At 65.0% G+C, this 57,027-nt stretch carries 54 protein-coding genes, 1 tRNA gene and 1 other RNA gene (3 of these 56 only partly in view); 32 read left to right on the forward strand and 24 right to left on the reverse strand.

The window, feature by feature from the left end; genetic code table 11:
- On the reverse strand, positions 1–3 hold the start of the coding sequence (locus CXY75_RS12850; protein WP_199182451.1) for a sugar ABC transporter ATP-binding protein. 1,518 nt of this gene lie to the left of the window's left edge; only the first 3 of its 1,521 coding nucleotides appear in the window; the start codon lies at positions 1–3; the stop codon falls past the left edge of the window.
- On the reverse strand, positions 1–1,186 hold the 5' portion of the coding sequence (locus tag CXY75_RS12855; RefSeq protein WP_104083198.1) for a Gfo/Idh/MocA family protein. 5 nt of this gene lie to the left of the window's left edge; the window shows 1,186 of its 1,191 coding nt (coding positions 1–1,186); it begins with the start codon at positions 1,184–1,186; the stop codon falls past the left edge of the window. Before CXY75_RS12855 ends, CXY75_RS12850 begins: the two co-directional genes overlap by 8 nt.
- Positions 1,187–1,295: 109 nt before the next feature.
- A complete protein-coding gene (locus tag CXY75_RS12860; protein WP_104083199.1) occupies positions 1,296–2,456 on the reverse strand; it encodes a substrate-binding domain-containing protein in 1,161 nt (386 codons plus the stop codon).
- Positions 2,457–2,494: 38 nt separating this feature from the next.
- The gene (locus tag CXY75_RS12865) at positions 2,495–3,334 is read right to left on the reverse strand and encodes a sugar phosphate isomerase/epimerase (protein WP_104083200.1); all 840 of its coding nucleotides are present in this window, start codon (positions 3,332–3,334) and stop codon (positions 2,495–2,497) included.
- Positions 3,335–3,479: 145 nt separating this feature from the next.
- Between CXY75_RS12865 and CXY75_RS12870 the strand changes: the two genes are divergently transcribed.
- On the forward strand, positions 3,480–4,625 hold the full coding sequence (locus CXY75_RS12870) for an ROK family transcriptional regulator (protein WP_104083201.1): 1,146 nt from the start codon (positions 3,480–3,482) through the stop codon (positions 4,623–4,625).
- A gap of 183 nt (positions 4,626–4,808) precedes the next feature.
- Here CXY75_RS12870 and xylB read toward each other — a convergent pair whose 3' ends face one another.
- Both xylB and xylA read right to left on the reverse strand, forming a co-directional pair.
- Positions 4,809–6,251: a xylulokinase gene (gene xylB, locus CXY75_RS12875; RefSeq protein WP_104083202.1), complete on the reverse strand. Its 1,443-nt coding sequence runs from the start codon at positions 6,249–6,251 to the stop codon at positions 4,809–4,811.
- A gap of 157 nt (positions 6,252–6,408) precedes the next feature.
- The gene (gene xylA / locus CXY75_RS12880) at positions 6,409–7,614 is read right to left on the reverse strand and encodes a xylose isomerase (RefSeq protein WP_104083203.1); all 1,206 of its coding nucleotides are present in this window, start codon (positions 7,612–7,614) and stop codon (positions 6,409–6,411) included.
- Positions 7,615–7,787: 173 nt separating this feature from the next.
- Between xylA and CXY75_RS12885 the strand changes: the two genes are divergently transcribed.
- Entirely contained in the window at positions 7,788–9,044 is a 1,257-nt protein-coding gene (locus CXY75_RS12885) for a D-arabinono-1,4-lactone oxidase (RefSeq protein WP_104083204.1), read from the forward strand.
- 223 nt (positions 9,045–9,267) lie between these two features.
- On the opposite strand, the gene CXY75_RS12890 is transcribed toward CXY75_RS12885, so the two are convergent.
- Together CXY75_RS12890 and CXY75_RS12895 are read right to left on the reverse strand one after the other, a co-directional pair.
- On the reverse strand, positions 9,268–10,113 hold the full coding sequence (locus CXY75_RS12890) for an NAD(P)-dependent oxidoreductase (RefSeq protein WP_104083205.1): 846 nt from the start codon (positions 10,111–10,113) through the stop codon (positions 9,268–9,270).
- Positions 10,114–10,214: 101 nt separating this feature from the next.
- On the reverse strand, positions 10,215–11,219 hold the full coding sequence (locus tag CXY75_RS12895) for an aldo/keto reductase family protein (protein WP_104083206.1): 1,005 nt from the start codon (positions 11,217–11,219) through the stop codon (positions 10,215–10,217).
- 355 nt (positions 11,220–11,574) lie between these two features.
- On the opposite strand from CXY75_RS12895, the gene CXY75_RS12900 reads away from it, so the two are divergent.
- The 5 genes from CXY75_RS12900 (at position 11,575) to CXY75_RS12920 (ending at position 16,942) form a co-directional block, all read left to right on the forward strand.
- On the forward strand, positions 11,575–12,162 hold the full coding sequence (locus tag CXY75_RS12900) for a DUF222 domain-containing protein (RefSeq protein WP_158251198.1): 588 nt from the start codon (positions 11,575–11,577) through the stop codon (positions 12,160–12,162).
- 18 nt (positions 12,163–12,180) lie between these two features.
- A complete protein-coding gene (locus CXY75_RS12905; RefSeq protein WP_104083208.1) occupies positions 12,181–13,416 on the forward strand; it encodes an ROK family transcriptional regulator in 1,236 nt (411 codons plus the stop codon).
- A gap of 22 nt (positions 13,417–13,438) precedes the next feature.
- A complete protein-coding gene (locus tag CXY75_RS12910) occupies positions 13,439–14,716 on the forward strand; it encodes a multidrug effflux MFS transporter (protein WP_233201891.1) in 1,278 nt (425 codons plus the stop codon).
- Between the two features lie 124 nt (positions 14,717–14,840).
- A complete protein-coding gene (locus CXY75_RS12915; protein ID WP_104083329.1) occupies positions 14,841–15,554 on the forward strand; it encodes a phosphatase PAP2 family protein in 714 nt (237 codons plus the stop codon).
- Positions 15,551–16,942 (forward strand): FAD-binding oxidoreductase, encoded by a 1,392-nt coding sequence (locus tag CXY75_RS12920; RefSeq protein ID WP_233201892.1) that lies wholly within the window; start codon positions 15,551–15,553, stop codon positions 16,940–16,942. The genes CXY75_RS12915 and CXY75_RS12920 overlap by 4 nt, the downstream gene beginning before the upstream one ends.
- On the opposite strand, the gene CXY75_RS12925 is transcribed toward CXY75_RS12920, so the two are convergent.
- Positions 16,939–17,499: a hypothetical protein gene (locus CXY75_RS12925; RefSeq protein ID WP_146069467.1), complete on the reverse strand. Its 561-nt coding sequence runs from the start codon at positions 17,497–17,499 to the stop codon at positions 16,939–16,941. The two genes, CXY75_RS12920 and CXY75_RS12925, sit on opposite strands and share 4 nt — an antisense overlap.
- 140 nt (positions 17,500–17,639) lie before the next feature.
- Here CXY75_RS12925 and CXY75_RS12930 point away from each other — a divergent pair, with 140 nt between their 5' ends.
- Genes CXY75_RS12930 through CXY75_RS12940 form a run of 3 tightly spaced genes read left to right on the forward strand, consistent with a single transcriptional unit; the run spans position 17,640 to position 19,964 of the window.
- On the forward strand, positions 17,640–19,049 hold the full coding sequence (locus CXY75_RS12930; protein ID WP_233201893.1) for a TrkH family potassium uptake protein: 1,410 nt from the start codon (positions 17,640–17,642) through the stop codon (positions 19,047–19,049).
- Entirely contained in the window at positions 19,042–19,740 is a 699-nt protein-coding gene (locus tag CXY75_RS12935; protein WP_104083211.1) for a TrkA family potassium uptake protein, read from the forward strand. Before CXY75_RS12930 ends, CXY75_RS12935 begins: the two co-directional genes overlap by 8 nt.
- On the forward strand, positions 19,737–19,964 hold the full coding sequence (locus CXY75_RS12940; RefSeq protein ID WP_104083212.1) for a ferrous iron transport protein A: 228 nt from the start codon (positions 19,737–19,739) through the stop codon (positions 19,962–19,964). The genes CXY75_RS12935 and CXY75_RS12940 overlap by 4 nt, the downstream gene beginning before the upstream one ends.
- On the opposite strand, the gene CXY75_RS12945 is transcribed toward CXY75_RS12940, so the two are convergent.
- Genes CXY75_RS12945 through pdhA form a run of 4 tightly spaced genes read right to left on the reverse strand, consistent with a single transcriptional unit; the run spans position 19,961 to position 24,131 of the window.
- Positions 19,961–20,689, reverse strand: coding sequence for a metalloregulator ArsR/SmtB family transcription factor (locus CXY75_RS12945; protein WP_104083213.1), 729 nt, complete (start codon positions 20,687–20,689; stop codon positions 19,961–19,963). The genes CXY75_RS12940 and CXY75_RS12945 overlap by 4 nt on opposite strands.
- Before the next feature lie 44 nt (positions 20,690–20,733).
- Positions 20,734–22,026, reverse strand: coding sequence for a dihydrolipoamide acetyltransferase family protein (locus CXY75_RS12950; RefSeq protein WP_104083214.1), 1,293 nt, complete (start codon positions 22,024–22,026; stop codon positions 20,734–20,736).
- 9 nt (positions 22,027–22,035) lie between these two features.
- Complete coding sequence (locus tag CXY75_RS12955) at positions 22,036–23,049, reverse strand: alpha-ketoacid dehydrogenase subunit beta (RefSeq protein WP_233201894.1); 1,014 nt, start codon at positions 23,047–23,049, stop codon at positions 22,036–22,038.
- Between the two features lie 11 nt (positions 23,050–23,060).
- Complete coding sequence (gene pdhA, locus CXY75_RS12960; protein ID WP_199182452.1) at positions 23,061–24,131, reverse strand: pyruvate dehydrogenase (acetyl-transferring) E1 component subunit alpha; 1,071 nt, start codon at positions 24,129–24,131, stop codon at positions 23,061–23,063.
- A 250-nt stretch (positions 24,132–24,381) separates the two neighbouring features.
- Between pdhA and CXY75_RS12965 the strand changes: the two genes are divergently transcribed.
- The 7 genes from CXY75_RS12965 (at position 24,382) to CXY75_RS12995 (ending at position 34,263) form a co-directional block, all read left to right on the forward strand.
- Complete coding sequence (locus CXY75_RS12965) at positions 24,382–25,071, forward strand: metalloregulator ArsR/SmtB family transcription factor (RefSeq protein ID WP_158251199.1); 690 nt, start codon at positions 24,382–24,384, stop codon at positions 25,069–25,071.
- A gap of 227 nt (positions 25,072–25,298) precedes the next feature.
- On the forward strand, positions 25,299–29,063 hold the full coding sequence (locus CXY75_RS12970) for a nitrate reductase subunit alpha (protein ID WP_104083217.1): 3,765 nt from the start codon (positions 25,299–25,301) through the stop codon (positions 29,061–29,063).
- Positions 29,063–30,763 (forward strand): nitrate reductase subunit beta, encoded by a 1,701-nt coding sequence (gene narH / locus CXY75_RS12975; protein WP_104083218.1) that lies wholly within the window; start codon positions 29,063–29,065, stop codon positions 30,761–30,763. The genes CXY75_RS12970 and narH overlap by 1 nt, the downstream gene beginning before the upstream one ends.
- On the forward strand, positions 30,760–31,485 hold the full coding sequence (gene narJ / locus CXY75_RS12980) for a nitrate reductase molybdenum cofactor assembly chaperone (RefSeq protein ID WP_233201896.1): 726 nt from the start codon (positions 30,760–30,762) through the stop codon (positions 31,483–31,485). The genes narH and narJ overlap by 4 nt, the downstream gene beginning before the upstream one ends.
- Positions 31,482–32,240 carry a respiratory nitrate reductase subunit gamma gene (narI, locus tag CXY75_RS12985; RefSeq protein ID WP_104083219.1) on the forward strand — a complete coding sequence of 253 codons (759 nt, stop codon included), beginning with the start codon at positions 31,482–31,484 and terminating at the stop codon, positions 32,238–32,240. Before narJ ends, narI begins: the two co-directional genes overlap by 4 nt.
- 5 nt (positions 32,241–32,245) lie before the next feature.
- Entirely contained in the window at positions 32,246–32,599 is a 354-nt protein-coding gene (locus CXY75_RS12990; RefSeq protein ID WP_104083220.1) for a DUF488 domain-containing protein, read from the forward strand.
- Between the two features lie 281 nt (positions 32,600–32,880).
- Positions 32,881–34,263, forward strand: coding sequence for a dicarboxylate/amino acid:cation symporter (locus tag CXY75_RS12995; protein WP_233201897.1), 1,383 nt, complete (start codon positions 32,881–32,883; stop codon positions 34,261–34,263).
- A 155-nt stretch (positions 34,264–34,418) separates the two neighbouring features.
- On the opposite strand, the gene CXY75_RS13000 is transcribed toward CXY75_RS12995, so the two are convergent.
- The 3 genes from CXY75_RS13000 to CXY75_RS13005 form a co-directional block, all read right to left on the reverse strand.
- Complete coding sequence (locus CXY75_RS13000) at positions 34,419–35,648, reverse strand: NAD(P)/FAD-dependent oxidoreductase (RefSeq protein ID WP_104083222.1); 1,230 nt, start codon at positions 35,646–35,648, stop codon at positions 34,419–34,421.
- Positions 35,649–35,978: 330 nt separating this feature from the next.
- Complete coding sequence (locus tag CXY75_RS19845) at positions 35,979–36,122, reverse strand: hypothetical protein (RefSeq protein WP_158251200.1); 144 nt, start codon at positions 36,120–36,122, stop codon at positions 35,979–35,981.
- 81 nt (positions 36,123–36,203) lie between these two features.
- Positions 36,204–37,529, reverse strand: a complete 1,326-nt coding sequence (locus CXY75_RS13005; RefSeq protein ID WP_104083223.1) for an MFS transporter — start codon at positions 37,527–37,529, stop codon at positions 36,204–36,206.
- 163 nt (positions 37,530–37,692) lie between these two features.
- Here CXY75_RS13005 and CXY75_RS13010 point away from each other — a divergent pair, with 163 nt between their 5' ends.
- Complete coding sequence (locus CXY75_RS13010) at positions 37,693–38,208, forward strand: molybdenum cofactor biosynthesis protein B (RefSeq protein WP_104083224.1); 516 nt, start codon at positions 37,693–37,695, stop codon at positions 38,206–38,208.
- A gap of 5 nt (positions 38,209–38,213) precedes the next feature.
- Positions 38,214–38,642, forward strand: a complete 429-nt coding sequence (locus tag CXY75_RS13015; RefSeq protein ID WP_233201898.1) for a molybdenum cofactor biosynthesis protein MoaE — start codon at positions 38,214–38,216, stop codon at positions 38,640–38,642.
- 105 nt (positions 38,643–38,747) lie between these two features.
- Here the strand turns inward: CXY75_RS13015 and CXY75_RS13020 are convergent, their stop codons facing one another.
- The 6 genes from CXY75_RS13020 to CXY75_RS13045 form a co-directional block, all read right to left on the reverse strand.
- Entirely contained in the window at positions 38,748–38,987 is a 240-nt protein-coding gene (locus CXY75_RS13020; RefSeq protein WP_104083226.1) for a MoaD/ThiS family protein, read from the reverse strand.
- Positions 38,987–39,259, reverse strand: a complete 273-nt coding sequence (locus CXY75_RS13025; protein WP_104083227.1) for a DUF6457 domain-containing protein — start codon at positions 39,257–39,259, stop codon at positions 38,987–38,989. The genes CXY75_RS13020 and CXY75_RS13025 overlap by 1 nt, the downstream gene beginning before the upstream one ends.
- Before the next feature lie 5 nt (positions 39,260–39,264).
- Positions 39,265–40,047 carry a molybdenum cofactor guanylyltransferase gene (locus tag CXY75_RS13030; RefSeq protein WP_104083228.1) on the reverse strand — a complete coding sequence of 261 codons (783 nt, stop codon included), beginning with the start codon at positions 40,045–40,047 and terminating at the stop codon, positions 39,265–39,267.
- Positions 40,048–40,194: 147 nt separating this feature from the next.
- On the reverse strand, positions 40,195–40,710 hold the full coding sequence (gene moaC, locus CXY75_RS13035; RefSeq protein ID WP_104083229.1) for a cyclic pyranopterin monophosphate synthase MoaC: 516 nt from the start codon (positions 40,708–40,710) through the stop codon (positions 40,195–40,197).
- Positions 40,707–42,053 carry a gephyrin-like molybdotransferase Glp gene (gene glp / locus CXY75_RS13040; RefSeq protein ID WP_104083230.1) on the reverse strand — a complete coding sequence of 449 codons (1,347 nt, stop codon included), beginning with the start codon at positions 42,051–42,053 and terminating at the stop codon, positions 40,707–40,709. The genes moaC and glp overlap by 4 nt, the downstream gene beginning before the upstream one ends.
- A gap of 3 nt (positions 42,054–42,056) precedes the next feature.
- Positions 42,057–43,370, reverse strand: a complete 1,314-nt coding sequence (locus CXY75_RS13045) for a ThiF family adenylyltransferase (RefSeq protein WP_104083231.1) — start codon at positions 43,368–43,370, stop codon at positions 42,057–42,059.
- A gap of 226 nt (positions 43,371–43,596) precedes the next feature.
- On the opposite strand from CXY75_RS13045, the gene CXY75_RS13050 reads away from it, so the two are divergent.
- From CXY75_RS13050 to CXY75_RS13090, 9 genes are all read left to right on the forward strand, one after another.
- Positions 43,597–44,001 carry a molybdopterin-binding protein gene (locus CXY75_RS13050; RefSeq protein WP_104083232.1) on the forward strand — a complete coding sequence of 135 codons (405 nt, stop codon included), beginning with the start codon at positions 43,597–43,599 and terminating at the stop codon, positions 43,999–44,001.
- Positions 43,998–44,798, forward strand: coding sequence for a molybdate ABC transporter substrate-binding protein (gene modA, locus CXY75_RS13055; protein ID WP_104083233.1), 801 nt, complete (start codon positions 43,998–44,000; stop codon positions 44,796–44,798). The genes CXY75_RS13050 and modA overlap by 4 nt, the downstream gene beginning before the upstream one ends.
- A 109-nt stretch (positions 44,799–44,907) precedes the next feature.
- On the forward strand, positions 44,908–45,690 hold the full coding sequence (locus CXY75_RS13060; RefSeq protein WP_104083234.1) for an ABC transporter permease: 783 nt from the start codon (positions 44,908–44,910) through the stop codon (positions 45,688–45,690).
- Between the two features lie 52 nt (positions 45,691–45,742).
- Positions 45,743–46,846 (forward strand): sulfate/molybdate ABC transporter ATP-binding protein, encoded by a 1,104-nt coding sequence (locus tag CXY75_RS13065; RefSeq protein ID WP_104083235.1) that lies wholly within the window; start codon positions 45,743–45,745, stop codon positions 46,844–46,846.
- A 26-nt stretch (positions 46,847–46,872) separates the two neighbouring features.
- Positions 46,873–47,151, forward strand: coding sequence for a hypothetical protein (locus tag CXY75_RS13070; RefSeq protein ID WP_104083236.1), 279 nt, complete (start codon positions 46,873–46,875; stop codon positions 47,149–47,151).
- A 2-nt stretch (positions 47,152–47,153) separates the two neighbouring features.
- Positions 47,154–47,489, forward strand: a complete 336-nt coding sequence (locus tag CXY75_RS13075) for a hypothetical protein (RefSeq protein WP_104083237.1) — start codon at positions 47,154–47,156, stop codon at positions 47,487–47,489.
- On the forward strand, positions 47,486–47,989 hold the full coding sequence (locus CXY75_RS13080; RefSeq protein ID WP_104083238.1) for a hypothetical protein: 504 nt from the start codon (positions 47,486–47,488) through the stop codon (positions 47,987–47,989). The genes CXY75_RS13075 and CXY75_RS13080 overlap by 4 nt, the downstream gene beginning before the upstream one ends.
- 55 nt (positions 47,990–48,044) lie before the next feature.
- The gene (locus tag CXY75_RS13085) at positions 48,045–48,557 is read left to right on the forward strand and encodes a DinB family protein (RefSeq protein ID WP_104083239.1); all 513 of its coding nucleotides are present in this window, start codon (positions 48,045–48,047) and stop codon (positions 48,555–48,557) included.
- A gap of 394 nt (positions 48,558–48,951) precedes the next feature.
- Entirely contained in the window at positions 48,952–50,319 is a 1,368-nt protein-coding gene (locus tag CXY75_RS13090; RefSeq protein WP_104083240.1) for an NAD-dependent succinate-semialdehyde dehydrogenase, read from the forward strand.
- Between the two features lie 96 nt (positions 50,320–50,415).
- Here CXY75_RS13090 and CXY75_RS13095 read toward each other — a convergent pair.
- Positions 50,416–50,503, reverse strand: a tRNA-Ser gene (locus tag CXY75_RS13095).
- Positions 50,504–50,623: 120 nt separating this feature from the next.
- On the opposite strand from CXY75_RS13095, the gene ffs reads away from it, so the two are divergent.
- The 3 genes from ffs (at position 50,624) to CXY75_RS13115 (ending at position 54,502) form a co-directional block, all read left to right on the forward strand.
- Positions 50,624–50,720: signal recognition particle sRNA small type (gene ffs / locus CXY75_RS13100), an RNA gene on the forward strand.
- A gap of 240 nt (positions 50,721–50,960) precedes the next feature.
- Positions 50,961–53,171, forward strand: a complete 2,211-nt coding sequence (gene pta / locus CXY75_RS13105; protein WP_104083333.1) for a phosphate acetyltransferase — start codon at positions 50,961–50,963, stop codon at positions 53,169–53,171.
- Positions 53,168–54,502, forward strand: a complete 1,335-nt coding sequence (locus tag CXY75_RS13115) for an acetate/propionate family kinase (RefSeq protein ID WP_146069468.1) — start codon at positions 53,168–53,170, stop codon at positions 54,500–54,502. The genes pta and CXY75_RS13115 overlap by 4 nt, the downstream gene beginning before the upstream one ends.
- Before the next feature lie 232 nt (positions 54,503–54,734).
- Here CXY75_RS13115 and CXY75_RS13120 read toward each other — a convergent pair whose 3' ends face one another.
- Entirely contained in the window at positions 54,735–55,643 is a 909-nt protein-coding gene (locus CXY75_RS13120) for a type IV toxin-antitoxin system AbiEi family antitoxin domain-containing protein (RefSeq protein ID WP_104083241.1), read from the reverse strand.
- 274 nt (positions 55,644–55,917) lie between these two features.
- Between CXY75_RS13120 and CXY75_RS13125 the strand changes: the two genes are divergently transcribed.
- Positions 55,918–57,027, forward strand: the start of a protein-coding gene (locus tag CXY75_RS13125) for a DNA polymerase III subunit gamma and tau (protein ID WP_104083242.1). The gene runs 1,671 nt beyond the window's last position; only the first 1,110 of its 2,781 coding nucleotides appear in the window; its start codon is at positions 55,918–55,920; its stop codon lies beyond the right edge, outside the window.

Raw genomic sequence — 57,027 nt, forward strand, 5'->3', positions numbered from 1 at the left:
CATCGGTGGCGTTCGGGTCGGTCACATCCGGAACCAGCACCCATTCACCGGTTTGGCCGGACTTCAGTATGGCGTCGTCGACGAGTGCGGCTTGGTAGCCGTCGGCGAAGTTGGGTTCGACAGTTCCGCCTTCAGCGACTGCCTTGAGGAAGTCGTGGGCTTCGATGATCTTCGTTTCGCTGTAGCCGATACCCAGCGCAGGGATAGGCCAGAGCGACTCGCCATACGGCGTGTTCGGGCCGGTATACACCGTGCGAAAGCCTCGACGATCGGCGCGGTCATTCTTGAACGCTACCTGCAACTCGTCACGGTTCTCGTAATTGAAGAAAATAGAGCCTTCGGTGCCATGGATTTCGAAGGTGATGTAGTTGTTGCGGCCCCAGGCGTTGCGCGTCGCCTCAAGGGAGCCGACAGCGCCATTGCGGAACTTGATCAACGACATCGCCTCGTCGTCGACATCGACCGCGCCACGCGGGCCGTCAGAGGTAGAGGAACCGCCGAGTGCGTCAAAACCACCGGACTGCAGCGGACGGTCGGGGATAAAGTTCGAGACCAGCGAGGTGACTTCGGAAATCTCGCCGACCAGATAGCGGGCCAAGTCAACCACGTGCGAGCCGATGTCACCCACGGCGCCCGAACCGGCGATATCTTTCTGGAAACGCCAGCTGAGCGGCGAGTTCGGATCGGCGCTCCAATCCTGCAAATAGGTGCCGCGAAAGTTCAGGATGGTGCCAATAGCGCCCTCGTCGATGTATTTCTTAGCGAGTGCTACAGCCGGGGTGCGGCGGTAGTTGAAGGCAACTGCTGTTACCACGCCGGCCTTCTGGGCCGCCTCGTACATGCGGCGGGCTTCGCTGGCCGTCGGGGCCAGAGGCTTTTCACAAATGATGTGTTTGCCGGCCTCGGCTGCGGCGATCGCGATCTCGGCGTGGAGGTTATTCGGGGTGGCGATATCGATAACATCGATACCGGGATCATTGACGACGTCGCGCCACGATGACGAATAACCGTCCCACGAGTACCGCTCGGCGGCAGTGCGTGCCAGATCGTCGGTCACATCGACGATGATCTTTTTGATTGGCCGCGCTGGAGACGGCCAGAAGAACATGGGCATCGCCGCATAGGCCAGAGAATGGGCTTTACCCATGAATCCGCCGCCAATCATGGCGATATTAATCTCTTGCATGACTTCCTTTCGTGAGCCACTGTGGCTCGACAACTCTGTGGATCATCAATTTTCACTAGTTTTCGTGGGGCGACCGTTTCCGGCCGCCCCACGAGTCGATCATCGGCTATTAGTCGACGTAGGCGTCCTTGATGGCAGCCGGCGGAGCCGAGTGATACACGGTCTCCCATGCCTCAAGCACGTTCTTGTGGTCGACGGGCAGCGAGCTTAGAGCGACGTAGGCGGGAACTTCCAGACCGAGCATGCTGAGCGCGGCGAGGTCGGCTTCGGCGGTTCCCTGGTCATAGGGAAGCTGGGCTCCGAGTCCAACGATCATCTGATTCTTGGCCAGAGCGATGGCGACGTTCGTGCCGAGGTCTTCGGTGGCGATCTTGATATCGGTGCGCCCGGTCTCTCGGGCAGCGGCCATTACGCCCTCCGCGGGTACGTCCCAAACGGCCCAGATACCGTCGAGGTCGGGGTTTTTGGTGAGCATGGCGTTGGCTACGCCTTGGGCATCACCGGCGAAGTCAGGCCCGGCGATTCCCTGCTCCTGAACGATTTCAATATCGGGAAACTCGTCGGCGATCGTTTTCGTGAAGCCAGCGTATCGCTGCTGCGTGACGAAGAAGTCGGCTTCGTGATAGATCACACCGATCGTTCCTTGGCCACCGAGGGAGCGAGCGAGGAGGTATGCCGAGGTGACCCCGTTACCGTAGTTGTCGGCCGACACCATCGAGACATAATCTTCACCGGCAACGAAGCCCTGGGGCACATTGTCCATAAAGACCAGTTTGACGCCCTGTTCACTGGCCTTGCGGTAGGCGCTAGCCGTTGCCACAGGATCGGTGGGAATGGACACGATGATATCGGGGTCCTGAGCTAGAACCGTCTCGATGTTGGAGACCTGCGTTGCCGGGTTGAAGTTAGCATCCGTGGTTGCGATGACTTCGATGCCGAGACGGTCGAATTCCGCGTTCAGACCGGCGATTTGGGCGTTCGCCCAGTCGTTTCCACCGTAGTGCATCACGATCGCGGCGGTGAGGCCCATGCCCGCGATCTCGGTCGCCTGTTCGTCGGTTACAGTCGTGGTGTCGACCGAGGCGGGCTCTTCACCGTTCGGACCAGTGCTGAAAACCTTGCCGGTGATGTCCGCGAGGGCCGCATCGATCTGGGCGGTGACCTCGGGTGCAACCTCAGTTGCGGTGGTTTGCGCGGACGGGGTGCACCCCGTCAACGCGAAGAGACCCGCGGCCGCAACTGCGGCGACAAGCGTTGTGGAAACTTTCATTCTCCATGCTCCTTTGCTCGGAAATTTCGTGATTGTGTTCAGGGCTGTGCTGGGTTGGTAAACGCTACATTTTGCAGAAATGTGAGACTTCTCTTGGCTGCTTCATCTTCGTCACCCTCGTATCCGTCGAGTTCGACGGTGATCCAGTCGTGATACCCCGCGTCGACGACCTCAGCGATGATGGCATTCAGGTCCAGGTCGCCAGCACCGAGAGGAAGGAAGGCGTTGGTCTGGTGATTAAGGTCTTTCAGGTGTACATATGCCAGACGGTCGGCGTATTTTCGGATGACGGTTACGGGATCGCCACCGCCGGCGGCGATGTGTGCAACGTCGGCACAGAGACCAATTGAGGTGGCGGCGAAGAGGGCGTCAATCTGATCCGGCGCTTGGGCGATACTCCCCAGGTGCGGGTGGTAGCTGGGAATGAGGCCGGCTGCCTGTGCGCGTTGGGCGATGATGTTGAGGAAAGCGCCAGCCACCTCATAATCCTGTGCTCGACGGCCGGTGGAACGCACTGCGCCGCCGCCGATCACATAGTGGCGAGCACCCGCCGCAGCGGCTAACCGAATCGAGCGATCGAAGCGGGAGAGTTCGTCTTCATGGGCATCGGGATAGATAAACTGTCCGCCGGTATAGACCCCTGCGATTTCAAGGCCGTTGGCCTGCACGATAGATGCGAAGTCGTCAATCGATTCCTCGAAGGGGAGGAGGTTGCCGTCGAACAACTCGATTCCGGTGTAGCCGGCAGCAGCGATCGCCTCGATGGTGTGATGTACATCTCCGGGCGTCACATAGAAACCCGATCCGAGATTAGTCACTGCACCGGGCGTACCCACTACACCGCCCCATGCGTTGGCTTCGTAGGCGAACTTCATCATTTCTACCTCCTTGTATTTTGTCCTTGCTGGGTCGAAAGTAACACTTATGACATTACGATGTCAATAGAAAGACTTTTTAGGCTTTCCTTCGGTCCGGTAGTGTTCTTTCTACTTATTGGCCTTTTCATGATTTGGGATACAAGAGATGTTTTCATCCGGTGCTGGCGACCTCTTTCAGCTGCTCCGTGACGGACGGCCGCGAACGCGATCCGAGCTTGTCGACGAGACAGGGTTGGCGCGAACCAGCGTGGTAAACAGGCTGGCTGCGCTCACAGCGGTCGGCTTGGTGACCCCAACAGGCACCGCGGCGGCGTCCGGGGGCCGCCCAGCCGCGCGCCTGATGTTCGATCAGGCCTCGAGGGTCTGTATCGGAATCGACCTTGGAGCCACCCACGGCACAGTGGGCGTTCTCAACCTTTCCGGCGACGTACTCCGCCAGGAAAGCCGGGTAATTGATATTGCCAAGGGCCCGACTGAGATTCTCACATGGGCCGTCGATACGGCGGAGCGCCTACTCGCCGCCAGTGGCCGTCAGCAGCGAGATCTGCTGGGGATTGGTGTGGGAGTGCCCGGACCCGTAGAGCATTCGACCGGCCGCCCCATCCGTCCCCCAATTATGCCGGGCTGGGATGGCTTCGACATTCCCGCCTTTGTGCGCCGGCGACTGATTGCCACGGTTCTGGTTGACAACGATGTAAACCTGCTCGCCCTCGGCGAGCGAGCCACCCAGTGGCCCGCAGTCGATGACCTGCTCTTTATCAAGGTGTCCACGGGAATCGGCGCGGGAATCATCCTGGGCGGAGTGCTGCAGCGCGGCTCCCGGGGCTCCGCAGGCGACATCGGACATGTGCAGGTGCCCGGTACCGTGAACGACCGTGACCTCGAGGCGACGGCCAGCGCCCCGGCGATAGCGGCGTATCTAAGTCGGGATGGCGCCGTGAACATTGAGCCCGGTGACGTCACCAATCGCATCAGAATGGGTGACATTACAGCGATTGCCGCTGCGCGCGAGGCCGGGCGAGCCATCGGCGAGGTCACGGCTATGTGCGTGAGCGTCCTGAACCCATCTGTCGTTGTCATTGGTGGACAGCTGGGTGTCAACGTGCAAGAGATTATCGCGGGCATACGCGAAGTGGTGTACCGGCGATCGATTCCCCTAGCCAATCAGCACCTGAACATCGTGCCAGCCCGGGGCGGTTCCGATGCGGGCATCCGAGGAGCCGGGCTCATGGTGCTCGACGAGCGCCTGTGTGCGGCCGCCGTGGACGAGCTGATCGAGCAGCTCGACTGAATGAAAACGGATGCATGGGCCAGGCGGTGTCGCTGATGATGCCTGCCTCCGAAGTCATAACCGTCTGCAACTGCTGTCGACTTTGGGGGTTGAGCGACACCATCCGCGGCACGGAAACGAATGCACTGATCCGGTAGCCCGTGCGTACACCGTCGTTCTGCTCGCGCGACCCTGTAACTCGTGCTAGACGCCCACGGCCACGTGCGCCGCGTACTGTTCCCGAATGACGGCCCGAAAGTCGGGTGCCGGTTCGGCGGCGATGGCTGCAGCCCAGCTCGGACGCCGCCCGGTGAGCGCCCAGGCGGCCTGTGCCGCTCCGCCGTCGGCGACATATTCGCCCGGCGCTGGCACGACGATTGGCGCCGCGAACACCTGGGCTGCGATGGCGCGCACGGCGGGATTCTGCGCTGCTCCACCGATGAGCAGAATGCGAGTGACGCTGACGCCCTGCGCCGTGACGGCGTCGAGACCGTCGGCCAGCCCGCACAGCATGCCCTCGATCGCGGCGCGCGCGAGGTTCGGCCTTGTCGTCGACGCGAGTGTCATGCCGAAAACGGATGCCGTCGCCTCCGGCAGGTTCGGCGTGCGTTCCCCCGCGAAGTACGGCTGCAGCACGAGGCCGTCGGCTCCGGGCTCGGCGTCGAGGGCCAGGCGCCCCAACTCGTCATAGTCCACGGCGAGTAGGGCTGCGATGGAGTCGAGAACGCGCGCGGCATTGAGGGTGGCGACCAAGGGCAGGAAGTCTGCAGAAGCCGAGGCGAACCCGGCGACGGCGCCGGCGGCATCCGTTGTGGGCTGATCGGTGACGGCGAAGACGGTGCCGCTCGTGCCGATCGACACGATCACATCACCGGAACTGGCGCCCAGGCCGAGGGCGGCGGCTGCGTTGTCGCCGGCGCCGGCGCCAACGACGATACCGTCCGGCAGCCAGGCGTGGTTGGCGCTGTCGACCAACCGCGCGGTGACTCCGGCCTGGTCTGCGGCGCCCAGCACACGGGGGAGCGTGGCCGTGTGGCCGAGGGCGAGCTCGAACAGGTTTAGGTCGTACTCGCCGGTGCTCGGTGACCAGTAGGCGGTGCCGCTCGCGTCGGAACGGTCGGTCGTGAGCTCGGTCAGCACCGGACCGAGAGGGCTGGTATTGGCCGGGCCGAAGCCGCGCAGCCGCCAGGTGAGCCAGTCGTGCGGCAGGGCGACCGCCGCGACCCGAGTCGCGTTGGCGGGTTCGGCATCCCGCAGCCAGCGGAGCTTGGTGGCGGTGAACGACGCGACCGGAACGACTCCGGTGCGGGCTGCGTAGTCGGCGGCACTCACTTCTGATATCAGGTGGAGCGCGGCCGTAGCACTCCGGGTGTCGTTCCAGAGCAGTGCCGGGCGGATGACCTCGCCGTCGACATCGAGCACGACCATGCCGTGCTGCTGGGCCGCAACGGATAGGGCGGCGACGTCGTCGAAGCCGCCGGCATCAGCGATTGCCTCCTCGAGGGCTTCCCACCAGGCGGCGGGATCGACCTCGGTGCCTTCGGGATGGCTGGCCCGGCCGGAGCACACGAGCGCTCCGGTATCGGCGTCACGAATGACGACCTTGCAACTCTGTGTCGACGAATCGACCCCGGCAACCAGTGTCATGACATGTCCGTTCGTAGTTCAGGCGTTATCCGGGGTGGGTGGTGGCTAATTCAGGAAATCGGGCGCGCGAGCACCAACTCGGGCCCGATTTTACGGGGCGGGCGGGGCGAACACGAACGGATTGCCTAAATTAGCCACCGGAGGCACCGGGCGCCGGCTAGCGGGCGCCGAGTAGGTGCTCGAGGGCGAGCTGCTGCAGGTGCACGAAGCCGAAGCCCTTGCCGCCGAAGTAGGCGTCGGCGTCGAAGTCCTCGTAGGCGCTGCGGTCGGCCAGCAGGTCGTCGTAGCTTTCGCCGGCGGCGAGCGTGTTGTTCGACAGGTCAGGTACCTTCGACGCGGCGAGGGCCGCCTGCACCTCTGGATCAGCGCGGAACGCTGCTGCCCGCTGCTTGAGCAGCAGGTAGGTGCGCATGTTGGCCGCGGCCGAGGTCCACACTCCGGCGACGTCTTCCGTGCGGCTCGGCTTGTAGTCGAAGTGGCGCGGTCCGGTATAGGTCTGGCCGCCGTTTGGGCCGCCGTTTTCGAGCAGGTCAACGAGGGCGAATGCGTTCTGCAGGTCGCCGTGGCCGAAGACCAGGTCCTGGTCGTACTTGATTCCGCGCTGACCGTTGAGGTCGATGTGGAACAGCTTGCCCTGGTACAGCGCCTGCGCGATGCCGGCGGCGAAGTTGAGGCCGGCCATCTGCTCGTGGCCAACCTCGGGGTTAACCCCGACCATTTCGGGCCGCTCCAATGTTTCAATGAAGGCCATCGCGTGGCCGACGGTCGGCAGCAGAATGTCTCCGCGCGGTTCGTTGGGCTTGGGCTCAATGGCAAAGCGGATGTCGTAACCCTTGTCGGTGACGTAGTCACCGAGCAGGTTCACGGCCTCGCGGTAACGCTCCAGCGCCGAACGGATGTCCTTGGCCGCGTCATACTCGGCGCCCTCGCGGCCGCCCCACATGACGAAGGTCTTGGCGCCGAGCTCGGCGGCGAGGTCGATGTTGCGCAGCACCTTGCGCAGGGCAAATCGGCGCACCGCGCGGTCGTTAGAGGTGAAGCCACCGTCCTTGAAGACCGGGGCGCTGAACAGGTTGGTGGTGACCATTGGCACGATCAGGCCGGTGTCGGCGAGCGCCTGCTTGAGGCGGTCGATCTGGGACTGGCGGGCGGCATCCGTTGAGCCGAAGTCAAACAGGTCGTCGTCGTGAAAGGTCAGGCCGTAGGCTCCGAGCTCGGCCAGGTTGGTGACGGCGTCGACGACGTCGAGCTTGGGGCGGGTCGGGCCACCGAACGGGTCGCTGCCGTTGTAGCCGACGGTCCAGAGGCCGAAGGAGAACTTGTCGTCGCGGGTGGGGGTGAGGTTCACGTCACTCAGGGTCATGTCACTACTTCCGTTTCAGCTGCATTGATGATTTGTTGATTACTCAAACATATATCGAGAAGGATCGCAATTGTGTGTGCGTCGACGCCTTGATCGCCCGCATGTCTCATGCGCGGGAACCGCTGGCGCTTGGTATGTTGTTACAGACATCAAATACCGTGAGGCGGCCCCGCATGAACCAGACCAGCGAACACAATTGGGCCGGCAACTATCGCTACACGGCCCCGATTGTGCACCCGTCCAACGTCGAACAGGTGCAGCTGCTCGTCGCCGGGGCCACTGGGGTGCGCGCCCTGGGGTCCCGGCATTCCTTCAACGCCATTGCCGATTCGGCGGGCACGCTGGTAGCGCTCGACGGCCTCGACGACAATATTGTCATTGACTCTGCGGCGCTGACCGTCGCGGTTTCCGCCGGCACGACCTACGGCACCCTCGCCGTTGAGCTGCAGCGCCGGGGCTTCGCCCTGCACAACCTCGCCTCGTTGCCGCACATCAGTGTGGCCGGTGCGATCGCGACCGGAACCCACGGCTCCGGCGACCGCAATGGCAGCCTCGCGACCGCGGTGTCGGCCCTCGAGATTGTCACGGGCTCGGGCGAGCTGCTGCGGGTCGACCGCGACTCGACCCCCGATTTCGCCGGCATGGTGGTGGCGCTCGGGGCCCTCGGCATCGTCACCCGGGTCACGCTGGACATTGAGCCGAGCTTCGCGGTGCAACAGTTCGTTTACGAAAACCTGCCCTGGAGCGCGGTGCTTCAGAATTTCGACGCGGTGACGGGCAGTGCGTACAGCGTGAGCCTGTTCACGAACTGGCACGGTGACACGGTCGACCAGGCTTGGGTGAAGAGTAGGGACGGCGACTTCAGTGCCGGCGCGGCATTCTTCGGGGGGTCTGCGGCAACGGCGGGACGGCATCCGCTGCCCGGCATTTCGGCGATCAACTGCACGGAGCAGCTCGGCGTTGCCGGAGCATGGTCGGAACGACTCGCGCACTTTCGTCTGGCGCTCACTCCGAGCAACGGCGACGAGTTGCAGAGCGAATATCACGTGCCCCGCGAGCATGCCGTCGCGGCGATCGAGGCGATGCGAGCGCTGTCTCTGCGCATCACGCCCCTCGTATTGGTGAGCGAGATTCGCAGCATCGCCGCCGACGACCTCTGGCTGAGCTCCACGTACGGCCGGGCCGGGGTGGCCCTGCACTTCACCTGGAAACCAGAGCAAGCCGCCGTCGAGGCGCTGCTACCCGTCATCGAAGCGGCACTCGCGCCGTTTCTGGTGCGGCCGCACTGGGGCAAGCTCTTTCAAGCGGATGCCGCGGCGCTGGCACCGGTATATCCGCGCTTTGACGATTTTCGCGCCTTGGCCGACCGGTTCGACCCGACCGGCAAGTTTCGCAACGCGTTTCTGGAGCGCACGGTGTTCGGGCGCTGACCGCGCGCCAGGTGTTGACAACGGCTGCCAGCACCGTGGTACTAGTTCTCGTACAAGTCCGTGATCTGATCTTGCGGAGTAGCGATGACCACAATTACCGCCAGCAAAGCCCGTAAGTCGTTGTTTTCACTCCTGGGTCAGGTTGACGACGACCACGGTGCCGTCACCATCACGGCCAAGGCTGGCAATGGGGTTCTCATTTCGGAAGAGTTATGGCCGGTCACTACACGTGGTCGCGCCAGCTGTGCTCGGGAGCGAAGCCGAGCATCCGCTTCGCCTTGTCGATCGACAGCAGGGTCTCGTGTTCGCCGACCTCCTTCGTGACGGTGACGTTCGGAAAGACCTCGGCGGCCAGGCTCGCACTCGAACGGCTCATCACGGTGTCTGCGGCCGCGATGATGAACGTCTCGAAGCCCGGCTGAGCCTTCTCGAGCGCTCGCAGCACGGCCTGGGCGCCGTCGCGACCGTCGATGTAGCCCCACAGGTTCCACTTGCGCAGGATCGTGTCGGCGTCGAAGGCGGGGAAGGCCGCGTAGTCTTCCGGGTCCATCACGTTCGAGAATCGCAGTGCCGTGATACTCAAAAGCGGATCCCAGCGCACCAGCTGAATAGCCATTTGCTCTTCGAGGTGCTTGACCAGCGAATACGTGCTCTCCGGGCGGGCCGGGTACTCCTCGTCGACGGGAATATACGGCGGATCGATATCGAACGGCAGGCCGAGGGTTGTCTCGCTCGAGGCGTAGACGATTGTCTTGATTCCGGCCCGCCGCGCCGCCTGAAACACGTTGTAGGTCGCCAAAATGTTGTTGTGGAACGTGGCCACATCGGGCAGGATTCCCGGGGCCGGAATGGCGCCGAGATGCACGAGCGCGTCGAACCCGTCGGTGCGGTCGTCGATGCCGAACATCACGTCGATCACCTGACCGTAGTCGGTCAGGTCGATCTTGGTGAATCCGGGGCCGCGAGCCCCCGACTGGTCGAGGTTGGTAACCTCGTGGCCCTCGCTGGTCAGTCGCGTTACAACGCTGCGCCCGAGCTTGCCACTGCCACCGGTAACGGCGATTCTCATGCGTTTCTCCTTAATCCTGAAAGCGGATGCCGCTGGCTGAGGCCGCGCGCAGCTGAGGCCGCGCGCAGCTTACGCTTCGCGCTACTGAGGCCTCGCGCTGCTTACGCCTCGCGCTGTTCGGGCGAGACAGTCTTGCGTGGGTCGAACTCGGCCAGGTCGCGGACGGCCTCATCGATCTTGGTCAGTACCTCGGCGTCGAGCTGCACTCCGGCGGCCTTGACGTTGTCGGCGACCTGATCGGGGCGCGAGGCACCCATGATGGCGGAGGCGACGTTCTTGTTCGCGAGCACCCAGGCGAGCGCGAGCTGCGCCATGGTCAGGCCGAGGTCGTCGGCGATCGGGCGCAGCTTCTGCACGGCAGTGAGAACCTCGGTACTCATCCAACGCTTGATCGTGTTGGCGCCGCCCTTGGCATCCGTTGCCCTGCTGCCTGCAAGGAGCGCCTGACCCGGCAGATATTTGCCGGTGAGTACGCCCTGAGCCACGGGGGACCAAACGATCTGCGAGACACCGAGCTCCTCGGCGGCCGGAACCACCTCCGACTCAATCACGCGCCAGAGCATTGAGTACTGCGGCTGGTTGGAGATCAACTGAATGCCGAGTTCGCGGGCCAGTTTGTGTCCGGCGCGCAGCTGCTCGGCGTTCCACTCGCTCACCCCGATGTAGAGGGCTTTGCCCTGGCGCACGACGTCGGCGAAGGCCTGCATCGTCTCCTCGAGTGGGGTCTCAACGTCGTAGCGGTGCGCCTGGTACAGGTCGACGTAGTCGGTCTGTAGCCGGGTGAGGGAGCCGTCGATCGACTCGAGGATGTGCTTGCGCGAGAGTCCGACGTCGTTGTGGCCCTTCGGGCCGGTGGGGCCGAACACCTTGGTGAAGATCTCGAGGGACTGGCGGCGTTCGCCCTTGAGTGCGTTGCCGAGCACCTGCTCTGCCATGGTGTTGGCATAGACATCCGCGGTGTCGAAGGAGCTGATTCCCACGTCCAGGGCCGCGCGCACGCAGGCCGTTGCGGTGTCATTTTCGATCTGAGACCCGTGGGTGAGCCAGTTGCCGTAGGTGATTTCGGAGACTTTCAGCCCGCTGTTTCCGAGGTAACGAAATTCCATGGAGTCCCTGTCTGCCAGCTTCGCTGACGATTTGTTGACAGGGGCAACGTATCACGGCGCCGTGAACTTCCGTCTGTGCGAATCTCACGCTGGTCAATTTGGGTGTGTCGTTCGGCCACGTACTTGGCGCCTCGTCCTGCATCGATCCGGGCGAGCAGGTTGTCGTCGAATTCCTTGAGAATCTGTAAGGCGGTTGGGATATCCGTGCCCGTTCTATCAAGTCGCCGCTGGAGATCCACCTCGATGCACCAAAAATTTAATGGTCATAAGGCAGTAGTCGAAAATTTTCTCCGTTTCGTGAGCTGGTCCCTGTCGGCACGGATGACACCGCGAGAGTGGGTGAATAATTGCGCGCGTGCTGATCCCCGGCGCAGCAGCGTTCGGCACCGAGCCGTTCAGTGCGCACCCGTTCAGTGCCGACTCGTTCACTGGCGACACCCGTTTCGACGGCGACCGCCGCACCGCCGGCGAAAAACGTGCCGACATCCTCCGATCGGTGTGTGAAGCGGCCGCACGCGACCCGCAGACCCCGACCATGGGCGGCGCAGCCCCCACCGTCATGGTGCACATCAACGCCGCCGACCTTGACCAAGGCCGCGGCGTCGGCTGGATCGACGGTATCGAAGCCCCCATATCGTTTCGCCGCGTGAAAGAACTCATCTGCACCAGCGGCTACAAACACGCCCTCTTCGGCGACAACGGTGATGTGCTCTACCTCGGCACCACAATCCGCTGCTTCACCGCCACACAACGCGCAGCCATCGCCGCCCGCGACGAAGGCTGCATCATCCCCGGCTGCAACATCCCCGCACGCTGGTGCGAAGTCCACTATGCCGATATTCGTATTATGCCAGTCCCGTGCTGCGAACGATGGGGACATTTTGTAGGCTGGGGCAACGTATTGCGAGGACAGGCAGCGCCCGCATCGGAGCCTGAATGTTAAACGGAAAGGAGGGGCGCCATGCAGGGCAATAGTCATGACGACGTGCGTCGCCACAACCTGTCGACAATTCTGCGACTCGTACACCGGGGCGGGGCGGCGTCCCGCGCGCAGCTAACCCGGCAGACCGGCCTGAACCGGTCGACGGTCGGTACATTAGTCGCTGAGCTGGGCGAGCGCGGGCTGGTCGAGGAGCGCACGCCCGATCCCACCAAGCTGGCCGGTCGCCCCAGCCCGATCGTCGTGGCGAGCGACCGCGTCGTCGCCATCGCGGTGAACCCCGAGATCGACGCGATCACCGTGGGAGTGGTCGCCTTGAGTGGCGTCGTGCACCGCAGCATCCGCTTTGCGACGTCGTCGTCGCCGACGGCGGTCGAGGCCGTGGCGATCACCGCAGGCATCGTCGACGATCTGCGGAACGCCTTGAGTCAATATTCCATAATCGGCATAGGTCTGGCGGTACCGGGGCTGGTGCGCGCATCGGACGGTTTGGTGCGCCACGCACCGCACCTCGGCTGGGTCGACGAGCCGCTGTGCGACCTGCTCGCGGCGGCAACGGGCCTGCCCGTCGTCGCCGCCAACGACGCTAGTCTCGGCGCGAGCGCGGAACGCTATTTCGGTGCCGGGCAGGGCATGACCGACCTCATCTATCTCAACGGCGGGTCGAGCGGCATCGGCGGCGGCCTGGTCGTCGGGGGAATGGCGACCGGTGGCCGTGCGGGCTACGCCGGGGAATTCGGGCACACCCGGGTCAGCGCGAGCGGGCGTGCCGACTCGGCCGGCATCGCGGGAACACTCGAAGCCGAGGTCACCCGCGACGCCCTGCTCACGGTGCTGGGCCTCCAGGCGAGCGAAACGGATGCCGACACCCTCGAACGCGCGCTGCTCGCCTCCGACTCGCCATCAGTGCACGCCGAGGTCGGGCGGCAGCTCGACTTTCTGGCCGTCGCCCTGGCCGGCGCGGTCAACGTGCTCAACCCGCAGCTGATCGTGCTCGGCGGGTTTCTCGCCGCTCTGCACGCCGCGGACCCCGACCGGCTCAGCCGCGCGGTCGCCGCACTGTCGCTGGGGACCGCGTTCGACGGTGTGCAGATCGCTCCCGCGCTGCTCGGCTCGAATCTGCTCCTGATCGGGGCGGCCGAGCTGGCTTTCGAGGCGCTTCTGCTCGACCCGCAGCTGGATCGTGGGAATACTTTGGGGCTGCCCGCGCTTAGCGTAAAAGCTGCGGGTTCGCCCGCCGCCAGTATTCCTCATTAGACCAACCAAGGACATCCGCTTCGTGATTACTGCCAGCATTCCCGTGGTTACCGCCGCGCAACTAACCTCAACTGCTGTGCACCCCGGGGACACGCTGTCCCGTCGGCAGCGCATCGTCTACATTATTATTCTCGGCGCCCTCACGGCACTCGGGCCGTTCACGATCGACCTGTATCTGCCGGCCTTCCCGACGCTCGAGAGTGAATTTGGGGTGTTGCCCGCGGTCATTCAGCTCACCCTGACGGGAACCATGATCGGTTTCGGGTTCGGGCAGCTCGTCGTGGGGCCGTGGAGCGACAAGGTTGGCCGTCGGCTGCCGCTGATGCTCGCCACCGGCGTGCACATTCTCGCCTGCGTCGGTGCCGCCATGTCCAACGACATCGTCATGCTCGCGGTGTTTCGCGTGCTGCAGGGTTTTGGTGCAGCGGCCGGTGCTGTGGTGGCGATGGCAATGGTACGCGACCTGTTCGGTGGCAAGCCGCTCGTGAAGATGCTCTCGCGCCTCGCCCTTGTCAGCGGTCTCGCGCCCGTGCTCGCGCCGGTCATTGGCTCCCAGCTGCTGCTCGTGATGAACTGGCGCGGCATCTTCTGGGCGCTCGCCGCCTACGGAATCATCGTCATTCTCGCCGTCGCGTTCTGGATCGTGGAGACCCTGCCGGAGGCCGAGCGGCACGCGAAGGGGCACAGCACCCTGGCGCAGCGCTACAAGGCGGTGCTGAGCGACCGTACCTTCGTGGGCGTCGCCCTTATCGGCGCGATGACGTTCACCGGGCTGTTCTCCTACCTCTCGGCGTCGCCGTTTCTTTTTCAGGATGTCTACCAGTTCAGTCCGCAGGAATACGGCCTGTTGTTTGCCGTGAACTCGCTCGGCGTCGTCACGGGCGTGCAGTTGAGTTCGCGCCTGATGCATCGATATAACATTGGGCCGCAGTGGATTTTGTCGGTCTCCACGGTTGTGCTGTTGCTCACCGCCGCGGCGATCGTACTGTTCGACTCTGCCGGTATGGGCATCTGGGGCACCCTCGTTCCACTGTGGTTCTTCATCGCGGCGTGCGGCTTTACACTACCGAGCGTGCAGGTCATCGCGCTCAACGCGCATGGGCACGAGGCTGGAACCGCAGCATCACTGCTCGGCGCGGCGAACTTCGGCGTTGCCGGTTTGATCTCTCCGATTGTGGGACTGCTGGGTGTGGGAACGGCCATTCCGATGGCATCCGTTATGGGAGTCACTGCCGTGATATCGCTGCTGTCGCTCTGGCTGGTCGTGCGGCCGCGCACGGTGCCGGCGCTCGAGCGCTAAGGCCGCGCGGTGGCCCCGGCCCACCGACCGGGCCCAGGCTCGGTGCGCACACGGGGGGGAGCGGATGACGCGGGTTCGGCCCGCCGGTGGCCTAATCGGGGGGTGGCTGTTCTACGATGGCGAGATGACCAACCCTCAGCCTCCCGAACGCGCGGCTGACCCGGCGGCCCGACGGGTATCGCGCCGCTGGCCCGTGATCAGCGGGCTCTCCGCCCTCGCGCTGGCCGCCCTGCTCGGTATCGTTGTGGTCGTGCGCTCCAACGGACTCGCCCTCGAGGTCGACACCGAGTGGATGGACGAGGTCATTGAACACCGATCCCCGATCTGGGAGATTCCCTCCCTCTTTATGAACGCCCTCGGCGGCGGCTTGTTCGGGGTGCTGATCGTGCCGTTCGTGATCACCCTGGCCTTCGTGCTCATTAAACGACCATGGGCGGCGGGCTATTACCTCGTGGCTACCGTACTCAGCGCCGGCGGCGTGCAACTCCTGAAGCAACTCTTTGGACGGGCCCGCCCAGAAGACATGCTGGTCACCTCGGATTTCGGGTCGTTCCCTTCCGGCCACGTCGCCAATGCGGCGACCATGGCTGTGTGCCTGTTCATCATCTTTCCGCGGCTCTGGGTGGTGCTGGCCGGCGCCGCGTACACGGTCGTGATGCTGCTCAGCCGCACCTACCTCGGTGCGCACTGGCTGACCGACACCATCGGCGGGCTGCTGCTCGGCGCGGGGGTTGCCATCGTGGTCTGGGCTCCGATGGCGGCCAAAATTGCCGGCGAACGCGAAATCGCCGTCCGGCTGCGGCTCGAACGAGACCGAAAGAGGGCGGCCCAATCGTGACGAAAGTGACCCCGCGGCGCAATGGCGACGTGTCGTTCTGGTGGAACCAGCTCGGGCAACCCCCATCGCGGGCGCCCCTGCCGGGGTCGACCAGTGCCGATATTGTCATTGTTGGTGCTGGGTACACCGGCCTGTGGACCGCCTACTACCTGAAGAAGGCGGCGCCGCAGCTGCGCATCGTCGTGCTCGAGGCCCGTTTTGCCGGGTTCGGTGCCTCCGGCCGCAATGGTGGCTGGCTGACGAATTCAATCACCGGCGGCCGCGACCAGTACGTTAAGGCGCACGGCAGACCGCTGGTCGAACGCTTTCAGTCCGCCATGAATGAGACCGTCGATGAGGTCATTCGTGTCGCCGCCGCTGAGGGTATTGACGCCGGCATCGTCAAGGGCGGCGAGTTCACGGTCGCCTATGACGACCCGCAACAGTACCGGCTCGAGGCTGCGGCGCGGGCCGAACAGGCCTGGCCGCAGACCGATGTGGAGTTGCTCTCGAAGGCCCAGGCGCAGAACCGCATCAACGTGGCTGGAACTACCGGGGGCATGTGGCATCCACACTGCGCCCGCCTCAATCCGGCCCAGCTCGTGGCCGGGCTGGCGAGCACGGTGGTGGCGCTGGGCGTTGAGCTGTACGAAAATACCACGGTGAGTGAGATTGCCGCCAACCGGGCGGTGACCGAGCACGGCACGGTCGAGGCCGCGTTCGTCGTGCGCGCTACGGAGGGTTTCACGGCCGGCCTGAAGGGTTTGCATCGAGCCTGGCTTCCGATGAATTCCTCGCTGATCGCGACCGAGCCGCTCGACGCATCCGTTTGGCACAAGATCGGCTGGTCGGGCCGGGAAACCCTAGGCGACATGGCGCACGCCTATATGTACGCGCAGCGCACCATCGACGACCGCATCGCGATCGGCGGGCGGGGCGTGCCATACCGATTCGGTTCGAAAACGGATGCCGACGGCCGGACCCCGCAAGCCACCATCGACGCCCTGAGGAAAATCCTCGTGCGGTTCTTTCCGGCCACTGCCACTGCACGCATCGACCACGCGTGGTCTGGCGTGCTCGGGGTGCCCCGGGATTGGGCTGCCACCGTTGGTCTCGACCCGCAGACCGGACTGGCCTGGGCCGGAGGGTATGTGGGCACCGGCGTCGCGACCGCAAACTTGGCCGGCCGCACACTGACCGACCTGATTCTCGGCAGCAGCAGCGCACTCACCGAGCTGCCCTGGGTGAACCATCGGGTGCGCCCGTGGGAGCCGGAACCGTTGCGCTGGCTCGCGGTCACGGCGTTGTACCGAGCCTATTCGTTCGCCGATCGCACCGAATTGACCGGCCGCCGCACGACGTCACCGGTCGCGCGGGTGGCGGACGTGGTGTCTGGGCGCGGGCACTAGCCGGTCAGCTGGGCTGCGCGGCGCACCAGGCGGTGCCGGAGCTGGGGCCGCAGCTGGTCGAGTTCGACCGCCGTGAGCGGGTCGGGTAGGCGCAGCGCGGCGATGCCCAGCCCGTCGATCACGCTCTCAAGCGCTGATCGCGACCACAGGTGACCACTCAGGTGCAGCAGCACGTCGTCGTCAGAGTCGAGCACATAGAGATGTGGCAGATACTCGACCGTGCTGCTCTGATACAGATCGACCAGCAGAAGACTGCCGATAGTGCTGGTGGCAAGGCGTGTCCGGTGACCGAGCAAGCCCCGAATAGAGAGACCGTCGGTGTTGACTTTGAGGGTCATTTTGTTGACCCCGACGACGAAGATCGCGCCGACGGTGGTGAGTCCGCTTTGAGCCTCGAGCACAAAAGGCCAGGTCTGGCGCGGAATGGACAGCCAATACAACACGGCAAAGAGCGGGATAAACAAGGCGAGCGCCCCAATGATCGCGTGCGGCACGATCCGCTCTCGCGGGCGCAATACCCGTTTTTGTAGTCGTTCGCTCCCCGCGTGCATCATCATTGATTTCCCCCGTTCTCGAGTATTGCGCACATGCTGCGACGGTGATGCGCCCCAGAGAGGGGCTAGACGCAGCGCTCCTCCGCGGCTGCATTGGCGGGTCGCAGAATTACGTGTCGGCGCCCCCGCGTAGAGTTGGATCCGTGCACTCACGGGCCGTCGGCGAACGCGGCAACATAACGAAACCTCTCCGCCTGCATCCGGCGCAGGTCGTCGTCTCTGGTTTTGCCCTCACGATTCTTAGCGGAACTGCCCTGCTCATGCTGCCTAACGCCCGGGTCGGACCCGGCGGAGCATCGTTTCTGGAAGCGCTGTTCACCGCGACAAGCGCCGTCTGTGTGACCGGCCTCACCGTCGTCGACACGGCCGTCTACTGGACCCCATTCGGCCACATCGTCATCCTGCTGCTGATCCAAGTCGGCGGTTTTGGCATCATGTCCTTTGCCTCGGTGGTGGGCCTCGCCATCGCCCGCAAGCTCTCCCTGCGTTCGCGCATCACGGCCGCCGCCGAGACCAAGAGCGTCGGCCTTGAAGACGTCAAGGGTCTGGTCTTGGGCGTGGTGCGCATCTCCCTGGCCATCGAGGTGACGGTCGCCGTACTGTTGGCCCTGCGTTTCATCATCGGTTACGGCGAACCGGTCGGGCGCGCGGTCTGGCTCGGGGTGTTTCACTCCGTTTCGAGCTTCAACAATGCCGGCTTCGCTCTCTTCAGCGACAACCTCATGGGTTACGCAACGGATGCCTGGATCTGCCTGCCGATCAGCGCGGCGGTCATCTTGGGGGGCCTTGGGTTTCCGGTGATCGTGCAGCTGCGGCGGCAACTGCGCAGCCAAATGCAACATCCACTGCGCTGGTCAAAACAGCGCTGGTCGATTCGCACCTGGACCATGAACACCCGCATCGTCATGGCCGGCACCATCGTGCTACTTATTCTCGGAACGGCATATATCACCGCCGTCGAGTGGGGCAACCCGAATACCCTCGGACCGCTGGACTGGCCGGGCAAATTGCTCACCGGATTCTTTCAGGCGGTGCAGACTCGTACCGCCGGTTTCAACAGCATCGACATCGGCCAGATGGACTCGGCGAGCCTGCTCGGCATGGACGTGCTTATGCTGATCGGTGGCGGCCCGGCGGGAACCGCCGGCGGTATCAAGATCACCACGTTTGCCGTGCTGTTCTTCATTCTGTGGACCGAGGTGCGCGGCCAGGTCGCCGTCAACGTGTTCGGCAAGCGCCTGTCGCGCGCTGTGCACCGCGAGGCCATCACCATCGCGTTGCTCGCGGTCGGTGTGATCATCGCGGCGACGGCAGCACTCATGCTGATGACCGACATCTCGCTGGACGCCCTGCTGTTCGAGGCGATCAGCGCGTTTGCAACGGTGGGCCTGTCAACCGGCATCACCGCGGGGCTGCCCTGGGAGGGGCAGGTCATTCTCATTTTGCTCATGTTCATCGGTCGGCTCGGCCCCATCACTTTTGCATCGGCCATCGCCCTGCGCGAGCGGCACTCCACCTACGAACTCCCCAAGGAGAGGCCGATCATTGGCTAAATATCCGCTGTTCGGGCATCGCGACTCGGCCCGCCTAGCCGAGGCCGAATCGGTCGTCGTGATCGGTCTCGGTCGCTTCGGCAGTGCCCTCGCCCTCGAACTCATGACGAGCGGCACCGAGGTGCTCGGCATCGATGGTGACGAAGAAATCGTGCAGGCACACAACCGGCTGCTCACCCACGTAGTGCGTGCAGATTCGACCAAGGAGGCGACGCTGCGGGAGCTCTCGGTACCCGACTTCGCGAGCGTCGTTGTGGCGATCGGCGGCGACATTCAGGCCAATATCCTCACCGCGTCCCTGCTGCTGAAGCTGGGTATTCCCAACATTTGGGCGAAAGCGGTGAGCGACCCGCACGGTGAGATTCTCACCCAGCTCGGTGTCAACCATGTCATCTATCCCGAGAAAGATATGGGAAAGCGCGTCGCCCACCTCGTGCGCGGTGCCATGCAGGACTATATCGAGATCGGTGAGAACTTCGCGTTGGTCAAGACGACGCCGCCGCGCTCGCTCATCGGCGTGCCGCTCGGCCAGGCCAAGGTGCGGGCCCGCTATGGTGTGACGGTGACAGCGTTTCATCGGCCAGGCGTCGGCTGGAGCTACACCTCACTCGACACCGTCATCGAGGATGGCGATATCATCCTCATCGCCGGAGACTCCGCGCGGGTCGAAAAGTACAGCCTGATGCGATGAGTGGTCCGTTCGCTTTTCTAACGGATGCCCCGCTCGGCATGCGGGTCGTCGTGCGCACGCGCATTTCCGGTGGGTACACCGATGCGCTGGGGTTTCTGCGCAGCCGCGACGCGGCATCCGTTTCGGTGGAAACCAAGCGCGGGCTAGTAAGACTGGCCATGGTCGACGTGGTCGCCGCGAAAGAGGTGCCGCCGGCGCCTGAGCCGCGGGTGCGCCGAGGTTAGGTCTCGGGAGCGGCGGCCGGATCGGAAACGATGGGCGGCTCGACGGATGGCGCCCCGGACGGGAGCGGGTCGCCCCAGTCAGCGCCGAGATGAACCATGCAGAGGTTCGGGCCGACGAAGGGGAGGAGCTGCACCGTGCTGTCGTCGTGGCCGAGGGTGCGGGAAACCTGTTGGATCAGGCCGAGGTGCACGGCGCAGACCACGCCGGGGTTGGCCCGGGCTGCCTCGCGGAATGGGCAGGCGGTGAGCGCGATCGATTGGCCGGTAGCGTCCGGTTGTGGATCGAACTCGAGTTGATCGAGTAGTTCGATGAGCGGTTCGGCGCCCGTGCCGGTTGACGCGGAGAGCCCGCCGGCAAATGCTGCAGACCATTTCTCGCCGGCGCGAATGGCTCGGGCACGACCACCATCGTCGTCCTCGGCCAGCGCACCGGCCAGGGCGTCACTGAGCTGATCGTTCAGATCGCCGCGGGGCGCGCGCACAGCGCTGAAGCGGATGCGCGGTCGCCCGCGCTGGCCCGACCGGTCGGGCTCCCGTTCAATCAGCCGAGCCGACTGCAGCTGGTCCAGATGAAACCGGGCCGTTGTCACGTGCAAGTTGAGGTGCGTGGCCACCGCAGTCGCGTCGAGCGGCACGGTGGAGTCGACCAAAAACTCCAGCACACGTCGCCGTACTGGCGACGCCAACGCGGCGTGCCAGGCGGGACTGCGCTCTTGGGGATCCACTACTTTAGAGTAGTCCTGATTTATGAGTAATAACGTGCTCTCAATTAGAGAACGATGCGCAACGGCTCTTCGAGCAGCTGCGTCAGGTCGCGCAGGAACGCTGCGGCGACGGCTCCGTCGAGCACCCGGTGATCGACGGTCAGGGTGATTTTGACCGTTGGCACGTTCACGAGCACACCGTCACGCACGGCTGGCAAGTCGCTCGCAGCACCGATGGCCAGAATTCCGGCTTCCGGCGGGTTGAGCACTGCGGTGAACGAATCGATGCCGAACATGCCGAGGTTGCTGATGGTGAACGTTCCGCCCGACATCTGAGCCAGGGACAGGCCGCCCGTTCGGGCCAGACCGGCCAGGGCGCGCGTCTCGGTGGCAATGGCGGCGAGCGACTTCTGGTCGGCGTCAGCGACTACCGGAACGAGCAGCCCGTCGTCGGTCGCGACGGCAACGCCAACGTTGACGTGGTTATGGCGCAGAATGACTCCATCGCCCCACGAGGCATTCACCTCGGGGTGCGCGCGCAGCACAACCGCGCTGGCCCGCACGAACAAGTCGTTCAGGCTGACCTTGCTGCCGACCGTCTCGAGCGAGGCGTTCACGTCGGCGCGAAACGCGACGAGCCGCTCCACATTGACGACGCTGGTCAGGAAGAAGTGCGGAACGGCCTGGCTCTCGGTGAGCCGACGGGCGGTGACGGCGCGAATGCGGCTGACCGGCACGGCGACAGAGTCGGTCGTAACGGCTGCCTTGGTGGGCGTTGCAGCGACGGTTACCGCGGCCGGTGCCGGAGCGGATGCTGCGCTCTCCTGTGCCAGGATCGCGGCGTCCACGTCGGTGCGAGTGATGCGGCCTTGGGGCCCGGTGCCGACGAGCGTGTGCAGGTCGATGCCGTGCTCGCGGCCGATCTTGCGGGCCAGCGGTGAGGTACGAAGCTCGCCGGTGGGGTTTGGGCCAGGGGTAGGGGCAGGGACAGCGGCAGGTGCAGCGGCAGCGGCCGGTGCAGGGGTTGGAGCTGGAGCTGGAGCTGGCGCGGCGGCATCCGCTACTGGAGTCGCGATCGGAGCGGCCGGAGCGGCCGGAGCAGCGCCGTCCTCGACGATGTTGCTACCGTCTCCGATACGGGCGACCGGAGCGCCGATCGGCACGAGGGCACCAGCAACGACGAAGAGCTGCTCAAGAATGCCAGTGTCGAAGGCTTCGAGGTCCATCGTGGCCTTGTCGGTTTCGATTTCAGCGAGCACGTCGCCCTTGTGAATCTCGTCGCCGACCTGCTTCACCCAGCGGCTGAGTTCGCCCTCCTCCATGGTGTCGGAGAGACGGGGCATAATGACGTCGGGCATAGCCGGCTCCTACTTGTCGTTCGTGGAAATATTGAGTACTTCGCGCACGACCTTGGCAAGGTCAGCGGCGCTGGGCAGCGCTGCCTTCTCCAGGGACTTGGCGTAGGGCAATGGAACCTCTGCGGCCGCGACGCGGCGCACGGGGGCGTCGAGAAAGTCGAACGCGCCCTCGCCGATGGTTGCGGAGATCTCGGCGCCGATACCGTAGCTGAGCCAGTCGTCTTCAAAGACAACGGCGTGGCCGGTCTTCTTCACCGAGGCACAGATGGTGTCGCGGTCGAGCGGACGTAGGCTGCGGAGGTCGACGACCTCGATCGAGAGGCCCTCGGCTTCGAGCTGATGTGCCACGTCGAGGGCGGTCGTTGTACCGCGCGAGTAACTCACGATGGTGAGGTCGGTGCCGGTCTTGACGACGGCGGCCTTACCGATCTCGGCGACCTGTTCGCCGTCGGGTACTTCGCCCTTGGCGCTGTACAATGAGAGGTTTTCCAAAAAGATCACCGGGTCGTCGTCGCGAATAGCGGCCGCCAGCAGAGCTTTCGCATCGGCCGGGGTCGAAGGGGCGACGACCTTGAGCCCGGGAATGTGCGCGTACCACACCTCGAGGTTCTGCGAGTGGGTCGCGGCGAGTTGCTGACCGCCGCCACCGGGCATGCGAATGACTAGCGGAATCGAGACCTGACCGGCGAACATGGAGCGCATCTTGGCCGCATGGTTCACGATCTGGTCGATCGCGATGAGGCTGAAGTTGATGGTCATGATCTCGACAACTGGGCGCATGCCGAGCATCGCGGCTCCGAGGGCTGCGCCCACGAAACCCTCCTCGGCGATCGGTGCGTCGAGCACACGTTCTGGTCCGAAGTCCTCGAGCAGCCCCGCGGTGATCTTGTATGACCCCTCGAAGATTCCGATCTCTTCGCCGATCAGAAAGACCTTCTCGTCGCGTTCGAGCTCGGCGCGCAGGGTCTCATTGAGCGCCTGGCGGTAGGTGATCGTGCGGGTGGTTGTTACTTCAGTATTCACGATTTCAGTGTTCACAGTGCGTCCATAACGGGTTCTCCGGGCAACGCTGATGGCGCATTCGCCACCGCCGTCGCGTATACATACTTGAACAGGTCGTCGACGTCCGGCTCCGGGCTCTCGTCGGCGAAAACGACCGCTGCAGAGACGCGCACGTCGGCGGCCTCGTCGATGGCGGCGGCATCCGCTTCAGTGAGCACGCCGGAAGCGATCAGCTCGGCGCGAAAGCTCGGCACTGGGTCGGATTGCTGGGCGATTGTGGTGTCCTCGGGCGCGCGGTAGCGGGCCGGGTCGACCACGGAGTGGCCGCGCAGCCGATAGCACATGACCTCGAGCAGCACCGGCTGGCGTGACTCGCGCGCCTGCTTGAGGGCGTCGCGGGCGGCGTCGCGCACGGCGAGAACGTCGTCACCGTCAACGCGTACGCCGGGCATACGGTACGACGCGGCACGCTTGTACAGATCGGGTTCAGCGGATGCCTTCTCCACCGTCGTTCCCATGCCGAGACCGTTGTTGACGATGACATACACGATTGGCAGCTTCCACAGCCCGGCCAGGTTGAGTGATTCGTGGAAGGCACCGATGTTGGTGGTGCCGTCGCCGAGCAAGCACATTACTGCCGCAGCGTCTGCACCAGCGGCTTCCTGATATTTCAGGGCGAGCGCGGCCCCGGTCGCCGGGGGGATCTGACCGCCGACGATGCCGTACCCGCCGAGCAGGCGCGCTTCGGAGTCGAACATGTGCATCGAGCCGCCGCGTCCGCCGGAGACTCCGGTGACCTTGCCGAACAGTTCGGCCATGACGCTCTCGGGAGAGATGCCGCGCATGAGGGCGTAACCGTGGTCGCGGTACCCGGTGAACAGGTAGTCGCGCTTTTCGATGGCGGCCATCAGGCCGACAACGGTGGCTTCCTCACCGAGGTTCAGGTGGCAGTAGCCGCCGATTTTGGCGCGGGCGTACATCTCGCTGGAGCGGAGCTCGAAGGATCGCACCAGTGACATTTGCTCGTAATAGGAACGAAGGGTGTCTGCGGGTTCACCACCAGTGGATTCGACTACTGCTTTCGATTGGGCTTTTGCCGCCATGTGGTCCCACTTCCTGCGTGATTCGTCCATTAAGACTAATGCTTTGCATTGAATACTTTCCTTTCACCGTGCTCAACGGGAGAATCTGCGGAAGGAAGGGGGAAAACTAGACGATTCTGCTGCCGCCCGTTGCAATTGATTTACGCGTAAGCGGTCATAATAAAGGCATGGCCGCACAACCCCCGAGTTCCTCGCGAGTCTGAGCTGGAAGGGTCTGCTGCCGCCCATTATGGGAGGACATAATAGAGTTATGGCCGCACAACCCCCGAGTTACAAAACGCTCGCAAGTCTGAGCCGCATGAACCTGCTTTACCAACTGCAGAGCCGCGGAACGATGACGGTCAATGACCTCGCCGAAGCCGCTGGCCTGCACCCCAACACCGCCCGTGAACACCTCGATCGCCTGATCCATGATGGTTTCGTCACCTGTGCGTCCGAGCCGCGTGAAAGCAAGGGTCGCCCGAAGATGCTGTACAGTGCCGCCGGCGGGGTCAGCACAGAGCTCGGCTCCATTCGCGCTCGCAAGATCGAAGCGGCCCAGGAGCGTGCTGAGCAGCTACGACGGATGCTTCCGCTGCGTTCCGCCAGCCAGCCAGCCTGGGCTGGCTGCACCGGCCCCGCAGTGCAGCGTCAGCTCGACGCCCTCGACGACCACCTCGACCAGGCTGGCTTTGATGCGAGCCGTTCGGCCACTAGCGAACAGCTCAGCCTGCACGACTGTCCGTATTCGGAGATGGTCAAGGACCACCCCGAGGTCTGCGGCGTGCACTACCGCCTGATTCAGGGCGTGCTCGAGCAAGCCGACGGCCCGCTGCGCGCGGTGGGTCTCAACCTCAGCGACGCCCCGCGCCTCTGCGTGATCGACGTGGTGGCCCGGTCTGTTGTGAGCGACGACGCCGCGCCCGCGGCTGTGCCGGGCGTGGGAATTGTGTCTGCCTGAGCGCTCGTCTGCACGAGATGGCAACTCTGGCCCCGTGCGGGCGCTGATGGGGCCAAAGGTGGCATCTCGCGGCGTCCGCGAGGTGTGCATGGGGCCCAAGGTGGTACCTCAAGCCCGGGCAAATCATTATTCACGGTACTTCGCGGTTGTCGCGCTTCTGCCCAGCGGCGAAGCTCGTTGTGAGGGTGATTGCCACTGCGGCATTCCCCGGCAGGCAAGGGGCAGCCGTGAAAACGCGCACAAGCAAGACCACCACCACCAGCACCACAACTAAGTCAGGCACCGACGGCCCGGTCGCCGACTCGCTGTTGAAGCTCGGTCGTTTTCTTCGCCGCGGAGAAACCAGCGAAGACCTGCGCAGCGTGTTCAAGACGGGCGGCCGCGCCGCCGACGCGTTCTACCGTGACCGCTGGACCCACGACAAAGAGGTGCGCTCGACCCACGGCGTGAACTGCACCGGCAGCTGCTCGTGGAAGGTGTACGTCAAGGACGGCATCATCACCTGGGAGACCCAGCAGACCGACTATCCCAGTGTCGGCCCGGACAGCCCCGAATACGAGCCCCGCGGTTGCCCGCGCGGCGCCGCGTTCAGCTGGTACACCTACTCGCCCACTCGGGTGCGGTACCCCTACGTGCGTGGCGTGCTGCTCGATATCTACCGCGAAGCGAAGGCCCGCCTCGGCGACCCGGTGCTGGCCTGGGCCGAAATCACGGGCAACCCCGAGACCGCCCGTCAGTATAAGAGCGCCCGCGGCCAGGGTGGCTTGGTGCGTGCCAGCTGGGATGAGGCCGCCGAAATCGTCGCGGCCGCCCACGTGCACACCATCAAGGAGTTTGGCCCCGACCGGGTCGCCGGCTTCAGCCCGATTCCGGCCATGTCGATCGTGTCGCAGGGCGTTGGCAACCGCTTTATCTCGCTGCTTGGCGGTACCATGCTCTCGTTCTACGACTGGTACGCCGATCTGCCCGTCGCCAGCCCGCAGGTGTTCGGTGATCAGACCGACGTGCCCGAATCGGCCGACTGGTGGAACTCCAGCTACCTGATCATGTGGGGCAGCAATGTTCCCGTCACCCGCACGCCCGACGCACACTTCATGGTCGAGGCTCGCTATCGCGGCCAGAAGGTCATCACGGTCTCACCCGACTACGCCGACAACTCCAAGTTTGCCGACGAGTGGCTCGCCGTGCACCCCGGTACCGATGGCGCCCTCGCCCTCGCTATGGGCCATGTCATTCTGAAAGAGTTCCTGGTCGACCGCCGCACCCTGCGCTTCGTCGATTACATGAAGAAGTTCAGCGACTCGTCCTATTTGATCGCGCTCACCCCGCGCCAGGATGCCTGGGTTCCCGGCAAGTTCCTCACGGCCGACGCGCTGCCCGGCACCGACGCATCCGTTTCAAGTGCTGCGTTTAAGACGGTCATGCTTGATGAGAACGGAACGGCCTTCGTGCCGAACGGTTCGATCGGCCACCGGTTTAGCGAGGCCGATAAGGGCAAGTGGAACCTTGACCTCGAGGGTCGCGACCCGCTGCTCTCCATAGCGGATGCCCCCGATTACGACGGTCGCTCCGTCGTCATTGACCTGCCCCGCTTCGACATCACGCCGAGCGGAGACAGTGTCGGCGAACGGCATGCCGGAGCGGCCGGCGTCGTGCGCCGAGGCGTGCCGGTGCGCGAGGTCGGCGGCGTGCTCGTGACGACCGTGTTCGACCTGCTGCTCGCCCAGTACGGCGTTGGCCGCGACGGCCTTCCAGGCGAATGGCCCACCGGCTACGACGACGCCTCCACCCCCGGCACCCCCGCCTGGCAAGAAGAGATCACCTCGGTACCGTGGCAGGCCGCCGCGCGCATCGGCCGCGAATTCGCCCAGAACGCCGAGGACTCCGAGGGGCGGTCGATGATTTTGATGGGGGCAGGCACCAACCACTGGTTCCACTCCGACACCATTTACCGCGCCTTTCTCGCGCTCACCACCATGACCGGCTGCCAGGGCGTGAACGGCGGCGGCTGGGCCCACTATGTCGGCCAGGAAAAGGTGCGACCGCTCACCGGCTACGGCCAGTACGCCTTTGGCCTGGACTGGGTGCGGCCGCCACGCCAGATGATCGGCACCGGCTTCTTCTACCTCGCCACCGATCAGTGGCGCTACGACGGGTTGAGTGCAGACACCCTCGCTAGCCCGCTCGGCACCGGGATATTCAAGGGACGCACCACCGCGGACACCATGGTCGAATCGGCCAAGCGCGGCTGGATGCCCAGCTACCCCACCTTCAATCGCAACTCGCTCGACCTCGTCGATGATGCGGTCGCTGCGGGGCAGGAGCCAGCCGAATACGTGGTTGATTCGCTCAACGACGGCTCACTCGAGTTCTCCTGCGAAGACCCGGATGCTCCAGAGAACTTTCCGCGGGTGCTCGTGGTCTGGCGGGCCAACGTGCTCGGCTCCTCCGGCAAGGGCAATGAGTATTTTCTCAAGCACCTGCTCGGAGCCGACTCCGCTGTGCGCGCCGTCGAATCCATGCCGGCTCGTCGCCCGAAAACCATGAAATGGCACGAGAGCGCGCCGGAAGGCAAGCTCGACCTGATGGTCACGAGCGACTTTCGCATGACGAGCACCACCATCTACAGCGACGTGGTGTTGCCGCCGGCCACCTGGTATGAGAAGAATGATCTCTCGACGACGGATATGCATCCGTTTATTCACTCCTTCAACCCGGCGATCGCGCCGCCGTGGCAGGCCAAGACGGATTTTGACATCTTTCACGTGCTGGCCGCGAAAATCTCCGAAATGTCGGTGGAACACCTCGGGGTACGTAAGGACCTCGTCGCGGCGCCGCTGCAACACGACACCCCTGATGGCATGGCCACCCCGCACGGCACGGTGTTGAATGACCAGCCGCTCATTCCCGGGGTCACCATGCCCAAGCTCGTCGTGGTCGAACGTGACTACCCGGCGTTCGCCGCGCAGCTTGGCGCACTCGGGCCGCTCACCGCGAAGCTTGGCATGGTCACCAAGGGTGTGAAATTCAACCCGGATGTTGAGGTGGAGTACCTCGGCAAGAAGAACGGCCTGGTGCCGAGCGGGCCCGCGAAAGGCCGCCCGCGCCTGTCGACCGCGATTCACGCCTGCGAAATGGTGCTCGCCCTGTCGGGCACGACCAACGGGCGCCTCGGCACCCAGGGTTTTCGCCAGCTCGAGGAACGCACCGGCGTGAAACTGGCCCAGCTGGCCAGCGACAACGAAGGCCGACGATTCAGCTATCCGGATGTCCAGGGCGCGCCGGTTCCGGTGCTCACCTCCCCGGAATGGTCCGGCTCAGAGCACGGTGGTCGCCGCTACAGCGCCTTCACCATCAACGTCGAGCACCTGAAGCCTTGGCACACCCTCACCGGCCGCCAGCACTTCTACCTCGACCACGACTGGATGATCGAACTGGGCGAACAGATGCCGATCTATCGGCCGCCGCTCGACATGCACCGCCTGTTCGACGACTCGATCGTTGGTGCCACGAGTAAGGACCCGGCCGGGCACGCCGAGGTGGCCGTGCGCTACCTGACCCCGCACTCAAAGTGGTCGATCCACTCCGAATACCAGGACAACCTGCTCATGCTCTCGCTCTCCCGCGGCGGCCCGACCATCTGGATGAGTCCGCAGGACGCCGAAAAAATCGGTGTTAAAGACAACGAGTGGATCGAATCGTACAACCGCAACGGCGTCGTCGTGGCGCGGGCAATCGTCTCGCACCGCATGCCGGAGGGCACGGTGTACATGTACCACGCGAAGGACCGCACCATCAATGTGCCGGTCGCCGAGACCAGCGGCATGCGCGGCGGCACGAACAACTCGCTCACTCGCATCCTCTTAAAACCCAGCCATTTGATCGGCGGCTACGCCCAGCTGTCCTTCGCCTTCAACTACCTCGGCCCGACCGGGAACCAACGCGACGAGGTCACCGTGATTCGTCGTCGCAGCCAGAAAGTAGATTACTAATGCGTGTCATGGCCCAGATGTCGATGATTATGAACCTCGACAAGTGCATCGGGTGTCACACCTGCTCGGTCACCTGCAAGCAGGTGTGGACCAACCGCACCGGTGTGGAATATGCCTGGTTCAATAACGTGGAGACGCGGCCCGGACTTGGCTACCCGCGCGAGTACGAAAACCAGGACAAATGGAAGGGCGGCTGGGTGCGCAACAGTCGCGGCCGCCTGCAGCTGAAGGCCGGCGGTCGCCTGAAGAAGCTCTCGCAGATCTTCAACAACCCCAACCTGCCGCAGATCGACGACTACTACGAGCCGTGGACCTACGACTACGACATGCTCACCACAGCTCCGGCCGGCACGCAAAGCCCGGTCGCCCGCCCGAAGTCCCTTCTGACCGGCCAGGACATCGACATTAAGTGGTCGGGCAACTGGGACGACGACCTCGGCGGCTCGCAGGAAACCGCGGCGCAGGACCCCATTCTCGCCACGATGAGCGAGAAGGTGAAGATGGAGTTCGAAGAGACCTTCATGTTCTACCTGCCGCGCATCTGCGAGCACTGCCTGAACCCCGCCTGCGTGGCGGCCTGCCCCTCCGGCGCCATGTACAAGCGTGAAGAAGACGGCATCGTGCTCGTGGACGAAGACGGATGCCGCGGCTGGCGCATGTGCGTCTCCGCCTGCCCCTACAAGAAGGTCTACTTCAACCACAAAACGGGCAAGGCCGAGAAGTGCACGCTGTGCTACCCACTGATCGAACAGGGTAAGCCCACCATCTGCTCCGAAACCTGTGTGGGACGCCTGCGCTACCTGGGCCTTATGCTCTACGACGCCGACGCCGTGCTTGAAGCAGCTTCGATCGAAAACGACCAGGACCTGCTCAATGCCCAGCGCGCCTGCTTCCTCGACCCGTTCGACCCCGAGGTTATTGCAGCAGCCAAGGCTGAGGGCATGGCCGACGACTGGATTGAAGCCGCCCAGAACAGCCCCATCTACAAGCTCATCACCGAGTATGAGGTCGCGCTGCCGCTGCACCCGGAATACCGCACCATGCCCATGGTCTGGTACATCCCCCCGCTGTCGCCCGTTGTCGACGTTGTCAGCAACTCGGGCAACGATGGCGAAGACGCCCGCACCCTGTTCGCTGCCATCGACAAGCTGCGCATTCCGGTGGAATACCTCGCCGGGCTGTTCTCGGCCGGCGACGTCGTTCCCGTGGAGCTCTCGCTGCGCAAGCTCGCCGCGATGCGCGCCTACATGCGCGATATCAACCTCGGCAACGAGCCCGATGAGCGCATTCCGAACGCGGTCGGCATGACTGGTGAGAGCATGCAGGCCATGTACCGGCTGCTTGCGATCGCCAAGTACGAGGACCGTTACGTCATTCCCAAGGCCCACGTCGAGACCGCGCGTGAGCTCGACGAGCTCGGCTGCTCGCTCGACAACGATGGGGGCCCCGGCATGGGTGGACCTAACTCGCACGCTGGCCCCCACAACGGCGGCGACGCTGGCCCTGCGGGCCCTTACGGTAACACCCCCGGCATGCCGCTGAACGGGACCGTCTACAACTACAACGAGATGGTCGGCGACTCGCCGATCATCAAGACCCGCCCGACGACCTCGGGCCGGGTCAACCTGCTCAATTGGAACGGCAGTGGAGCGCCAACGGGCATGTTCCCGCCGCGGCCGGCAGCCGGCAGCCTGGCATGAGCACCCGCACGCTCGGCGCTCGAATGAACTTTGGCTTTCGGGCGCCCAAGGTGGCCCCGCGGGCGATTGCCTCGGTGCCGTTGTCGGCGGAAGACGGGGTTATCGCGCACATGGCGGCGTCGATTCTGCTGGACTACCCCACGCCGGAGCGGCAGCGGCAGTTTTCGCTGGTGCGCGCATCCGTTATTCAACTGCCCGGCCCGCTGCGGAAGGCGTTCGACGCGTTCTTCATGGCGGTCGACGGCTGGAGTGAGCAGCAGCTCGCGACCCACTTCACCGCGATTTTCGATTTAAAGCGCAAGTGCTGCCCGTACCTCACTTACTACGCCGCGGGGGACACCCGCCGGCGTGGCATGGCGTTGGTGCGGTTCGTCGAGGCGTACCGGGCGGCCGGTTGGCAGGTCGACGCCGACGAACTGCCGGACTATCTGCCCATGGTGCTCGAGTTCTCGGCGCTGTCGGATTCCCCAATCGCGCAGGAGCTGCTCGCCGCGCACCGCGACGGCATCGAAGTTTTGCGCGCTGCCCTGGAGAAATTCGAGAGCCCATACGCCCACCTCGTTGAGGCGGTGTCGCTGTCGTTGCCGAAGATTGACGACGAGACCCGCGAACGCTACCTCACCCTGGTCAACGAGGGGCCGCCGACCGAGACGGTCGGCATGACCTACCTCGGCAATTTGAAGCCGTTTTCCGCACACTCACATGAGGATGTAAGCCGATGACCGCCTGGGATTACCTGCTCTGGGTCGCTTTTCCCTACGCCGCGTTTGGGGTGTTCGTGGTTGGGCACCTGCTGCGCTACCGCTACGACCAGTTCGGCTGGACAAGCCGCTCGAGCCAAACCTACGAGAACCGGCTGCTGCGTTGGGGATCGCCCATGTTTCACTACGGCATCCTCATGGTGATCGGAGGGCATGCGGTTGGCCTGTTCATTCCGAAACAGTGGTTAGAATTCTTCGGCGTGACCGAGCACCTCTATCACCTCGGCGCCACCTGGCTGGGTAGTTTCGCAGCCGTGCTGACCGTTGCTGGGCTGGCCATTTTGATTTACCGGCGTCGCCTGACCAAGCGAGTTCTGCTCGTGACGACGGTGATGGACAAGGTCATGTACGTGTTTCTGGCCGGCACCATCACGTTCGGTACGACGGCGACCGTGCTGTACCAAATTTTCGGTGGCGGTTACGACTATCGCGGGTCGATCTCGCCGTGGATTCGCTCACTGTTCAGCTTTCAGCCAGACCCCTCGCTGATGAGCGACGTACCGTTCTTCTTTCAACTGCACGTGCTCACGGCGGTCACGTTGTTCTTGCTCTGGCCATTCACCCGACTGGTGCACGTGTTTTCGGCACCGCTGGGCTACCTGGTGCGGCCATACGTCGTGTACCGTTCACGGGATAACCCCCATGGCGCGGGGGCGCGCCCGCCGCGCCGCGGTTGGGAGAAGAGCGAGCGCCCGCTGGAGCGCTCAAGAAAGTAGGGGCTGTGCTGCGTATTAAGAGGGCGTATGAACCGGCATCCGCAACCGACGGATGCCGGGTGCTGGTTGATCGCCTCTGGCCGCGTGGCGTCTCTAAGGAACGTGCAGAGCTCGACGAGTGGCTCAAAGAGGTCGCGCCGTCGCCCAGCTTGCGCACCTGGTGGGACCACGACCCGGAGCGCATGGACGAGTTCGCGCTGCGCTACCGGGCCGAACTTGATTCGCATACCGAAACGCAGGCGGCCGTTGTCACGTTACGGGCGCTCGTCGCCGAGGGCGACACGACCTTGGTCTACGGGGCCAAGGACCCGCACGTAAACCACGCTCGCGTGCTCGCGGAGTACCTCGAGGCTCGTTGATCGAGGGTTCCGCTGATCGAGGCGCGAGCTTGCGAGCGATCGAGATCCTTCGCGCGTCTCGACCGTTTGTTCCTCGCGCTTCGACTGGCGGGTTCCTCGCGCCTCGACCGGCGGGGGAAGTAGTTGACGCACAGCGTCACAATCGGCTCCAAGGAATACTGGGCGAACTGTCAGCCTTGGGTTTAGAGCCGCCTGCACGCGAAAGGAAATCCTGAGGGTTCCCAGCAATGCGGGTCTGGGCGTCAGCGTGTCTCACGAATGACTACAGAAAAGGTCGACCAGTGTCTTCAGCAATTCCCGTCAGTACCAGCAGAATTCCCAAGTGGGCAAAGTCCTTCGGTGTTCAGATCATCGCCGCGCTCATCATTGGCCTCGGCCTTGGCCTCGTGGCCAAGTACACCGGCAGCACGGAAGCGAGCCCCAACGGCCTTGGTGCCACGCTGAAAATTATTGGGTCGAGCTATGTCTCACTGCTGCAGGCGGCCGTTGTGCCCCTCATCTTCACGGCCGTGGTCAGCTCCATCGCCAACCTGCGTCAGGTGGCCAACGCGGCAAAACTGGCCTGGAACACACTGCTCTGGTTCGCCATCACCGCCTTGATTGCCGTTCTCATTGGTATCGGGCTCGGCGTGCTGGTGCGGCCGGGAGCCGGCACCGGCATCGCCGAAGGCGGCGAGTACTCCGGCAGAACCGGTGACTGGTGGGCCTTCCTGACCGGGCTCTTCCCCAAGAACTTCCTCGGCATCGGGGCCAGCACCAACGTCGTCGACGGCACCGCGACCACCAACATCAGCTTTAACGTGTTGCAGATTCTTGTCATCGCCATCGTCGTGGGTATTGCAGCCCTGAAGGTGGGCAAGGCGGCCGAACCCTTCCTCAACCTGAACGCATCCGCTTTGGCAGTCATTCAGAAGGTGCTCTGGTGGATCATTCGCGTCGCGCCGCTTGGCACGATCGGCCTGATCGGCAACGCCGTTGCGGTCTACGGCTGGGACACGATGGGGTCGCTCGGTAAATTTGCGATCACCATTTACATTGGCTTGATCCTGGTGTTGTTCGTGGTGTACCCCGTTCTCATCAAGTCCCACGGGCTTTCCGTCAAGCAGTACTACTCGGGCGTGTGGCCGGCGGTTCAACTCGGATTCGTGTCGCGCTCGTCTATTGGCACCCTGCCCCTGACCCAGCGTGTGACCGAACGCAGCCTCGGCGTGCCCCGCGGCTATGCATCCTTCGCCGTTCCGCTCGGCGCGACGACCAAAATGGATGGCTGCGCAGCGATTTATCCGGCCGTCGCCGCCATTTTCGTGGCCCAGTTCTTCGGCATCCAGCTTGACCTCACCCAGTACCTGCTCATCGTTCTGGTTTCCGTACTGGGTAGCGCGGCGACCGCCGGCACGACGGGCGCCGTCGTCATGCTGACGCTGACCCTCTCCACGCTGGGACTGCCGTTGGCCGGGGTTGGCCTACTGCTGGCCATCGACCCGATCATCGACATGGGCCGCACCGCGGTTAACGTCGCCGGCCAGGCACTCGTGCCGACCATTGTGGCCAAGCGACAGGGAATGCTCGACGAGGCGCTCTACAACGCGCCGCGAACGGCGCAGCCGTTCACGGACGACTCCGACGTGGCCGCGCCGAGCGAGCTGGCCGACACGCGGGCCTAGCTCGCTCGTGCAACTCGTTGATCGAGGCGCGAGCTTGCGAGCGATCGAGATCCGTGATGGGTCTCGTTCGCTCGTGCCTCGTGCCTCGTGCCTCGACCGGCGGCTTCTGACCGGCGCTGCGGCATCCGCTTTGCTCGAGGTGTGAGCCAGGGGCGCTAGACCTGGTCGAGGGGGATCGATTCGTCGGCGAGCCGGGCTGGATCAACCGGTTCACCCCGGCGAATGAGCGCTTGCACGGCGTCGTTGACGTCCCAGACGTTCACGTTCATGCCGGCGACGACCCGGCCGGCGTTCAGCCAGAACACGATGAATTCGCGGGCCTCTCGGTTGCCCCGGTAGACCAGATCGGCATTGCTGGTCAGCGGGCCGAAGCCGGAGTACTCCATGCCCACGTCGAACTGGTCGCTGTAAAAATACGGGATGGTGTCGAACGACACGCTCTGGCCGAGCATCGCCCTGGCGGCGACCGGGCCACCGTTGAGTGCATTCGCCCAGTGCTCGCTGCGCAGGCGCATGCCGGCAAGCGGATGCTCGGCGTTGGCCACATCGCCCGCCGCAAAGACGTGGGGGTCGCTTGTGCACAGGCTCGCGTCGACCAGAATTCCATTGTCGACCGCGAGCCCCGCTTTCTGGGCCAGTTCGACGTTGGGCACAGCGCCGATGCCCACCAAGACGAGGTCAGCCGGCACGGTTTCGCCGCCGGCCAGGAGGACCCCGGTGACCCGGCCATCCGTTCCAACCAGGCTGTCAACGACGACGGATCGGCGGATGATCACGCCGTTTGCTTCGTGTAGGGTCGCGAACATATTGCCAAGCTCGGTGCCGAGCGCTGCCGCGAGTGGTACCGGGCCGCGTTCGAGGATGGTGACCTCGTTGCCGAGGGTGCGCGCCGTCGCCGCCACTTCCATGCCGATCCAGCCGGACCCCACGACGACGAGTCGTGTGCCGCCGTCGGTCAGCAGCGCATGGAGCTGGTCGGAGTGGTCGAGGGTGCGCAGATAATGCACGCCGCCGAGAGAGGCTCCCGGCAGGGTCAGCCGGCGCGGCCGGGAACCGGTGGCCAGCAGCAGCCGGTCATAGCTCATCTGCGCGCCGTCATCGGTGCTGAGTAGATGAGTGCCGAGGTCGAGACCGACAGCGCGGGTACCGGGGTGAAACTGCACCCCATGGTCGGGGTACCAGCTCTCACTCTGCACAAAGATGGAGTCGCGCTCGGCCGTGCCAGCGAGGTAATCCTTCGACAGCGGCGGCCGAATGTACGGACGATGCTCCTCGGCGCCGATCAGGTGGATATCCCCGTCAAAGCCCTCCTCGCGCAGCGCACGGGCCGCGCTCGCCCCCGCGAGGGACGCCCCGACGATCACAAAATTCTGCTGGCCGGCCATGTCGTGGTCCTTCCTGAGGGGTGTGCTCCGACTGTACGTGGGTTTGCCTGATTGGGCGAGGTGCCTCTTCGGGGGCGCGAAGCGGCGCGGCGTGGAACGCTGGTGCTCGCAGGCATCCGCTCGGCGCACCATTGCACTGCGGACCGCTGGCGTCAACGGCGGCTGTCTGCGGAGCTTGATCATTTCCGTTGGTCGAGCTCGCCGGGACCGCCATGGACGGACGCTGGCTGGTCTGCCGAGCCGGGCCGCACCGTGAGCGGGCTGGGTAGCGGGCTGCTTGTGGTGCGGCGGGGCGGCATCCGCTTGAGAGAGGATGCCCAGCTCAAGCTCTCAGGACGGCGAGACCACGGTGTCGCAGCGCCAGCAACGCTGGGGCAGTTCGCCGGGAACGAAGGCGCCGCATTCCGGGCAGACCTGTTCAAGCCAGCAGGCCGGGTCGCCGCCGCTCGATTCGTTGTCGCCGCGTGTGGTCATGGGTTTCAGTATGACCCCGGCCACGGAAAAACCCGAAGCCCCCGCTGGAGGAGTAGGGGCTTCGGGTGGCAGGAGGGAGCGTCAGCTCGGGTTGGGCGCGCCGGGACGGGCGTAGTAAAACCAGGCCAAGCCCGTGCAGAGCACGCAGAACATGGCGCAGCCGATGAAGAAGGTGGTCGGGCTCATTGTTGTGAGCGCCATGCCCACGATGAACGGGCCGAAGGCGGCGATCGCGGCGGTCCAGCCGATCGCTCCGCCGGCCTGGCGCTTTGGAAAGATCATCGGCATCTGCTTGAACGTTCCGGCGTTGGCCAGGCCAGAGAAGAAGAAGATGATGAGCATGCCGGTCAGAAAACCATAGAATTCGTCCACGCTGGTCGGGGTGAGAAAGAACGCCGTGATGGTGGTACCAACGGCCATGCCCGCGCCGCCGATGAAGGTGAAGATGGCGCCGCCGAACCGGTCGCAGAGTGGGCCAGAGGCCGCACGCACCAGGGCTCCGACGACGGGGCCGATAAAGGCGAAGGCGAGCGGATTAGGCGCATCGGGAAAGTCGCCGTAGACGTTGAGAATGATCAGGCCCATTTGCGCGGCCAGGCCGCTGAACGCGCCGAAGCTCATCAGGTAGATCAGCGTCATGATCCAGGTGTGCTTGACCTTGAAGATGTCCAGCTGCTGCCGAAAATTAGCCTTGATCGGCACCCGCTTCAGAAACAGGAGGGCGAGGATGACGGCCAGAAGCACCCACGGCACGAGCACGAGCCCGCCGTTATGTAGCCAGACGAGTTCGCCGTTTGCATCGCTTTTCGGGGTGAGCACCGCGGTGCCGAGTAGACCGAATCCGACGACCCAAGGAGTGAGCAGCTGAATGAGACCGATACCGAAGTTGCCCAGGCCTGCCTGCAAGCCCAGCGCAGTGCCGGCCAGGCGCTTGGGGAAGAAATAGCTGGTCGACGCCATGAAACCCGAGAAACTGCCGCCGCCGATGCCGGCCGCGAAGGAGAGTGCGAGCAGCACCCAGTACGGCGTCGAGGTGTCGCGGGCTACCAGTGTCCAGCCGATCATCGGCAGAAGCAGCAGCGCGCTGGAGAGCGCGACGAGAATGCGGGTGCCGAGAATCGGCGGCAAGAACATGAACACGAGCCGCAGAAGACCAGCAGCCAAACCGGGCAGAGCAACGAGCCAGTAGAGCTGGCCGGTGCTGAGGTCGAAGCCGATGTCGTTGAGGCGGGGAGCGATCGCGCTGACCAGGTACCAGGCCGCGAAACCGAGGGTCATGCTGAACGTGGTGATCCACAGGGTGCGCCAGGCGAGGCGCGAGTCCCAGGTTTCTTCGTTTTCTGGATCCCAGTTGGAAAGATCCGGCTTCAGCGTGGACGTGACGCGTGGTGGTGAGACGGTTGACATGGTCTTCCTCGGGCAGTTTGATCGGGCAGATGGCCCGCTTGATACTTAGCTTGTTCGTTTGCCGCCGTGGGTGCATAGCGCAAACACCGTGAAAAATGATTCCGAGAAAAGCGGATGCCGGCGCGCTGGCTGAGAGCGTCGCGCGTCGCGGTACTGTGGAACGGTGAAAACTCAGCTCAAACTTGGGGCCGAACTTGGGGCCGTCGTGATCACCGTGTCTGATCGCTGCTCGCGTGGCGAACGCGAGGATCGATCGGGGCCGGCCACAGTGGATGCGCTCGGCGCTGTTGGCATTCCGTGCGGGGCGCCGCGGGTAGTGCCCGACGGCATCGAGAGCGTTGCCGGTGCCATCGCCGCCGCGCTCGGCGACGGCGCCCGCCTCGTCGTGACGACCGGCGGTACCGGTGTATCGGCGCGAGACCTGACGCCGGAGGGCACGGCAACGGTGCTGCACACGATTCTGCCGGGCATTTCCGAGCGGATGCGCGCCATCAGCGTCGCGACGATCCCCACCGCCGCTCTCGCGCGCGGCCTCGCCGGCATCGCCGATTCGGTCGGCAATAACGGCGCCCTGGTCGTGAATCTTCCCGGTTCGGTCGGCGGGGTGCTGGACGGCGTGGCCATTCTGGCGCCGCTGGTGCGGCACATTATCGATCAGCTCGACGGCGGTGACCACTGATGGCTGTGGCTGAGTCGCTCGGGTTTGCCAAAGTCACCGAGTCGCTGCTCAACGTGGCCGAACACGTTTCGGCTGTTTCCGGTGTCTCCCACGGCGCCGTTGTGACGTTCATCGGGCAGGTGCGCGACCACGATCCCGACGCCGCCGGACGGGTGACCGGCCTCGACTACAGCGCACATCCCGACGCTGGGCGCATTATCGGTGAGATTGCCGCGCGGGTGCTGGCGCAGCATCCGCTTGTCGTGTTGGCGGTCAGTCACCGAATCGGACACCTCGACGTTGGCGACCTGGCCTTGGTCGCTGCGGTAGCGAGCGCCCATCGGGGCGACGCCTTTGCCGCCTGCGAAGCCCTGGTCGAAGCCGTGAAAAAAGAGGTTCCGATCTGGAAGAAGCAGTTTGAGGTCGACGGAACCCATTCCTGGGTCGGTCTGTAATGAGTGCCGTTTAGAACTGCGCAGATTTGAACGAAATCGCTGTTTCGCAGGGCTGATTGGGGTCGCTAGGCGACGTTCTCCGCAGTTATCCAATGCCCCGCGTACTCAGCCGCCGGCGAAGGGCGGGAGCACGTCGACGGTGTCGGTGGGCGCGAGCGTGACGGCGTCACTGCTGGCGCGGGTGCCGTTCACGAGAAGCGAGCACAGCCCGAGCACGCGCACGAACTCGCTGCCGTAGCGCTCGCCGAGGTTGGTGCGCAGCTCGCCAATCGTGCCGGCATCGAGTGTGGCCGTGTCGGCCCCGGCGGTTTCGGCCGCGCCAGCAAAGAATCGCAGGGTGGCCATCAGAGCTTCTCTGGCGCCCAGTCGCGGGCGAGTTCGCTCGCGACGGCGCAGGCGGCCTCAATGTCGGCGCCGGTTCCGCCGTTTTTCGCGGCGGCGAGACCGATCAGAAAGGTGCTGAGCGGCGCGGCCGGCCGGGCTACATTGTGGGCAACGTCGCGGGCGACATCGAGCAGGTCGCCGACCGGAACGTCGGCCGGGTCGAGCTGGAGCCGGTCGGCGAGGGCGGTGAGCCAGTCGTCGAGCGCCTCGGGAGGCAACGGTGCAGAACTCATGGGGCTCACTCCTCGGGTGGGGCTTCGGGGGCAGCGCTCAAACGCGCGGTGCTGCTCTCAACATCCTGCCACGTGTCGACGTCGACACCGGCTCCGGATTCGTCCAGCACCCCGAGAAGGGTGAGCCCGGCGAGCAGCTGACGCATGCTGGCGCCGGCGACGTGATCGCCGAGCCGGTCCACGGCGGCTTGCAGAGCGGGAGCGCGGTAGATACCGGCAAGCCACTGGGCGTGGCCGGTGTCGTCGACGAGGTGCACGCCGTCAACCGTGGGTGCTGTACCGGTCGCCGCAAGTGTGGGCGTGTCGCAAGCGGATGCCGCAGCGACCAGCAGGTGCGCGGCATCCGCTCCCCAGGGGAGGTCGCAGGCGAGCACGAGGAGCCAGCTGGCGGGTTCTCGGAGTTTCGGCTGGTCGGTGCCTGCGGTGCCGGATGTGCTGGTGAGGGCGGCTAGGCCGGCCGCGAGTCCGGCGACCGGGCCGCCGAACGGTGGGTCTTCGAGGGCCCAGATGAGTGCCGACGGCGTCGCGGCCGTGTGGTCATCGGGCGCCGATGACGTGTGATCGGGTGGGGAGTCGGGTTCGGGAAGCGGCGGCGCGCCAGCGGCGGGCCGCGCTGCGGGCGGGCCGACGACAACGACGCGCCGGGCGAGGGGGCTGGCATCGAGTACGCGGGAGAGCAGGGTGCGCCCGGCTACCTCGACCGCGGGTTTGAGCGCGCCGCCGAGTCGGCTGCCGCGTCCGCCCGCGAGCACGATCAGGTCGACGGTGGGGGTGAGGTGTGCGCTCATTCGACATGTCCGGGGTGTGAGCGCGCCCAATTTCGTGCCCCGCACGGTTCCGGCCATGAGCGCGCCCGATAGAGGGGCCCGCTCCGGTAACGGGCGTAGCGGCTACCCGTTTCGGGCGCGGTTATGGTGGTGGGTGGCGGCATCCGCTTAGATTTCGGCGCGTAGCCAGTCGCCGCTTTTGCCGCCGCTCTTGGCGAGCAGTCGCACGTTCTCGATCGTGACGGATTTGTCGAGGCCCTTGACCATGTCGACGACGGCGAGGGCGGCGACCGAGACGGCGGTGAATGCCTCCATCTCGACGCCGGTGCGGTCGGCGGTGCGCACGGTCGCCGTGATGCTGACGCCGTCATCCTCGACCGTGAGGTCGACGACGGCTCCGTGCACGCCGATCACGTGGGCCAGGGGGAGCAAGTCGGCGGTCTTCTTAGCGCCCTGAATTCCGGCGATGCGAGCCACAGCGAGCACATCGCCCTTGGGAGCTGTGCCATCGCGCAGGGCCGCGATGACCCTGGCGCCGCAGCGCACGAAACCCGCAGCGGTGGCGCTGCGCACGGTTGGAAATTTATTGGTGACGTCGACCATGCGGGCCTGTCCGGCCGAGTCGAGGTGGGTGAAGAGCTGGGCGGGCACGGTCGCGCCGGGAGTGTCGGTGGTGGGCGTCATGATGTAAGCATGACAGTGATCAGGTCGCCGCCGCGAATGTGAGTCGTGTCCTCGGGCACGATGGCAAGACCAGTGGCCTGCGCCAGGCCGGCGACGAGGTGCGAACCCGAACCCCCTCGGGAGGCCGGGCGTGCCTCGAGGTGGGTGCCGTCGGCCTGGGCGCCGTGCGTGACTAGGACAGGCATGTACTGGGCACGTCCTGGAGGCGACGTCCAGCCGTCGACGACCGTTGCCGTGACGGTGCGGCGCTGCACGGTCGGTTGACCGAGCAGCCGGCGCAGCGCTGGCCGCACGAACACCTCGAACGACACGTAGGCGCTGACCGGGTTGCCGGGCAGGGCGAAGATCAGCGGTCCGGGCGCTTTATCGGTCGCGGGCCAGCGTCCGAACCCCTGGGGCTTACCGGGCTGCATCTTGACCGGTCCGAAGTGCACCGTGCCGAGCGGTTGCAGCACGGCTTTGACGACGTCGTACGCTCCGACGCTGACACCACCGGAGAGCACGATCACGTCGACCGTGCCGGCCAGGTCGGTGAGTACCGCGTGCAGGGCATCGTCGTCGTCGGGCACTGCGCCGACTCGAATGACAACACCGCCGGCCTCGGCGACGGCCGCAGCGAGCAGAAAGGAGTTGGAGTCGGGAATCTGACCGCGCCGGGTCGGGCTGCCCGGGGTGACGAGTTCGCTTCCGGTGGAGATCACAGCGACGCGCGGCGCCGGGTGCACGAGCACCGAACTGGTTCCGGCGCTCGCCGCTGCGGCGACCCTGGTGGGCCAGAGCACGCTGCCGGCGCTCAGTACTCGGTCGCCAGCGTGGGCGTCTTCGCCGGCGCGGCGCACGTGCGCCGCGGCTTTGGGGGCCCGCACAATGGTGACCCTCTCGGTGCCCTGATCGGTATCTTCGATCGGAACGATGGCATCCGCGCCGTCGGGAATGGGCGCGCCCGTCATGATGCGCGCAACCTGCCCCGGCACCAGGTGTGGATTCTCGGCCGTACCGGCGGCGAGGTCGGCAACGACGGGCAACGTGATTGGGTTCTCGGCCGAGGCATCGAGCAGGTCCGCGCGGATCACGGCGTAGCCGTCCATCGCGGAGTTGTCGAAGGGAGGAGTGTCTGTCGCGGTCAGCACGTCCTCGGCGAGCACGAGGCCGCGCGCAGCGTCGAGCGACACCCGCACCGGAGGCAGCGGGGCTACGGACCCCAGCACGATCGCGAGCTGCTCGGTAACGGTGCGAGCGGATGCGGCGGGCGCGCAGGCATCCGCTCCGCCGGTGTGCGTGTGGTCGCGGCGCGAGTCTTCGCCGTCGGGAGTGGCCGCGCCGGGCTGAGGGGCGGTGGTCATCGGCTAGGCGAGGCTGTCGGGGTTGCTCGTGCTGCCGGCGTCGTCCAGCGCCGATGCGTGCCGGCCGGTCTGGGTCGGCTCAAGGGCTGGCTCGAGGGTCGGATCGAGTGATGGCCATCGGCTGCCGATTCCGGGCGCGCGTCCGGCCGTGACGAGGTCGTCCCAGGCTAGGATTCCGCCGGTGAGCACGGAGACATCGGTGTAACCGGCCTCGTGTAGGGCAGCAGCGGCGCGGGCGGCGCGGCCGCCGGCGTGGCAGTGCACGATGAGCGGGGTATCGCTTGGCAGCGCGGCGCGGCCACGATCGGAGAGCACCCCGTCGGTCAGCAATTCGCCCAGCGGCAGCAGTTGGGCATCCGGAATCGAACTCTCGGCGTGCTCGCTCGGCTCACGAACGTCGACGACGAGAAAGTTGTCGGTTCCGGCGCGCTGAGCATCGAGGCGATCGACGAGGTCGGCGCTGGAGACCTCTGCGGCGCTCGTTGTTGCAGCCTGCGCGAGCTCGGCGGCAATTTCGGCGCTGCTCGGCTCGGCAGCAATGCCCGTTCCAAGCAGCGGAATCTCGCTGAACCGGCCAGACAGTGCGTCGATTACGAGCACGCGTCCGATCAGCGGGGTACCGATTCCGGTGATGAGCTTGATGGTTTCGGTCGCCATAAGCGACCCGATCTGGCCGCACAGCGCGCCGAGCACACCGGCGTCGGCACAGTTGGGCACCTCTCCGTCGGCCGGCGGCGTCGGAAACAAATCGCGCAGGTGCACGCCTGTGACGCCCGAGCCGGCCGGCGGTGTCGCCCAGAACACGGACAACTGAGCGTCGAAGCGCAAAACGGATGCCCATACCAGTGGCAGCCCGAGCCGCGCGCAGGTGTCATTCACGAGGAACCTGGTCGGAAAGTTGTCGGTGCCATCGATGACCACGTCATAGCCGCTGATAATCTCGGCAGCGTTTGCCGCGACCAACCGTTCGGCGTGGCGCACGACGGTGGTTTCCGGGGCAATTTCGGCGATGCGCTCGGCGGCGCTGTCTACCTTGGGGCGGCCGACATCCGCTTGGCCGTGGGCAATCTGCCGTTGGAGGTTGCTCGGTTCGACGTCGTCACCGTCGACGATTCCAATGGTTCCGACGCCGGCTGCCGCCAAATACAGCAGCGCGGGGGAGCCGAGTCCGCCGGCGCCGAGCACGAGCACCCGGGCGTTGGCCAGGCGGCGCTGGCCGATTTCATTGAGTTGGGGGAGGCGGCGCTGGCGAGCGGTACGCACGGATTCGGACGCACTGAGCCGATCAACGGGTTCAACAAGGGGAGGAATTGCCATGGCTTAAGGCTAGGCGCTTCGAAGCCCCGCGGCCACCGATGTGACGCTGGGCCCTGCCGCGTCGGCCGCCGCCGTGGCTAAATCAAAAAATCCGCTGACAATGTGCCCAGAACGGCCCTACATCGGCCGTCGCCACCCGGATTGCCTGAATTCGCCACGGGCAGCTATGGGGATAGTTCGACCGGCGGCGGCATAAATCCGCAAATGCGGTGCTAATCTGCCATTCATGACGCACTATCGGATCAGTGAGGCCGCCGAGCTGCTCGGCGTCAGCGACGACACCGTGCGACGCTGGGTCGACGGTGGCCGTCTCGCGGCGGATACCGACGCATCCGGTCGCCTCGTCGTTGACGGAGCGGCGCTCGCCGCCTTCGCGGTCGACCAGGCAAGCACCCCGCCCGATCCGTCGAGTGTGGGCCGCAGCGCCCGCAATCGCTTCGTCGGAATCGTCACCGCCATCACCATGGACACGGTCATGGCCCAGGTGGAATTGCAGTGCGGGCCGCACCGCGTCGTCTCGCTCATGTCGAGCGAGGCCGTGCGCGAACTCGGCCTCGAGATCGGCTCGCTGAGCGTCGCCGTGATCAAGGCCACCAATGTGATCGTCGAAACTCCGGGACGGATATCGTGAGTCGGCTCCCACAAACTCTGGCCGTTCTCGCCGCGGTCGCCGTGGTTCTCACCGGCTGTGCGCCGTCGAACTCGGCGGACGCCGGCGCAACGAACGCCGGCGCACCGACCGCTTCGGGGCTCGAGCCCCAAACCCTCAGCGTCTATGCCGCAGCCTCCCTGTCCGGCCCTTTCGACGAACTCGCGACCCTGCTCGAGCAGCAGAACCCGGCCCTCGACGTGCAGATCAGCTACGACGGATCCTCCACCCTCGCGACCCAGATTGCCGCCGGTGCTCCCGCCGATGTGTTCGCCAGTGCCGACCAGAAGAACCTGCAGCCGCTCGCCGATAGCGGGCTGGTCGGCCCGGGCAGACTGTTTGCCGGCAACACCCTCCGCATCGCTGTCGCCCCCGGCAACCCGCTCCAGATTGAGGCGCTCAAAGACCTGACCCGTCCCGGCGTGATTACCGTGCTGTGCGCGGTGCTGGTGCCGTGCGGGGCGGCATCCGCTACCCTGCTCGCCAACGCGGGCGTCACACTCACACCCGCGAGCGAGGAACAGAACGTGACGGCGGTCGTCACCAAGATCGCCGGCGGCGAAGCGGATGCCGGCCTCGTCTACGCCACGGATGTCGCTGCCAACCCCGGCCGCATCGAGGGCGTGACTCCGGCCGGAGCCGACGCGGTCGTCGGACACTATCCGATATCCGTTGTGGCCGATAGTGAGCACGCCGCAGCCGCCCAGGCCTTCGTCGACCTCGTGCTCTCGCCAGCCGGCCAGTCCGTGCTCGCCGCCCACGGATTCCTCGCCCCGTGACCCTCCACTACTTTCCACCGGGCCCGAAAACCGGGCCCGCGATAGAGCATGGGCCCACCGACCGGGACCGGGCCCGGAAAGACAAGACCCCGATCCGCGGGCGCCGCGCATGATCCCGCGCCTGCTATACCTGCCCGCGAGCATCGGCCTCGCCCTGCTCGTGCTGCCGCTCGCCGCACTCCTCGTCAAGGTCGACTGGCCCGGCCTCCCGGCCCTGCTCCTCTCACCCGAAGCCCTGCAGCCGCTGGGGTTGTCGCTGGCGACGGCATCCGTTTCGACCGTGCTCTGCCTGTTGCTCGGCGTGCCGCTCGCCGTCGTCATCGCCCGGTCACGGCCGCGCACCGCCGGGCTGCTGCGCGCACTCGTAACCGTGCCGCTCGTGCTTCCGCCGCTCGTCGGCGGCATCGCGCTGCTTTCCCTGCTCGGACGCGGCGGCGTGCTCGGCAGCACCCTCGAACTCGCCGGACTGCGCATTCCCTTCACGACCGCAGCCGTCGTCATCGCCCAAACCTTCGTGGCCCTGCCGTTCCTGGTGATCGCGGTCGAGGGCGCGCTGCGCACCGCCGGCATCCGTTACGAACGGGTCGCCGCGACCCTCGGCGCCGGCCGCGGCACCGTCTTCGCGCGCATCACGCTGCCGCTCGTTGCCCCCGGACTGCTCGCCGGCACCGTTCTCAGCTTCGCCCGCGCCCTCGGCGAATTCGGCGCGACCGCCCTCTTCGCCGGCAATCAGGCCGGAGTCACCCGCACCATGCCCCTCGCCATCTACACCGCCTTCAATGGCTCGGGCGTGACGACCGACCAGGCCGTCGCCCTGTCGCTGCTTTTGATCGCGGTCGCCGTAATCATCCTCGTGCTGGTCGGAACCCGCCGAGCGAGCGTGCTCTCATGACCTCCATAAAAGCGGATGCCCGCTGCTCCCGTCGGACCCGGAGCGTGCTCTCATGACCCCCGCCCTCTGGAAGTCCGCCGTCAACGCCTTGCTCGAGGCCAACCTGCAGCTCACCCGCGGCTCGTTCACCCTCGACGTGCAACTCACCCTCGTGCCCGGCGAGGTTCTCGCGCTCCTCGGCCCAAACGGCTCGGGCAAATCGACCGTGCTCGACCTGCTGGCCGGCCTCGCCACCCCCTCCAGCGGCACGGTCTCCCTCGACGGTGCGACCCTCGTTGCGCCCGGCCGCTTCGTGGCGCCCGAAAAGAGGGCGATCGGTTTGCTTGGGCAAGAACCCCTGCTGTTTCCGCACCTCAGCGCCCGGGCCAACGTGGCCTTTGCCCTGCACGTTGGTGAAGCGCAATTGCCTACCGCCCAGGCACAAAAACAGGCCGACCGCTGGCTCGATCGCGTTGGTTTACAGGGCTTTGGAGACCGCAAACCTGGAGCGCTCTCCGGCGGTCAGCAGCAGCGCGTCGCCCTCGCCCGGGCGCTCGCGGCTGGTCCGCGCGTGCTGCTCCTTGACGAACCAATGGCCGCCCTCGACGCCGAAACCGCGCCGTTCATGCGCCAACTCATCCGCGAGCAGCTCGCCGAAACCGGAACGAGCGCCATCATCGTCACGCACGACATCGTTGATGCCGTCGTGCTCGCCGATCGCGTCGCCGTGCTGCACAATGGCGCGCTTATCGACGAGGGCGCGACCGCCGAGGTGCTTGCGGCTCCGCGAAACCCGTTCGTCGCGGCCCTCGCCGGCGTCAACCTCGTGGTCGGCACCGCGCAGAACGGCGCGATCGTCGCCCCCGACGGCCGCATCTTTTGGGTGCGTCCAACGGATGCCGACCTCACGCAAGCCACGCCCGCCGCGGCCGTCTTTCGCCCGGCATCCGTTGTTGTACAGACGGAACGGCCGCGGAACGCGAGCCCGCGCAACGTCTGGTCGGCGCGCGTGACCGGCATTGAGCCGGGCAATGGCGGAGTGCGCCTGCGCACGAGCGGCGATCCCGAGATCATCGCGGAACTCACCCCCGCCGCGGTCGCTGACCTCGGCCTACAGCTCGGCTCACCCGTCTGGCTCTCGGTCAAAGCCACCGACGTGAGCGCCTACCGCCGCTAAACCCGAACGAGAGCAGGGGGCAGCAGATGCCGACATTACGCGTTATTGATTCGTTGCTCGCCGACCTGTCCGCGACCTTGTCCGGCGGGGCGGCGCAACTGAGCTTGTCCGACTGGATTTTTCGGTGGCCAGAAGGTGCACTCCAGAGCGATTCGGTCGCGGCGGCCCTGCACGACACGACGTCACAACAGATCGAACGATCCGATTTGGTCGCGCGAGCCCTGACCACGCTCGGCGATTTTCCGGCGGCCGTGGCCGAACAGTTTCGGGCGACCGATTCCCTACTCGGTCGAGAATTGAACTGATCGTGTGGAGCATCGCGAATCCGAGATGGGGTGAGCCCGAGAGCATTCTCTCCGAAGCGAGAATCCGTTCCGGTCAAGCGGATGCCCTCCGCACCCTGCAAACAACGCTGGCCGTCGCGCAATCCCAGGCTCAATCCACCGGCTGGACGGCGGTCTCCCGCGACGCCTTCGCCGCGGGTATCTGCTACGAAGGTCCCAAGCCCGCCTCTACGATCGATGGGGACGGGACACAAATATGGCACCCGACCGTACTGGTGGACAACCACAGCCTCGTTGCGACAAGTCACCTGGACAACACAGAGGTCCTCAGAGACCTTCCGGAGCTGATTTACGAATGAACTCCAGGGGAAAATTGGCGGCCGTTGTCGGAATGTTCGCGCTCTCGATGGTGCTGGCATCGTGTGCGTCGACGAATCAGTTCGGTGAGACAACGATGGATCTTAAGACGGCAAAGGGAATCGCGATGGCAACGAAAGATGAGGCTGCCGCGCTGGTCCCCGCCCAGAATGTCGGCGACCAATCCCAGACGAAGACGGCGCACCTGGTGGGTTGCGCAAATGGCGAGGTGGCGTGGCCCGGTAGAACAACGGTATCTCTAATCGGTGATGTTGATGCGGAAGCAATGATCGAGGTCATTGCTTCCGCGTGGGAGCAAAAAGACGCAGTGGTGGTGGAGCGGCGCAGAACCCGGCAAGATGCACCGCGCGTAGATATGACGGGCACGCAGGGAGATTTCTACAGTGCGTCGATTTGGTCTCCCGGCACCGAACTGAAAATCACCTCTTTTTCGCCGTGTTTTGAGCTGGAAGAGGGGCAGCATCCGTCGGATGAGTATTAGTTGTGACCCACGGTCGAGCGCCGGGGTACGGTGGCAGAACCGATTAAGGAGACCCATGACCCCGTCCGAACTGCTCATCGAAGAATTTTCCCGCATCCAGGGCAGCGTGCGCACGGCCCTGAAAAACGCGACCATCGCCACCCTCACTTATCGAGCGGATGCCGATGCCAACACCATCGCCTGGCTCACCTGGCACCTCTCCCGCGGGCAGGACGACCACATCGCCGACCTCGCCGGTACCGAGCAGGTGTACACCGCCCAGGGGTGGGACGAGCGATTTGACCTGCCGTTCGGTCCGACCAGGATCGGCTATGGCTTCACCTCCGCCGAGGTCGCCGCCGTTCGCGCCGACGCCGAGCTGCTCGGCGGCTACTACGACGCCGTGCACACCGCGACCCTCGCCTATCTGGCCACCCTGAGCGCGGCGGATCTTGACCGAGTCGTCGACGAGTCCTGGACCCCGGCCGTCACCGTCGGCGTGCGCCTGGCCAGTGTGCTCGCCGACGATTTGCAGCACGCCGGCCAGGCCGGCTTCGTGCGCGGCCTCGCCGATCGCGCCGGTGTCTGAGCCGCCGCCTCACCGACCCATCGCCGCATTTTTGTAAACGGGGCAGCCAGAAGCCGGCCTGACCGGTGAACACGCGGGTTTGGACGCCGCAAGCGTGCCACTCGCAACTGTGCTGCCGCAGATATCTCGCAGGCCGGTCCCTCCTGCAATGAGGCATCACGGAAGTTAGGGATCAGCATGACCGCATCACGGAGGCGCTTTACCCGAGTGTTCACAGATGAGTTGTGCCGCGAGGTAGTCGATATCTCCACGTCAGGAAGCAGATTGGCCTGACCTCTGCCTCCCATCACCATGCGGGTGCACGCATTCCCCTTGACAAATCCCGCAACCATGATTGGCTCGTGTCACGTGACAATTTCCGGCACAGTAGTCCAACCGTGAAAGGAAGTGGCTCGTGAGCCAGTACGCCGTTATCAACCCCGCCACCGGCGAAACCATCAAGACGTACCCCCAAATTTCAAATGATGAACTTGAGCAGGTCATCGCATCGGCAGATGAAGCCCACGTCGGCTGGTCACGAAGTTCCTCGATCGATGAGCGGGCCGCGCTCCTGCGCCGGGTCGGTGATTTGCACGAGGAGCGTCGCGACGAGCTGGCGGCCATGATCGTGCGCGAGATGGGCAAGCCCGTCGATCAAGCGCTCGGCGAGGTCGACTATGCCGCCGACATCTACCGGTACTACGCCGAGAACGCGCAGAATTTTCTGAAGGACGAACCAATCACCCTGCGTAGCGGCGAGGGTTCCGCCTTCATGCGCTCCACATCGCTCGGTGTGCTGATCGGTGTCATGCCGTGGAATTTCCCGTACTACCAGGTTGCGCGCTTCGCTGCACCGAACCTCATGACGGGCAACACGATCATCCTCAAGCATGCCTCGCAGTGCCCGGAGTCGGCCGCGGCGATCGAGCAAATCTTTCACGACGCAGGCTTTCCGGCCGGCGCCTATACCAATGTGTACGCGGACAGCGAGCAGGTCGCCACGATCATCGCCGACCCGCGGGTACAGGGCGTTTCCCTCACCGGTTCGGAGGGCGCCGGCGCGGCCGTTGCCGAGGTCGCCGGTCGCCACCTCAAGAAGGTCGTGCTGGAACTGGGCGGGTCAGACCCGTTCATTTTGCTGAGCACCGACGACATGGCCGCCGCAGTGGATGCCGCCGTCGCCGGTCGCCTCCGCAATGGCGGACAGGCCTGCGACGCCGCCAAGCGATTCATCGTGATCGATGAACTTTACGATGAGTTCACGGAGAAGTTCACCGCCGCCATCCTGGCGTGCTCTCCTAGCGATCCGACAGTGCCCGGGGCAGACTACGGACCCATTTCGTCGCTCGCCGCAGCCGAGCATCTTGAGGAGCAGGTCGAGCGCGCGGTCGCGCAGGGAGCGACCCTGGCGAGCACGGGCAAACGTTCTGGCACCTTCTACCCATCGGCCGTGCTCACCGACGTCACGCCAGACAACAACACGTACCATGAGGAGTTCTTCGGCCCCGTCGCATTCGTCTATCGGGCAGCCTCAGAAGATCACGCCGTCACCCTCGCCAACGACACTCCGTTCGGGCTGGGCTCCTACCTGTTCACGACCGATCCTGAGCAGGCCCTGCGAGTCGCCGATCGCATCGAAGCCGGCATGGTGTTCGTCAACCTCGTCGACGCCGGCAGCGCAGAGCTACCGTTCGGCGGGGTGAAAAGAAGCGGCTTCGGGCGCGAACTCGGACGCTTCGGTGCCAGCGAGTTTGTGAACAAGAAACTCATCCGCATCGGCTGACCCACTGCCGACCGCGGTAGCCGATGGGGCGAACACGCCCTGAAAGACCGCAGTGACGAACGTAGTGCGCGCAGCAACGCGCTGCGCTTATTGGTGTGGCGGAGAATGGGGGATTCGAACCCCCGAGGGCTTTCACCCAACACGCTTTCCAAGCGTGCGCCATAGGCCACTAGGCGAATTCTCCTGGCCGCCGTTCTACAAAGCAACGGCACCAGAGAATCTTACCTGTTTCCAGCGGATGCTGTCGCCACCCGCGCAAACCACCCTCGGTTGGTCTCGACCAGCGTCGTGCCCTAAACTGAAGTTCGGCTCCTCGCGTGGCGCCACCCAGGCCAATTCCCCTAGGACGGAAACGTAGCAAGGGTAACCGGGCTCTGGCGGGTGCGCGAGGAGTCTTTTCTGTACCCAGAGCTCGCACCGGTAACCGGAACTTAGCCCCGACGCCAGCATGCGCGACGAGCTCGACCCGCCTGCCGAGGCCGCCATCGCCCAACGCGACCCGTCTGCGAAACCCGGCCATCCGCTGGTCGCTACACCCCCAACCGCCATCGAGCAGCCCCATCTCGGTATAGCGTGGAATACGACTTACCTCTAAGTTTCCGCCGACGCACTCCCAACTTGAATACGTTTGAATGGACACCGTGGCTCGCAGCATCTATATCACCAGCGCAGAAGGCAATACCGGCAAGTCGAGCATCGCCCTCGGCGTGCTTGACACCCTCACCCACCTCGTCGAGCGGGTCGGCGTGTTCCGACCGGTCGCCCGTACCGCTACCGAGCCCGACTATGTCGTCGAGCTTCTCCTTGGCCACTTGCAGGCGAACGCCGGCCCCGGCACCGCCGCCGTCCAAACCTACGAGCAGAGCATCGGTGTCAGTTACGACGACGTTAACACCGATCCAGACGCCGCCCTGGCCGCGATCGTTGCGCGGTACAAAGCTGTCGAAGCCAACTGCGACACCGTCGTCGTTATCGGCAGCGACTACACCGACGTCGGCAGCCCCACCGAGCTCGCCTTCAACGCACGCATCGCCGCCAATCTCGGTGCCCCAGTGCTGCTCGTGCTCGGCGGCCGCGTCGGTCCCGGCGAGGGTGAACGTCTCGGCCAGAGCGACGCCCGCTCCGCCGTAGATATTGGCCAGCAGACCGACGTGGCGCTCGCGGAATTGCGCGACGAACACGCATCCGTTCTGGCGATCATTATCAACCGGGCCGACGAGAACGCCCTGCCGCAGATCATTGAAGCCGTGCGCGCCACGACCAACGCTCAGCCGGCGCGGTCGGGCGGAGCCTTCGGCGTGCCGATTTGGGCCATTCCCGAAGACCCCTATCTCGTTGCCCCGAGCATGCAGAGCATCATGGAGGCCACAGAGGGAACCCTGATGAAGGGCGACCCCGCCCTACTCGCCCGCGAAGCGCTCGGCGTTGTCGTGGCCGCCATGTCGATGGTCAACGTGCTCCCGCGCCTCATTGAGGGCGCCGTCGTTGTTGTTCCCGGCGACCGGGAAGACGTGTTGCTCGCCGTGCTGTTGGCCAACGCTTCCGCGACGTTCCCGTCAATTGCCGGCATCGTGCTGAACGGCGGCTTCGAGCTGCCCGACGCTATTCAACGCCTGATGGAGGGCCTCGCTCCCTCGCTGCCGATCATCAGAACTGCGCTCGGCTCGTACGACACGACCATGCGCATCACGCGCACCCGCGGGCGCCTCGCCGCGGACTCGCAGCGCAAGCACGACACAGCGCTGGCGCTGTTCGAGACCCACGTCGACGCATCCGCTCTGCTCGACCGGCTCGATGTCAGCCGGGCCGAGGTCGTCACGCCGCTCATGTTCGAGTACGCGCTACTCGAGCGCGCCCGGCAGAACCGCCAGCACATCGTACTGCCGGAGGGCGAGGATGACCGCGTGCTGCGCGCCGCCGCTACCCTGCTGGCCCGCGATGTGGTCGAGCTGACGATTCTCGGCGAGGAGTTCGAGGTGCGCTCGCGCGCGATCGGCCTCGGCCTCGACATTTCCAAGGCCAAGGTCGTGAGCCCGTACGACGATCTGTTGCGCATCAAGTTCGCTCAGGAATATATGCAGTTGCGAGCACATAAGGGAATCACGCGCGACCAGGCCAATGAAACCGTCACCGATGTGAGCTATTTCGGCACCATGATGGTGCAGCTTGGCCTCGCCGACGGCATGGTTTCCGGCGCGACGCATACGACCGCGCACACTATTCGGCCGAGTTTCGAGATCATCAAAACGCAGGCCGGTGTCGGAGTGGTATCGAGCGTGTTCCTGATGGCGCTCGCTGATCGGGTGTTGGTCTACGGCGACTGCGCCGTCATCCCGGTTCCGACTGCTGAGCAGCTCGCGGACATCGCCATCTCGGCCGCGGCGACGGCGGTGCAGTTCGGCATCGAGCCGCGCATCGCGATGCTGTCGTACTCCACCGGAACCAGCGGCGAGGGCGCCGACGTCGACAAGGTGCGCACCGCCACTGCGCTCGTCCGCGAGCGCCGGCCCGACCTGCTGGTCGAGGGTCCCATTCAGTACGATGCAGCAGCGGATGCCGCGGTCGCCGCCACCAAGATGCCCGGTTCCACCGTGGCTGGCCGCGCCACCGTGTTCATCTTCCCCGACCTCAACACCGGCAATAACACCTACAAGGCTGTGCAGCGAAGCGCCGGCGCTGTCGCGATCGGACCTGTTCTGCAGGGCCTGCGCAAGGCGATCAACGATCTCTCGCGCGGCGCGCTCGTGCAGGACATTGTGAACACCGTGGCGATTACGGCCATCCAGGCGGCCGGGCTGACGGATGCCGCGACCCCGGCTCTGGACGCAACTCCGGCCGGAGCAACCCGATGACCGCGGTTCTCGTCGTCAACTCGGGGTCGAGTTCCTTTAAATACCAGCTGATTGACATGGACACCGAGACCACCCTCGCGAGCGGTCTGGTCGAGCGTATCGGCGAGCTCATGGGGCACTCGTCGCATTCGGTTGCTTCGGGCGTAGCTGCTTCGGTGGCGTCGGGCGCGGGTGTCGATATGACTTCTTTGATAGCGTCGAGCGCAGCTTCGAGCACGGCGACGCGCGTGATGACCAGCCTGGTGGCGCAACCGGCGACGCAAACAGAGGTTGCGGCATCCGCTTCACAAAAATGGAAGCGCGAACTTCCCATCCCAGACCACACCGCCGGATTCGCGGTCATGCTGGAGGCGTTCGCCACCCACGGTCCCTCGCTCGGCACCCACCCGCCGGTCGCGGTGGGGCACCGGGTCGTGCACGGCGGGGCCCGGTTTCACGAACCCACCCTGGTCACGCCGCAGGTAGAGCGTGACATTGACGAGTTAGCAGCGCTTGCTCCGCTGCACAATCCGGGCGCGTTGCAGGGTATCGTGGCCGCCGAGATCGCTTTTCCCGCTGTGCCGCACGTGGCCATTTTCGACACGGCCTTTCACCAGACTCTCCCGCCCGAGGCGTTCACCTATGCGATCAACGCGGACCTGGCCGAGCGGTTTCGAATCCGGCGCTACGGGTTTCACGGCACGAGCTACAGCTTCGTCTCGCGTGCCGGTGCGGAATTTCTCGGCCGGAAGCTTACCGACCTGAACCAGATTGTGCTGCACCTCGGCAACGGAGCATCGGTTTGTGCCGTGCGCGGCGGCCAATCGGTGGAAACGAGCATGGGTATGACCCCGCTCGAGGGGCTCGTCATGGGTACCCGCTCTGGCGACATCGACGCCGGCGTGCTCTTTCACCTGCACCGCCGTGCTGGTCTCGACATTGACGATCTCGACACCCTGCTCAACCGCGGGAGCGGACTGCTCGGCCTCACCGGTCGCGGCGATATGCGCGACGTGATCATGGCCGCCGAGGCTGGCGACGGTCCATCCCAGCTCGCGATTGACGTCTACGTGCACCGGCTCAAGCACTACGTTGGCGCCTACTTTGCCCAGCTCGGGCGGGTCGACGTGATCTCGTTCACGGCGGGGGTCGGCGAGAACGATCCCATGCTGCGTGCTCGCACGCTCGGCGAGCTCGAGGCATTCGGCATCCGTATCGACCCGGCACGCAATGCCGCCACCGATCGCGGCCCGCGCGTTATCAGCACGGACGACTCCGCGGTCACCGTGCTCGTTATTCCCACCAACGAAGAGCTGGAGATCGCCCGCCAGACCCTCGCCACGGTGCGCTAGCTCGCCTGGCCCGCCTGGCCCGCCTGGCCCGCCTAGCCCGCCTGGCTCGCGCCTGGCTCGCGTAGCTCGCCTGGCTCGCGTAGCTCGGGCAGCCTCGTCGCGCCTGGCTCGCGCCTGGCTCGCGTCCGCCCGCCGGTCGCTGGTACGTAATGCCGGTAAATCTGGGACGCACCGAGCGGCCATGGCCTCATGCCCGGCGTGTCGCGAATATTGCCGGTGTTACGTGCGCGACTTACCACCACGGCTCGTTCTGGCCGCGCAATTGGCGACCGCGATGGCGATCCCGGACCCATCGTGCGTCAGCAACCGTGCGTTCGATAGTCGCGAGCGTCGTCTCCCATTCATACATGATGTGGCGGTAGGACAATCGAAGGGTTCGGCGGCCCAGCCCCTCGACCATGAGGTCTCGGTCGTAATCAGAGATGAATTTGGTCGCCCCGTGCCACTGCCTGCCATCGATCTCGAGTGCGACACAATCGTCAACGACGAGGTCCTCGTAGATCGAGCCGACTCTCGCCTGCGCGACGACGGCAAAGCCGCGATGGCGCAGCCGTCGTCGCGTCAGAGTCTCGAGCCCGGAGTCTGCCGTGTCCTCCATCTCCCGAATGCCGGGCTGAAGTCGTGCCGGTGCGAGCACGCAGAGGTGGTGTACTTGCGAGGCGGTGAGGAACTTGAGATGGAGTGCCGATTCCAGACATGCGATGGCGTGTTCTTCGTTGAGACAATGGATAGCCTGCCAGACGGCTTCCACGGGGTCGACCATCCACGACGTTCCGGCAAGAGCGAAGCGCGGCTTTGCTCCGTGAAAATGAAGACTTCGCCCGCTCGGGTCGGCGCTCGGGCGCGCGGTCTCGCCGCCCCCGCGGGCATCCGCTGGACGCATCAGGTGGAGTGCCGAGTCCACGCCGCACCACACATCAGACCGATGCACGGCACTGACGCAGGCAATTTGGGCGTGCAATGCCGCGGCTTGACGTTGCTCGGCATCGGCGTGTTCGCAGACATAGGTGCCGCGAGCGGCCCTGGCGATAAGGCCGAGGTGCAGTGCAGCCCGAATTTCCCGCGCGCTCACGCCGCTCCGAAATAGTTCGTCGGTCGTGGCGACATGACCGAGTGAGCAAATCAACTGAAGTGGGCGCATGCCGAGATGATGCCGGCTCCGACTCGGCTGCGAGGTTCGGTCGGCAATTCTGGGGAGAAACGGATGCTGCGCCCGGCTGGGGAGGAGACATCCGTTGGGTAATACCGGTAAAAATCGTGACACGCCGGTGCTCAATGCGCCGTCAGACGGCGTGTCTTAGATCTACCGGTTTTACGTACCGCGATAGACAGGGTCGGGCGCTGTCGCTGCGGGCGCGTAGCGCGTGACGAATCGGCGCGGCCGAGTGTCGGTGGGGGCAAGTACCATTGGAAGCGTGGTTACCGCCCTGTATCGCCGCTACCGGCCAGAGACCTTTGCCGAAATGATCGGTCAGTCCCAAGTGACTGATCCGCTGATGACGGCGCTGCGCACAAACCGGGTGAATCATGCCTATTTGTTTAGTGGTCCGCGCGGCTGTGGCAAGACGACGTCGGCGCGCATTCTTGCGCGCTGCCTCAATTGCGCCGAGGGTCCAACTGACACTCCCTGCGGTGTCTGCCCCAGCTGTGTTGAGCTGGCCCGTGACGGTGGCGGCTCCCTCGACGTCGTCGAGATCGACGCGGCCAGCCACAACGGTGTCGATGACGCCCGCGACATTCGCGAGCGTGCGATCTTCGCGCCCGCCCGTGACCGCTACAAAATCTTTATCCTCGACGAGGCGCACATGGTGACGCCGCAGGGCTTCAACGCCCTGCTCAAGATCGTCGAAGAGCCGCCGGAACACGTGAAGTTCATCTTTGCGACCACCGAACCCGAAAAGGTGATCGGCACCATCCGTTCGCGTACTCACCACTATCCGTTCCGGTTGGTGCCGCCGGGGCCGATGCTCGAATACGTGCAGCAGATGTGCGACGCCGAGAAAATGATTGTCGCGCCCGGAGTGCTGCCGCTCGTTGTGCGCGCCGGCGGAGGCTCGCCGCGCGACACCCTGTCGCTGCTCGACCAGCTCATGGCCGGGTCCGACGGGCAGTCGATTGAGTACGAGCGCGCCGTGGCGCTGCTCGGTTACACCAGCGCGTCACTGCTCGACGAAGCCGTCGAGGCCATCGGCGCGCGCGATGCCGGGGCAGCATTTGACGCCGTTGACCGGGTTATTCAGACCGGGCAAGATCCGCGCCGGTTCGTTGAAGACCTCCTGGAGCGGATGCGAGACCTCATTATCGTCGCGGCCACGAGCGTCGCCGGCGCCGCAGCGGTGCTGCGCGGAGTGCCACAAGACGAGCTCGAACGCATGAGCGTACAGGCCTCGGCGTTCGGACCGGCCGAGCTCTCGCGCACCGCCGATATTTTGAACGCCGCGCTCACTGAGATGAGCGGGGCTACCTCGCCGCGCCTGCACCTCGAGCTGATGATCGCCCGCGCGCTGATTCCCGCGAGCGATGAC

It is taken from the genome of Cryobacterium sp. Y11, assembly GCF_002929535.1.
Classification (GTDB): domain Bacteria; phylum Actinomycetota; class Actinomycetes; order Actinomycetales; family Microbacteriaceae; genus Cryobacterium.

What these genes read in the sequence shown, in the direction of transcription:
- CXY75_RS12860 (WP_104083199.1), bottom strand. Translation starts at nt 2,456, where the DNA reads ATGAAAGTTTCCACAACGCTTGTCGCCGCAGTTGCGGCCGCGGGTCTC.
- CXY75_RS12865 (WP_104083200.1), bottom strand. Translation starts at nt 3,334, where the DNA reads ATGATGAAGTTCGCCTACGAAGCCAACGCATGGGGCGGTGTAGTGGGT.
- CXY75_RS12870 (WP_104083201.1), top strand. Translation starts at nt 3,480, where the DNA reads ATGTTTTCATCCGGTGCTGGCGACCTCTTTCAGCTGCTCCGTGACGGA.
- xylB (WP_104083202.1), bottom strand. Translation starts at nt 6,251, where the DNA reads ATGACACTGGTTGCCGGGGTCGATTCGTCGACACAGAGTTGCAAGGTC.
- xylA (WP_104083203.1), bottom strand. Translation starts at nt 7,614, where the DNA reads ATGACCCTGAGTGACGTGAACCTCACCCCCACCCGCGACGACAAGTTC.
- CXY75_RS12885 (WP_104083204.1), top strand. Translation starts at nt 7,788, where the DNA reads ATGAACCAGACCAGCGAACACAATTGGGCCGGCAACTATCGCTACACG.
- CXY75_RS12890 (WP_104083205.1), bottom strand. Translation starts at nt 10,113, where the DNA reads ATGAGAATCGCCGTTACCGGTGGCAGTGGCAAGCTCGGGCGCAGCGTT.
- CXY75_RS12895 (WP_104083206.1), bottom strand. Translation starts at nt 11,219, where the DNA reads ATGGAATTTCGTTACCTCGGAAACAGCGGGCTGAAAGTCTCCGAAATC.
- CXY75_RS12905 (WP_104083208.1), top strand. Translation starts at nt 12,181, where the DNA reads ATGCAGGGCAATAGTCATGACGACGTGCGTCGCCACAACCTGTCGACA.
- CXY75_RS12915 (WP_104083329.1), top strand. Translation starts at nt 14,841, where the DNA reads ATGACCAACCCTCAGCCTCCCGAACGCGCGGCTGACCCGGCGGCCCGA.
- CXY75_RS12925 (WP_146069467.1), bottom strand. Translation starts at nt 17,499, where the DNA reads ATGATGATGCACGCGGGGAGCGAACGACTACAAAAACGGGTATTGCGC.
- CXY75_RS12940 (WP_104083212.1), top strand. Translation starts at nt 19,737, where the DNA reads ATGAGTGGTCCGTTCGCTTTTCTAACGGATGCCCCGCTCGGCATGCGG.
- CXY75_RS12950 (WP_104083214.1), bottom strand. Translation starts at nt 22,026, where the DNA reads ATGCCCGACGTCATTATGCCCCGTCTCTCCGACACCATGGAGGAGGGC.
- pdhA (WP_199182452.1), bottom strand. Translation starts at nt 24,131, where the DNA reads ATGGCGGCAAAAGCCCAATCGAAAGCAGTAGTCGAATCCACTGGTGGT.
- CXY75_RS12965 (WP_158251199.1), top strand. Translation starts at nt 24,382, where the DNA reads ATGGCCGCACAACCCCCGAGTTACAAAACGCTCGCAAGTCTGAGCCGC.
- narH (WP_104083218.1), top strand. Translation starts at nt 29,063, where the DNA reads ATGCGTGTCATGGCCCAGATGTCGATGATTATGAACCTCGACAAGTGC.
- narJ (WP_233201896.1), top strand. Translation starts at nt 30,760, where the DNA reads ATGAGCACCCGCACGCTCGGCGCTCGAATGAACTTTGGCTTTCGGGCG.
- narI (WP_104083219.1), top strand. Translation starts at nt 31,482, where the DNA reads ATGACCGCCTGGGATTACCTGCTCTGGGTCGCTTTTCCCTACGCCGCG.
- CXY75_RS13000 (WP_104083222.1), bottom strand. Translation starts at nt 35,648, where the DNA reads ATGGCCGGCCAGCAGAATTTTGTGATCGTCGGGGCGTCCCTCGCGGGG.
- CXY75_RS19845 (WP_158251200.1), bottom strand. Translation starts at nt 36,122, where the DNA reads ATGACCACACGCGGCGACAACGAATCGAGCGGCGGCGACCCGGCCTGC.
- CXY75_RS13005 (WP_104083223.1), bottom strand. Translation starts at nt 37,529, where the DNA reads ATGTCAACCGTCTCACCACCACGCGTCACGTCCACGCTGAAGCCGGAT.
- CXY75_RS13020 (WP_104083226.1), bottom strand. Translation starts at nt 38,987, where the DNA reads ATGGCCACCCTGCGATTCTTTGCTGGCGCGGCCGAAACCGCCGGGGCC.
- CXY75_RS13025 (WP_104083227.1), bottom strand. Translation starts at nt 39,259, where the DNA reads ATGAGTTCTGCACCGTTGCCTCCCGAGGCGCTCGACGACTGGCTCACC.
- CXY75_RS13030 (WP_104083228.1), bottom strand. Translation starts at nt 40,047, where the DNA reads ATGAGCGCACACCTCACCCCCACCGTCGACCTGATCGTGCTCGCGGGC.
- moaC (WP_104083229.1), bottom strand. Translation starts at nt 40,710, where the DNA reads ATGACGCCCACCACCGACACTCCCGGCGCGACCGTGCCCGCCCAGCTC.
- glp (WP_104083230.1), bottom strand. Translation starts at nt 42,053, where the DNA reads ATGACCACCGCCCCTCAGCCCGGCGCGGCCACTCCCGACGGCGAAGAC.
- CXY75_RS13045 (WP_104083231.1), bottom strand. Translation starts at nt 43,370, where the DNA reads ATGGCAATTCCTCCCCTTGTTGAACCCGTTGATCGGCTCAGTGCGTCC.
- CXY75_RS13050 (WP_104083232.1), top strand. Translation starts at nt 43,597, where the DNA reads ATGACGCACTATCGGATCAGTGAGGCCGCCGAGCTGCTCGGCGTCAGC.
- CXY75_RS13060 (WP_104083234.1), top strand. Translation starts at nt 44,908, where the DNA reads ATGATCCCGCGCCTGCTATACCTGCCCGCGAGCATCGGCCTCGCCCTG.
- CXY75_RS13065 (WP_104083235.1), top strand. Translation starts at nt 45,743, where the DNA reads ATGACCCCCGCCCTCTGGAAGTCCGCCGTCAACGCCTTGCTCGAGGCC.
- CXY75_RS13070 (WP_104083236.1), top strand. Translation starts at nt 46,873, where the DNA reads ATGCCGACATTACGCGTTATTGATTCGTTGCTCGCCGACCTGTCCGCG.
- CXY75_RS13080 (WP_104083238.1), top strand. Translation starts at nt 47,486, where the DNA reads ATGAACTCCAGGGGAAAATTGGCGGCCGTTGTCGGAATGTTCGCGCTC.
- CXY75_RS13085 (WP_104083239.1), top strand. Translation starts at nt 48,045, where the DNA reads ATGACCCCGTCCGAACTGCTCATCGAAGAATTTTCCCGCATCCAGGGC.
- CXY75_RS13115 (WP_146069468.1), top strand. Translation starts at nt 53,168, where the DNA reads ATGACCGCGGTTCTCGTCGTCAACTCGGGGTCGAGTTCCTTTAAATAC.
- CXY75_RS13120 (WP_104083241.1), bottom strand. Translation starts at nt 55,643, where the DNA reads ATGCGCCCACTTCAGTTGATTTGCTCACTCGGTCATGTCGCCACGACC.